Source organism: Pedobacter sp. L105 (genome assembly GCF_009765875.1).
GTDB lineage: Bacteria > Bacteroidota > Bacteroidia > Sphingobacteriales > Sphingobacteriaceae > Pedobacter.
This window is the reverse complement of the sequence record NZ_LMUP01000014.1, coordinates 461,374-519,044: the sequence shown is the minus strand read 5'-3', so window position 1 is coordinate 519,044 and position 57,671 is coordinate 461,374. Positions and strand designations below refer to the sequence as shown.

The following is a 57,671-nucleotide window of genomic DNA, read 5'->3' as shown; positions in this document are numbered from 1 at the left end:
TAAGGATATTGAAAAACAAAGAACCGGAAACATTTAATGACCTGTACACCAATGAATTGCAGCAGATCAAAGAAAGTAAAAAATCTATTAAAGAGAGTGAAACAGATGAAATACGTCAGCAGAGTTTCACCGCTTATAAAGATGCGATTGTACACGCTTTAGAGAAAACTATAAAAACTACGTTAGAGACTAATTAGTTAGAATCAATTTGGAGAAAGATCAATTTTTCCAATACTATTAATCATAAAAGGGCTGATCATCTATAAATAACCAGCCTTTTTCTATTTCGGGGATAAGCATATCCTTAGGTCATTGCCTTGTGAAATAACTTAAAGCTATATGCACCGGGGAAAATTCAGGCCACTAAGCGCGCAGAGATTGAACTACAGCGGCAAAATTATTCTCCCCCCAATGTTCCTTTACTTTTTCGTTTTCAATCGTTAAAATATCGATAACACTAATCCTGACAGCTTTACCGGTAGCGGGTATTCCGAAAAGCTCGCCCTGGTGGGTTCCGGTAATTATTTTTCTGGTGGTTACTTTGTCCCCTTCTGCAATAGAATCCAATATTTCTACTTTAAGGCCTGGAAAAGCCAAGTGTAATATTCCGGAAAAGAAATAGATCATTCCTTCTCTATCGCCCGCTATCCCAGGCGCTGTTGAATGATTGATAAAATCAGGCGTGGTAATCTCTTTGAAAACTTCCATGTTGCAATTCTCAATAACTTCTTTGTTGTATTTTAAAACTAAAGACTTGTTCTGTTCTATGCTCATCATATATAATTTTTATACCACAAAAGTAGCTGAAGCCAGAGGCTAACGATTAAGGCTAAAGGCTCAAAATATACGGCTAAAAGCTCAATTTGAACAGTAGTCTTTGGGTAAGACCCCGAAATGATCTTTAAAGGCATGGGAAAAACTGGAATGGTTTTCATAGCCAACTTCAAGATATACCTCACTGGGTTTTGTCCCGTTGAGCCGTAACAGGTTTGCTGCTTTTTCTAGCCTGCGTTCCTGCATCCATTTGGCTGGCGACTGATGGTATAACCGCTGGAATTTTCTTTTAAATGTAGGCAGGCTCATGTAACAGAGAAAGGCAAGCTCGCTAACAGACAAATTATTTAGCAGATTCTGCTCTATCACCAGTTTGATCCGTTCTTCTTCGGGCCTATGAAGGGAAGCAAATTGAAAGTTTTCCAGTATTTCAGGATATTTGTTATGGAGGTATAACAGCAGTTCAGTTAATTTATTCGCCTGCAAAGGCGGCGAAAACAGGTTGTTGTCCAATAATGATTGTAGGGATTCAATAAAGCTGTGGAGGTAGCTATCTTTTTCAAAAACTGCAAATGAAGCGGCCTCAGGGTGAGCATGCTGATTTGCCCCAACTGGTTCTGATAAAACCTGACGGATCACCTGCTGCAAAAAATGATCATCAAAATACACAATGATACTTTTTATCCTTTCATTGGGTTTAAAACGTTCTGTATACAAATAGTTTCCTGCAGACAGTAATAAGATATGGCTCGGTTTTACAGGAATCTGCTTCCCCTCAATATGGATAATTTTTTCACCTTCAGTAATTAAACTGATCATATGTTTATTCAATCGGCTTTTGCCTTTTGTAATAGGGACAACAGAGGAATACGGCACAAAGTATACACTTTCGTTTTCAGCAGCCGCAGGTAAAAGATGGTCGGGAAGCGAAGTGTATTCCATAACAATGGGATGAATCAATTTGCTGGCAATATCATATATTTAATAGACTTTGGAAAAATAATTCCAGTCTAAAAGCCGCCTTTCTGTAAATTGAGACAAATCAGTGGTAAGTTGATACGATTTGTTCAATTTTAATGTTTTAATTGGCCAATTAGATTACAACCAAATTATCTTTATGAAATTAATATCCTCTTTTATTGGATTATGCCTGACTCACGCATTACTTAACCCTGTACAGGCGCAGGACTGGAAACCTGTTCCAGGAAAGATCTCTACCCCATGGGCAGCTAAAGTAGATCCCGCCCATCCTCTACCAGCCTATCCCCGACCGCAGCTGGTAAGAAAGGACAACTGGAAAAACCTTAACGGCCTTTGGGATTATGCCATCACAGCTAAAGATGAGACCTCACCAAAAAACTATCAGGGAAAGATCCTTGTTCCTTTTGCCATAGAATCTTCTCTTTCTGGTGTAGGAAAAACCATTGATAAAAATAATTTATTATGGTACAAAACTAGTTTTGCAGTTCCTGCCACCATGAAAAACACCATCCTGCTTCACTTCGGGGCTATAGACTGGAAAGCGGATATCTGGTTAAACGGAAAAAAAGTAGGAACGCATGAAGGCGGATATGATCCTTTTTCTTTTGACGTGACTGCTTTTGTAAAAAAAGGCGGCAAACAGGAATTGGTGATCAGCGTTTGGGACCCTACTGACGAAGGCCCGCAGCCAAGGGGCAAACAGCTTAGAAAAAATGAAAGTATTTGGTATACCCCGGTTACCGGCATCTGGCAAACGGTATGGCTGGAAGGCGTGGCGAAAACGTATATCGCGTCTACCAAACAAACTCCAGATATAGACAGTAAATCGCTTTCTTTTTCAGCCGATGTACAAGCTGCACAACCGGGAGACCAACTACAGGTCACAGCTTTTGACGGTACTACCCAGGTAGCTGAACAAAAAATAGAAACTACAGGAACAGCCTCCTTAACTATAGCAGACCCTAAGCTTTGGTCGCCCTCCTCTCCTTTTCTTTACCATCTTAAAATAGCTTTGCTACGCAACGGAAAAACAATTGATGAGGCGACCAGCTACTTCGCCATGCGTAAGTCTTCGATAGGCCTCGATAAAAATGGTGTTCAAAGAATGCTGATCAATAATGAGTTTGTATTTCAATATGGCCCGCTGGACCAGGGCTGGTGGCCTGACGGTTTGTATACTGCTCCAACTGAAGAGGCCATGACATTTGATATTATTAAAACCAAAGAAATGGGTTTTGATATGATCCGTAAACATATCAAGGTAGAACCTGCACGCTGGTATTATGAGTGTGATCAATTAGGCATACTCGTTTGGCAGGATATGCCTAGCGGCGATCTGGGTAATGAATGGCAGCCTGACCTGGGGATAATGGGCGGAACGGATAAAGACCGTACACCTGAGTCTGAAGCCATCTACCGTAAAGAATGGAACAGCATTATGGATGCGCTGCATAATTTCCCTTGTATCGTAGTATGGACTCCTTTTAACGAATCCTGGGGACAGTTTAAAACCAAGGAGATTGCCGACTGGACAAAGAAAAAAGACCCGTCGCGTTTAGTGAACAGCGCCAGCGGAGGTAACCATGTGATTGCTGGAGACCTGGTAGACCTTCACCACTATCCAAATCCGGCGATGCCGAGACCAGACTTGTTTGGCCCAACCCATGCAGTAGTTTTAGGAGAATTTGGCGGACTTGGTTTACCACTCAGCGGACATACCTGGGCAGACAAAAACAACTGGGGTTATCAAACTTTTAAAACCTCTGATGAAATGTTTGATAAGTATGCTTCCTTTATGGTAACCATGGAAACACTAATCAAAAAAGGCTTATCAGCAGCAGTTTATACCCAGACAACTGATGTAGAACAAGAGACAAATGGATTGATGACTTACGATAGGAAAGTGATTAAAATTCCGGTAATCAAATTGAAACAGGTAACAGATAAACTCTATGATAAATCATTGGTGGAACTTAAACCGCAATAGATAGCAAAAAAGACAGGATTAAATACAGAAGACACCTTCTATTCTCCCCTGTTAAACGTTAATTTAAGGCCCTAAAATTTAGACAATAATGGGGCCTTGCATTAACATTTAACAGGGTTTTTATTTTATCAGGCTTTATCTCTTTTGATAGTCCTTATCAAAAACTTATCTTTTGTATATCCGCAGCGCCAGTTTAACTCGTATAAGTTCATATAATCTAAAACCAATTATTAAGACTGTATGAAATTAACGAAAGCAAATTCTTCTGCGCCGCTTGACTGCAGCACAGATCCTGTAGCTTGCCTCAAAAAGATGTTCATTGATATGACCATGGGGCCACGCATTAACGCAGGGCAAAACCCTGTCCGCAGAGCGGTATTTTTAAAACCTCACGGTATCGCCAAAGCTGATTTTATCATGATGCCCGGACTACCGGAAAAATACCGGATTGGCATTTTTGCGCATGAGAAGCTGGAAGCTTGGCTAAGGTTCTCCAGTGATACTTTACCTGGATATGCCGATATGAAAACAACAACAGGCATCGGGATTAAACTTTTTGGTATTCCCGGTGAAAAGTTGTTGCCAGGAAATGAATACGCCGATACAGCCGATCTGTTATTGCAGAATATGGATGTCTTTTTTGTTGATACCGCAAAAGATATGTGTGAATTTACCCGCGCGGGTGTAGTTGATCATAATTATGATCCCTACCTGAAAGCCCATCCAAGGACCAGCCAGATCCTGGATGAAATGGAAAAAGTGGTGAACAGCTGTCTAACCACATCTTATTGGAGCGGACTTCCCTATGCTTTCGGAGATACAGCCGTAAAATATAAGCTGGAAGCTATTTCAACACCATTTGGCACCCCCCCTTCACAAAACAACAACAATTATTTACAGGCCGATCTTCAGGCGCGACTGAATATGGGTGAAGCACAGTTTAAATTTCTGGTTCAGTTTAGCGTGAACGAGGAAAAAACACCGCTGGATAAAGCTACTGTAGAATGGAGCGAGGCCGATTCACCATTTATACAACTGGCCACACTGGTTATCCGGAAGCAGGATATCACCGCTCAGGGCCAGGATGCCTATGGCGAAAACCTTTCATTTAACCCATGGAATACACTGGAAGTACATCGTCCATTGGGAAGCATAAGTGAAGCCCGTAAAGCAGTGTACCAGGCCGGGGCAGAACTGCGCAAGTATAAAAATGGAATACCGGCAGCCGAACCACTTACACCCCGTGAATTAAACCAACCTTAATCTGTTCAATAGTAAACAATGGATATTAAAAAAATAAAAAAAGTTTCTATTTATCCGGCAATTGGTATTGCAAGGATAGGAAATTCAAAAGAATACTTCCTGGCATCTGAGATTCCGGGCGTTGCCCCTTCTCCCGAAGGTGGTTTTAAAGATGGTAATAACCTGTTTAAAAAACAGGTGCCCTTGTTCCGTATTTATGGATTGGATGAACATGGAAATACGCTGGGCGAAATCACTGCCGATATAGCGGATATAGAATGGCGCGTGCATACCGCGAACCGTAAGGCTGCATGGTACCAGTTTAACAATGCGCTCGACCTGGGCGTGGATGCCCTTCCAAGCACTCCCAGAAACGGGGATATGAGCGGGGACGACCGGCAAAATTTAGTGATCGACGCCGGGATTGTAAAAATCAAGGGAAGAGATACCAGCGGCCCTGCTTATCAGCTGGACAAAGGACAGTTTTTTGATAAAAAGATTTCCCTGGGTGAAATCAGAACCGATCATCAAGGCCGTTTACTGGTTTTTGGCGGAGATGGAATAAGTGAGTCGCGCACCGGGATACCGGCGATTACCTTTGCCAATAATGATGGCTGGCATGATGATGTGTCGGATGGAACGGTAAGGGCAACCCTCACTATCGGCGGTGTTACCTTTGAAGCCGACCCGGCGATGGTAGTTTGTACACCGCCAAATTTCGGCCCGGGCCTTTTTCCCGTGGTGACGATGTATGATGTAGCTTACGACCTTTTTGTACGCGAGAAATGGATGGAAGGCCCGCAGCAGGTTACTTTTTATGACAACATTTTCCCTATTTTTCAGCGGATGAGTAATGCCCAATGGGTAAATGAAGGTTTCTTTATGCTGTTTGGTACCAATTCGCCAAGTGACTTTAACAACCCTGAACTAATTAAGGTATTGAGCAACCCCGCTCCGGAACATGCAGAAGAACGCAGAAGGATTTTCAGCTGGTTTAGAAATACAGCTTCCGATTCGTACCAGCCGGATCTTATCCCACCTTATTATGGCGATCTGTTTGGGGATTATGAAAAGCTACCGCACGTTGATTTGTCGGTAACCGCTACACAATATCAAATGCTGCAATCCTGGGCTGAAGGCAGCTTTACCACAGGCAGCCCTGCGGCGCCAGTTCCTTTTGAAAAAATGAATCCTCAGCAGCAAACCGAAGCATTGCTGAAAGTATCTTTAGAGGAATGTCTCGGCGGCCCCTTCCACCCGGGGATAGAAATTACCTGGCCGTTCAGACAACTAATAATGTGGGATAAGCCGTTCCGCTTGCGGATCTTACCGGAGGAAGTACCTGTATCCGATAATTACGGCCCGATGATAACCGGTGAAATTGCCTTATCGAAGAATGGCCCGCTTGATGGTAGTGGCCCGGGTTCGCTCACCAGATGGCTGGGTGTTCCATGGCAAACTGATGAAGCCAGTTGTTTATCCGGTTATGATACCACCTTATATCTTCCGCTTCCTTCTTTTTGGGCTACGAGGGTACCCAACACTGTACTTTCGATGAAAAGCTATAACAGGGCCACGAAAAAAAGCCTGGATACAGGGCAACGGTTAAAACATTTCAGTTACCGCGTAGACTGGCTAAGGGATTTTGCCGCTTCTTATGTAGGCAGGATTAACAATATGGTTGCGCTATGGCATGAATTAGGGGTCATCAGTAAACATAGTGATGCGGCAAACACTAATCCTTATTTACCTTCAGAATGGTGGGTAGAGACCGACAGAAAGGACGGTGAAGGTGAAGATCCTACCTATCATCAGGTACTGCGCGCAGAAAGGGAACCTGAAGCAAAACTATTACAGGGAAACAGGGCTACCAGACAAACTAAACCACTTAAACGACACGAATTATAAAAACAAAACCATTGCCCGTAGTAATTGTTGGTGGCGGCCCTGCGGGTGCTGCCACCGCAATCGCTTTAGCTAAACACGGTATCGATGCTATCGTACTCGAGACCACCTTATTGACTGCATTTAAACCCGGAGAAACGCTCCCTCCTAATGCAGGTGCCATTATCGGCCAGTTGGGTCTGCAGGAATTACTAGACGCAGATGAACACCATGCCTGTACCAATAATACAGTAATCTGGGGCAAACCGGAACCGGAAACCCGTTACTTTTTTTCGGAAACTAATGGGAACGGCTGGCACCTGGACAGACCTTTTTTTGAACAGCAATTGAAAAACAAAGCGATAGAAAAGGGAGTATCCTGGCTACAAGGATGGAAATGCGAAGGTTGGACACCTTATAACAACCACCTGGAAGTAACGGTTTTTAACCGCGATGGTGACCAGCGGATCATTAAAGCCGGTTTCCTGGTAGATGCCAGCGGAAGGGCTGCTACCCTAGCCAGAAAAAAAGGGCTTAAAAGAAATAGCCTCGACAAGTTAACCGGTTATTACGCCGAACTGAAAAATGCCGCCGGAAAGTTGAAGGGCACCACCTTTATTGAAGCTGTTTGTGAGGGCTGGTGGTATGCCTCTCCCATGAAAAATGGTGATGCCATTGTCACGTTTATGACAGATGCAGACCTCCATCAAACCAGTTCTGCTGCCGTTCCGCAGTGGTTGTCTGACCAGTTGAAGCAGACCTGTTTTTTAAATCAGTACATGGATCAACCTGATCAGTTCTTTAATATCCATGTTAAACCTGCATCTACTTCTTTTTTGGAGAAACCGTCTGGCGACCGATGGCTGGCGGTTGGCGATGCAATTTGTACCTATGATCCAATCACCTCACACGGGCTTACGGCAGCAATGGGAGGCGCGATTTATGCAGCCACGGCGATAAAGAGCTATCTGGATGGAAATCCGGAAGCAATGGCTGCCTATAGTTATGTACAGCAGGAAGCTTTTAACAATTACCTGAGCATGCTGCAGAACCATTATTCTATTGAACAACGTTGGAATAACAGCCAATTCTGGAAAAGGCGACATTGATTTACAGTTGTATAACCGCAACCGTTGGCGTCACCGTATTTAATTCATAGCGATAACAAAATTATTCGAATGAAAGTAATAGCTCAATAATAGACTACGCTATACGATTTCATTATTTGCCAAATGACAAATGCTTTGGGATAACAATTACTGACTTTTGAAGATAAATCAACATCATTACTATGAAAATTAAAATCTTATTATTAAGCCTGGCGACGGTTGCTATTGCAAGACAAGCCAACGCTAAGTCACCGCAGGTTACCGTCACTACAATTGTGCATGCTCCATTAAACGAGGTTTTTGATTATATCGTACCGGTGAGTTTACCGCACATATTTAAAAAGTATGGTAGCTTCCCGGCGATAGTGAATACCTCCGTAAAAAGCGAATGGAAAACCCCCGGCATGGAGCGGGTAGTTACTTTTAATGGCGGTGCAACCGGACATGAGCATTTGTTAACTGTTGTGCCTCACCAGTCATTTTCCTACATGATTAACGATTTTTCAAATTCACTGCGTCATTTGACTAAAAGAATTGAAGGCCAATGGAAGTTTACCGATGTAGGTGGCGGTAATACCAAGATAGAATGGACTTATAAGATTATTCCTAAAAATTTTATCACGCACAGCGTAATTGATATGATGGTTATTGGTGATGCCAGGGGATATCTCACCAATGCGCTTTCTATCATAAAGGATGACCTGGATAGTGGCGCTTACAAAAATTATAAATAATTATGGAAAAGGTAATTGTAATAACCGGCGGAAATGCCGGCCTGGGGTTGGAAACAGCCAGAATACTTGCTCAGGATAAAAACATCACACTTATATTGGGTTGTAGAGACCAGGTAAAAGCCCAAAAGGCGGTAGCAGAACTTAAAACCCAAAGTGACAATCCAAACATTAGAAGCCTGGAGCTGGATTTGGCTTCATTTGCGTCCATAAAGCTTTTTGCCATGGAAGTTGCGGCAGTCACTAAAACGATTGATGTACTGGCTTGTAATGCCGGAATGCAAATAGCCCATGGAACACAGACAACCGCAGAAGGCTTTGAAAAAACCTTTGGTATAAATTACCTGGGGCACTTCTTGTTAACTAAATTATTAATGCCTTTAATTAACAAAGATTCAGGAAGGATAACTCTGGTTAGCAGTGGTACCCACTTTAGACCTGCGATCTGGCAGGGCAAGATCTTTGGAATTCCTCCAGGAGATTATGTTGGCTGGAAGGAACTTTCAAGCCCCGGCAGTCTTCAAAAATATCCGGAAAAAAGCCGCGGTTATGCACGTTATTCCACGTCAAAACTTTGTGTTTTATTTTTCGGTTATGAACTGGACCGCAGGTTAAAAGAAAAACGTATCAAAATTAAGGTAAATTTATATGATCCGGGATTAATGCCTGGAACAGATTTGGCGAGGGAAAGCAGTGCTATAGAAAAATGGGCATGGAGAAATATTATGCCGGTATTGCGGATTTTTGATGGTGTTTTTTCGGTTAAGACTTCGGCAAAAAACTTTGCTAAGTTATTGAATGATCCAACTATAAACGTCTCCGGGCAATATTTTGAAGGGCCAAAACATAAGAAATCTTCAGATGACAGTTATGATCAGACCAAATGGAAAGACCTGTGGAATGGTGGCGAGCAATTGATCAAACAACAATTCGATATTTAAATAGTGGCATTTTTAAGAACAACAAAACAGCATTATTACGGAACTGGTAATTAATGCTGTTTTTGTTTTTTGCCTGTTTAAGATATAACAGGCTTATCTTTTATAAAAAAATAAGCCTGTTACAAAAAGAAATTTAGCCGCCAATGTTTTTTCTAATCCTGCTCAGTGAAGATTGAGTAATCCCCAAATAGGATGCTAAATAAGATAACGGAATACGGTTTGCCAGTTTGGGGAATTTAGACAGGAAGTTCAGGTAACGTTCGGTTGCATCTTCCGCCATCATCATACTGATTTTGTTTACTTTCTCTGCTAACGCTTTCGAGGTTATTTTGTTGATGATATCATCCCAGGGTATGATGGTCATTGATAACTCCTTCATTTCGTCCTTTGAAAGAACAATGAATTTGCAGTCTGTGATCGCTTGTATGTATTCTGAAGAAGGTATGCCCTGATTATAGCTATTGATATCAACCACAAAGTTGTTTTCATCTATAAAATACTTAGTGATTTCATCTCCCTTGTTATTATAATAACATACCCTGAAAACACCTTCCGTTAAAAAAATTATTTCGCGCGGAATATGTCCGGCTTCAGCATAATACTCATCTTTTTTTAGTTCCTTCAATGTGCCTTTACTTTCGACAAGATTGATTTGCTGTTGGTTTAAATGCCCGAATTGCAATAAATGATTGATGAGTGCTTCCATATTGGTAAATTTATCAATTCAATTTTGACAAATAATTGCCATTTGACAAAAAATGCCACCGGCATTGATTGCTGATGGCATTTTTGATGTAAGATATTAGGGGATCAGCTCGTCAGCACGCAACTGTTCAAATAAATCAAAGAATGATTCATCTGTACGCTGAAAAATAGTAAATCCAAGCTTGCGGCTTTTTGACATATCTGTCATCACTTCAATCGGGCGTCCTAAGTCAAGATCGGTATGCCATGCCGATGCCAGGCGGTTGAGATCGGGTTCTTTGAGGTGATATTTATTTGCGATTTCATTCCATAATGGGCCGTCATTGGCTATTTCTTGTTCTAATGGATGGATGGTGCCGTCAAACCCTGCGGCTTCAATTCCAAAAGAAGCAGCGAGTTTTTTCCATAACCAGCTCCAGCGAAAGAAATCACCATTTACTACGTTAAAAGCCTCGTTACGGGCTGCGTCAGTTGTCGACGCCCAGATCAGGTGCCGGGCCAGTATTCTGGCATCAGTCACATCAGAAAGACCGTTCCATTGCGCGGCAGATCCCGGCCATTGAAAAGGGCGTCCTGTTTCTTTACAAATGGTAGCATAAACGGCCAGTGTAGTACCCATGTTCATCATATTTCCCACTGCTTTTCCAATGACAGTATGTGGCCGATGGATGCTCCAGGTAAAACCGTCCCGCGCTGCGGCTGCATAAACTTCATCTTCCTGGGCATAATAGAAATTCTCAATGTCCAGTCGGGGTTGCTCTTCCCTAAAAGGAGTTTCAGGAAGAAAACCTTCTTTGGCGTAAGCTTCAAACGGGCCCAAATAATGTTTTAAACCTGTAACCAGGGCTACGTGTTGTACAGAATGTTTTGGAGAAAGGGCATCCAGCAAGTTACGGACCATCAGGCTGTTTACCCTGATATTTTCTGCTTCTGTTTCATTCCGCATCCAGCTGGTGATATAAACGTGTGTTGGGGAAATATCAGCTAATGCTACCGTTAAGCTATCTGGATTCAATAAATCTGCCGAAACAGGCATTAAACCTGTTATATCATTATTGGGATTCCGCGCTAAGCCGAATGTTATCCATCCTTCTGAGATCAATTGTTCTGCAAGGTTGCTACCAGTGATACCACTTGCGCCAACTACTAAAGCTATTTTATCCATGAGTTATCGTTATAATTTTATACCTGTAAGGTTCGTGATCTTTTAGCCGGCAGCAAAGGATCTACCTCACAAAAAAAATGTGCGGCAGATCACATCAATTGGCAGACATACGACTTAACGTTTCTCTGCTAATCCCTAAGTAAGAGGCTATCAGTGCTTTGGGTACCCTTTGTAAAAGAGTAGGATAAAGATGAAAAAACTGGGTAAACCGTTCTTCCGCCTTTTGGCTCATCAGGGACAAAATCCTTTTCTGCAGTGCGATATAACCAGCCGTAGTTTTTTTCATGAAGAAATATTCCATCTTTTTCAGCTCAACACAAAGTTTCTCCCGGTTATCAATAGAAATAAAAAAAAGTTGTGTGTCTTCCAGGCAGTCGATATTTAAAGTGGCATTTTCTTTATTGTGATAAGCCTGCGGGTCAGATATCCACCAGTCTTCCATTGCAAACTGTAAAATATGGGTTTTACCCAGGTCATCAATGTAAAAAGATTTCAGCAACCCTTTTACTACAAAATGATCGTTGGGTGCAGGATCTCCAGCCTGAACAACATACTGGTGTTTTCTGTAGGTTCTGGCGGTGAAGTGCGACAACACAAAGCTAAATTCTTCATCCGTTAGTTTTACAATTTTCTCTATCTGCTGCCTTAAAATATCTTCCATGTTTTGCCTGCTAATTATAGTGAACGTAAAAGTAACACAAAAATAAAACCTGAGCCAAAAGGCGGATTCCAATTGGCTAGAAATACCAAAATTTTATAGCTGAAAATACCTTACCAACTGGCTGGTCAATGAAAAACGACCATTGGTCAAAAAAATTCCTGCAGGTTTATCTTAAACCGTTCTTTTATCAAAAAAAAGAAAATGGAAGCTGCACAGCGTCAAACTTATCTCGACTGGTTAAGGATTTTATCTATACTGGGTGTATTATTTTTTCATTCGGCCATGCCCTATGTTGCTGAAGACGGGTGGCATATAAAAAATGCGGAGACCAGTAACCTGCTGATGGAATCGAACCTCTTTCTGCACCTCTTCAGGATGCCTTTGTTATTCTTTATTTCCGGAACGGTAAGTTATTACATGATGCAGCGAAGGTCTACATTTAATTTTATTGGTTTACGTTTCCGCAGGCTTTTTATACCGCTCCTTGTTGGCATGTTCTTCATTGTTCCCCCTCAGATTTATATCGAAAGATTAACACATGGTTATAAAGGCAGTTTCTGGAGCTGGTACCCCGATGTGTTTAATTTTGTTCCTTACCCAAAAGGTAGTTTTAGCTGGCACCATTTGTGGTTTATCGCCTATCTGTTTATTTACGATTTGCTGCTGGCACCACTTTTCGGCTGGCTGGTATCCCCTAAAAGCGAAGGTTTTAAAACAAGCCTGTCGGCATTGGCTAAAGGTAAACGGATTTACCTGTTAATGCTTCCCTCCATGATCTGGTATGTGCTGATGAGCGAACAACTTCCTGAAACCAACGACCTGATCCAAGACGGATGTTATTTTGTCTATTGGATATTTTTCCTGCTGGCAGGTTTTATCTGTATCCTGCAGCCGGAACTAATGAATAGTCTGCAGCGCAACCGCCGTTTTGCATTGACCCTGGGCTTTTTAGGAATGGTACTACTTGATTATTTAAGATGGAATAAAATTGAGCCGGGCCATGAGCAATGGCATACCACTCTGTTACTATTCTCCTATCTGTTTGTCGCTTTAAAACCACTGGTTGCCTGGGGCTGGGTGCTGGCATTGGTGGGTTATGGCAAACAATATCTTAACCGTAAATATAAAGTACTGAACTATTTAAACCAGGCGGTATATCCTTTTTACATCCTCCATCAAACAGTCATTGTTATACTGGCTTATTATTTTGTTCCACTGCCGCACGAAAGTATTTTATCCAAGTATATTTATACTTTTGGTACTACCTTTTTTATCACTGTACTTACCTACCATTTGCTGATCCGTCCTTATGCACTCACCCGCTTTTTATTTGGGATGAAACCAAAGGAAAAAGTTGAGCTGGTGGAAACAGAAAAATAAATATTGAATCATCAGATGAAGTTCTTCAGGAAATATATCTTCCCTGCATTGTACGGCCTGCTGGTATATTTTACCATCAGGCTGCTGCATGATACTGAGCATGACGAATTCTTCTGGAAAAGGAATTGGGGACTGAATATTTTCGAAATGAGCTGCAGCGTATTGATAGGTTATTTGGGGATCTATCTCTTTGAATCGCTTTTCCGCTTTTATAACCGTCGCTGGTCACCATATTTTAGCTATAAAGCACTAACAAGAGAGTTAGGTATCCTGTTTTTTGCAAATCTGCTTTTGGTTAACCTGATCTTTACCCCTATGGCAGCTTTTACCGATGACGGCCTTTCCTGGGCCGACCTGGTGGACCTCAATATCATTCCTTCTCTCTATGCGATTATTTATTATGGGATAGCACGTAGTAGTACCTGGTTAAAGGCTTACGTGAGCAATAAGCTGCAGCTGGAGCATATCACCAATGAACATTTAGAAACTGAGCTTAAATTTCTTAAAGCGCAGTACCATCCTCATTTTTTGTTTAATGCACTGAATACAATTTATTTCCAGATGGATGAAGATATACAGGGTGCCAAAAGAAGTGTCGAAAAGTTTTCTGAGTTGTTGCGTTACCAGCTTTATGATCAGCAACTGCAGGTTCCCGTGATCCAGGAGATTGACTATCTGCAAAGTTTTATTGAACTGCAAAAGATACGCAGTACAGATAAATTAAAATTAACCGTCTTTTTTGATCCGCAGCTAAACGCCCAACTGGTTTACCCCTTGTTATTTTTGCCACTGTTAGAAAATGCGTTTAAGTTTATTGGCGGTGATTATATAATGAGTATTAGTGCGAACACCGGTCAGGAATACATTGAGTTCAGTGTCGAAAATTCTATCCCTCAGCTCCTGCAAATTGAACAAAAAGCAAAAGGTATCGGGCTGGAGAACCTGAAACGCCGCCTCGATTTGCTCTATCCCGGAAGGCATACCTTAACTTTAGTACAGGAAGAAAATCAATTTAAAGCATCCATCAAATTATTCTATGAACGATAAGATCAGCTGCATCATCACTGATGATGAACCCTACGCACGCAAAGGTTTGATGGGTTATGTAGAAAAAATAAGTTTCCTTGATTTGACAGGGGTTTGTGAAGATGCATTACAGTTAACTGATCTTTTGCAGGAAAAACCTGTCGACCTGCTTTTCCTTGATATACAAATGCCACATATCAGCGGGATAGATTTTTTAAAGGCGATTCCCAACCCGCCCAAGGTAATCTTTACGACCGCCTTTGAACAATATGCCTTACAGGGCTTTGAACTGGATGTAATGGACTATTTGTTAAAACCCATTTCCTATGAGCGGTTTTTAAAAGCTTCATGGAAAGCCAGGGATTATTTTGCGCTCAGCAAACAACATGAAAATTCAATCACTTATTTTTTTGTAAAGGCCAATGGCAAACTGGAAAAGATAATTTTTGCGGATATCCTGTTTATCGAAGGCCTGGAAAACTATGTGGTTATTCATCTGGAAAATAAAAAGGTCATCACGCATTCTACGATTAAATCTTTACTGGAGAAACTACCCGGAAAACAATTTATACAAACCCATAAATCCTACGTGGTTAATATCCAGCAGGTGAATACCATTGACGGAAATATTCTGCATGTGCAGAATTTGGAGGTGCCTGTCAGCAAGTCCCTGCGGGAAACAGTTTTGAAAGCCATCACTAACCCATAATTTTTATAGTTTAGCCAGTATGTATATCGCTATTTGAACCTTCTGCCTATAGCACCATTTTAATCTTTTATAATCGTGATAATTTTCATCAGCTCCGCTGATTTAGGCAAGAATTTTGCTGAAGAAATAAGGTATATTTATCCAAGACCAACTTAAATCCAAATATAAATTTAAAGAATTAATTTAATCTATACTTATGAAGAATATTGTCAGGATCCTTGATATTCAGCAAGTAACGCATAATGTTAAATGTTTCAAATTTGAAAAGCCATCTGGATTTCATTTCACCCCGGGACAGGCTACTGATGTTTCAATAAACAAACCCGGTATGGAAGATGAAGTAAGACCTTTTACTTTTACCTCACTCGGCAACGAACCTTATCTTGAATTTACGATCAAAGGGTATCCTGACCATCATGGAGTAACCGAGAAGCTGCATCAACTACAAACGGGTGACGAATTGATTATTGCAGACGCCTGGGGAGCTATTGAGTATAAAGGCCCCGGATATTTTATTGCCGGAGGTGCCGGTATTACTCCATTTATCTCCATCCTCAGGGAATTACATAAAGAAAATAAGATCGCTGGCAACACCCTATTTTTCTCCAATAAAACTGCTTCAGATATTATTTATGAAAAGGAGTTAGTTGATATCCTGGGTGATCAGGCAATTTTCATCCTGTCGGAAGAAGAGAAATCAGGTTATTTAAACGGACACATTGATGAAGCTTTTATTGAACAGCATATGCCCGATCATGCCAAACAATTTTATATTTGCGGTCCTGATCCTATGGTAGCCGATATGACTAAGGCCCTGGAAAAATCAGGTATAAAAGCTGATGCTGTTGTCATTGAAAAATAATACGTCTAGAGAAACCAGATTAGGTATTAATTTGGTTTCTCATTGTTATAGATCTGTGTCACTTCAGCGGTAGTCAGCACTTTATTGTAATACCGGATATCATCCAGTGATCCCCTGAAAAAAGTTCCTCCGTAAAAATAATTAGGATCAGTGCTATCCGTAAAATTGAATTTATCCTTTGGCAGCTGCTGCCCGATAGCCAGGTTAACGGGGCTGGCCAGCTGAACCAGAGTTCCTGCCAGACTTGTGGATTTCGACAATGCCCCATCAATATAAAAGTTAATAGCACCGTTACCAACCGTAACCACGGCATGATGCCATGCCCCTACAGTCATTTTACCAGGATTGCTATCATTATCGAAAGTTGAAGCGGGAGTTTTCACCGTCATGTAGAGGAAATTGTCTGTCTGTAACTGGAATTTAAACCCATTCCACCGGTCGAGCGACATCATATAATTATCGCTATTGGTTTCCTTGGGATTTATCCATAAACTGATGCTCAGCATTCCCGGGTTGAGCGCAACGGTGTAAGGAACCTCAATATAGGCACCATTAGTAAACTCATAAGCACTTCCGGCTTGTCCGAACCGGTCTGTGGTGAGCACAGGCAAAGTCCCTCCATCAGCGGGATGTCCCTCGGTGCCAATGATACCAGACATCAGCTGCCCGTCATGATGGTTTGCAGTTGCATCCATTGCATTTCCTGTAAACAGCCATTTGGCAACGAGGTTTGCTGCTGCCACTTCTTCGATGATCCTGCCGCTGAAAGCTGTCGCTGCCCTGCGTAAATTAGCATAAGCGTTACTTACTTCCTGTGACGTAAAATTTCCGGTGTTTACAGCCGCGGCAAGGTCGAGGGATTCTTTTAAATCGGTCCTTGCCTGCTTAGGGTATTGGCCTAGATCATGTCCTTCAATAGAACTGGTATAAACCAGGTTTAAAGAATCGGTGAGCTGTTTTAACTGTGCTTTGTTTGCCGTATAAACGGGTGTTGCATCATTGTGTTTACAGGAAGAGGTGATCAAAGTTCCCGCTAAAAGTCCTGTGGCAATCAAAAGATTATATAGAGGTTTTATGTTAAGCGTCATGGTCTGGTTTGTTAAACTGATCATTATAAATTTCCGTTGGTATTCAACTCTGTCTGGGGAATCGGGAAGAACTTATTGTTTCCATAATTGAAATTCGGTGCATCTGGTTTCAATACGGCTTCAGCATAAGTTTGTCCGTAGCGGATCACATCAAAGAAGCGCTGAAATTCAAGGGCCAGTTCTGAGCGGCGTTCGCGGCGGATCAGGTCTCTCAGCTGTGTCTGATCTGCTGTTGTAACAGGCGCAAGTAGTCCGTCAGGAGCATTACCCACATAATTACTTCGGGCCCTGCTGCGTATCTGGTTGAGTGGAACCAATGCTGCAGACGATTGCCCCAGTTCATTCAGTGCCTCTGCTTTTACCAGCAGGATATCTGCGAAACGGATGGCCTCATAATTGAGGTTGCCATCGTTTTTGGTAGAAGCCGGAACTTCACTTAAAGGCTGCACATGTTTTTTAGACAGGTAACCTGTGGTTGTCCATGAAGGATCAAAGCTACTGTCAAAATAAGGCTGACCAGCGCGGGCAACGGTAAAGTCCAGGCGGGGATCTCCGGGTTCAAAATTATCAACCAGGGCCTGTGTAGGATAAAAAACACCAGCCCCATTTAATGAGCGTGGTGCAAACCAGTAATTCAATGAATTACCCTGTGATGGTTGCGCACCGCTTACATGCCATACGGTAAAAATAACCTCCGAATTGTTTTTCGCAGAAACGGTAAAGTTGTCATCGTAATTAGCGGTTAACTGGTAACCCAAGGCCTCTACCTGCGTTGCATATTGTACAGCCTCAGTATATTTCTTTTCAAATAATGACGCCTTGGAGAGCAATGCCAGTGCCGCACCTTTTGTAGCCCGTCCGTTATCTGTTGCAGCGGTCCACTTTTCCGGTAAACCGGCAGCGGCATCCGTAAGATCTTTTTCTATCTGAACGTATACCTGTGCCTGGGTAGAAGCTGGTAAGGATGCATCAGTAATGGAACTTACCTTTAAGCGAAGCGGGATATTCCCGTAAAAGTTAGTCAGCATAAAATAATAATACGCCCTGAGGAATTTCACCTCTCCAATAGACTCTGTTTTTACAGCATCAGAAACTTTTTTGTTATCGGCTGTGAGTCCGTCTGTTACTACATTACATCGGCTTATGCCATCGTAATAGCGGGCCCATAAGGCTTGCACGGCAGAATTGGCCGGAAGGATATTGAACAAATCAATACTGGTGTAATCTGCCTGCTCCCCGGCATTACCGCCAATCACGGCATCATCAGAGGAAACATCTCCCAGTACCCAAAGCGGATTGGCTGCTCCATCGGTAAAAGTTAAGGGAATATAAGCGGCATTAACCGCGGTACGTGCCGTAGCATCATTACCAAAGAGGTCGTCATTCGAATAAAAGCCCAGTGCTGGCTGATCAAGCGCTTTTTTACATCCCGTAACTGAAAGCAGGATAGCTGAAAACAATACTATATATAAGTTCTTCATGGATTTAAAAGTTAACATTAACGCCCAAAGTATATGTCCTAGCAGAAGGATACGTTCCCCAGTCAATTCCTACAGCCCGTACCCCGTCGGCCTGTGCATTGCTGCTGGTATAGATTTCAGGATCTAAACCTGTATATTTTGTGATGGTCAGCAGGTTTTGTCCGCTCACATACACCCTTACTGAAGCCAGTTTTAAACGGCTAAGCAGTTTAGGACTAAACGTATAACCCAGCTGTGCATTTTTTAAACGTACATAAGAGCCGCTTTCCAGGAAACGTGTGGAAGGCCTTACATTGTTAGCGGAAGAAGATGGGTCCCATGTTAAACGCGGAAATTCATTGGTACTTCCATCACCATTCCAGCTGCCGGTAGCTACCCGCTCGGTAATATTAAATGCACGGTAGAAACCCTCAATATCTGTTCTCACCTGGTTGTACAGTTTATTACCATAAGCACCCTGGAAGAAAAGGCTGATGTCAAAATTCTTATAAGCCAGGTTGGTAGTTAAACCATAGGTGAATTTAGGGATGGGGCTGCCGGCAACTACGCGGTCTTTTTCGTCAATCACGCCATCGCCATTGGTATCTTTATATTTCACATCTCCGGGCTGTATACCGGCACCCTGATAAGCATGGGTAAAGATGTCCTGCTTGTTCTGGAAGATCCCTTCCATAGGAATCAGGTAAAACGCCCCTATGGGTTGTCCTACAGTGGTAAGCGTAGCATAATAGTTATTACCGATCAGACCTCCGGGAATAGACTGGCCATCCAGTGAAAGCACTTTGTTCTGCAGGGTAGCTATGTTTCCAGAAACATCAAAACGCCAGTTTTCGGAAAGTTTCTGATGGTAGGAAAGAGAAAGCTCCAGCCCCTTGTTGCGTACCTTACCGGCGTTGACATAAGGGCTTGCCCCTCCGCCATCACTTGGCGGCAGCGGGTTGGCAAATAGAATATTGGAATTGTCGCGGATAAAATAATCTGCGCTGAATTGAAGGTTATTATCAAAAAATGCGGCATCCAGTCCGAAGTTTGTTTGCGTACTGGTTTCCCAGGTGATATTGCTGTTACCCCTGGAAGTAATAGAATTTCCAATAGCCGGTGTGCCGCCAAATGGATAAAAGCCAACTAGTGAGTTTAAAGTGGTATAGGCATTATTGCTGATCTCCTGGTTACCCGTTTGCCCGATACTTACGCGAAGCTTCAGCAAATTAAGGGGTTTAAAATCTTTCAGGAAATTCTCCTGGTCTAAGCGCCAGCCCAAAGATCCGGAGTAAAATTCACCGTAGCGGTTATCCGGACTTAAGCGTGAGGAACCATCGCGGCGGACGGTAAAGCTAGCCAGGTATTTATCAGCAAACTGGTAATCGGCACGACCAAAAAGTGAAAACAGCGCCCAACTGGATTGATTCTCTCCGTTTTGTTCTACGCCAATCCCATTATCGAGGTATTGAAAATTTGTAGTCTGGTTGGGAAAAATTGTTCTGGAGGCAGACAAGCCATTGATACGGCTTTTGATGATTTCAGAACCGCCCAATAAATTGATGGTTTGTTTATCATCCAGCTTAAAATTATAGGTTAAGGTATTTGTCCAGTTGTAATCCAGCTGATTTGCGTTGGAACGCGCCAGACTGCCCGGTGAATTATTAAAACGGTCGCTGCCCCAGATTTTAAAGAACTGCTTAAAATCTGTGATGCCCAGGTTACCGCCAAGGGTACTTTTCAGTTTTAACCCTTTTAGAATATTGGCTTCCACAAATACATCGCCCAATACACTGTAGGCATTGTAATTACGATCAAAGTTATCTGCATAACCTACCGGATTTAAGCCGTCTCCAAAAAAAGCAGGATTAGGCGGCAGATCTACATAGTCGCCATTACTTTGATACACTGGTGTTCCCGGATTTCTGAACAGGGCATATCTGATTACACTTGCCCCCTGGTTGCCATCACCTGATCCATCTCCGGAAGCACCTACCTGTGCGGTTTTTGCATAGGATAAATTCAGATTAACTCCTGTTGAAAATATTTTAGACAAGGTACTGTTTACGGAAGTACGCAGGTTAAAGCGGTCGTAACCGCTGTTATTGATCAATCCATCCTGTTTGTAGTAGTTAGCAGAAATGATGTAAGTACTGTTTTCGCTTCCTCCGTTAACAGAAAGATTCGTATTGTTGATGATCGCTGGCTTAAGAACTTCTTTCTGCCAGTTGATATCAGGAAGGCCTGATGCTAAACTTGCGGGGATCTGTTCCCTGCCATCAGCAGCGGCGGCTGTGTTAAAGGCATTTACATATTGCTGGGTATTAGCCATCTTGATCAGGTCGCCATGGGTTTGCACTCCTGTATACTGGTTAATGCTAAAACGTGGTTTGCCCGATTGCCCTTTTTTAGTGGTCACTACTACTACCCCGTTTGATGCCCTGGCACCGTATATAGAAGCAGAAGATGCATCTTTTAAGATGCTGATGCTTTCAATATCTGAAGGTGAGATCTGATTGATACCAGAAGTAGTAGGTACACCATCAATTACATAAAGCGGGTTGTTGTTGTTAATTGTTCCTACCCCACGGATACGAACGGCAATGGCTTCTCCCGGAGCACCTGTTCCCTGGGTAACTGACACGCCCGCGGCTTTACCCTGCATCACCTGGTCTACACCTCCCACAGGCATATTATCAATGTCTGAGGTTTTGATCTGGGAAACAGCTCCTGTAAGGTCTTTCTTTTGCTGCGAACCATACCCAGTGATCACCACCTCATTGAGCGACTGGCTTCCTGCGGTGAGCGAAATAGTTAAATTCTTTTGGTTGCCCGGCTGTATGGTTTGCGTAACGAAACCTACAAAACTAATTTGCAGCGTTGTAGCCGGCTTGCGCATTGGAATACTAAAGTGACCGGTAGCATCTGTTTTAACACGAATTTCTGTTCCGCGCACCCGAACACTAGCCCCTGACACCGGATTTCCCTGGGCATCTTTCACTACTCCCTGAACGATACCATTCATGGTTGTATCTGCTACTGCAGGTTTTGTTTTACTGGTATCTTGTTTTATTTTGCCGGTATCCTGCGGTACAGGTTTTGGGGTAATTACAGGTTTCTTCAGCGTATCGGGTTGGGCAGGCTGGCGTTTTAGAGAGTCTGGCTTTTGGCCAGCTTTTGCTTTAGTGGTATCTTGTGATATAGGTTTTGGAGGAATTATGGGTTTCTTCAGCGTATCTGTTTGAGCGGGCTGACGTTTTAAAGAGTCTGGTGTTTGCTGTGCATGGGCCGCAAAAACCATGAAGGGCAGAGCAAGAACAAGGTAATTTTTTACGAGTAAGGATCTCATCATATATTTGGCAGAATATAGTAATGAGAATAATACAAAACAATTGAGCAAATTGTTTTAAATAAATTTATTTAGTAGAAATTTTAAACATGATTATTGTCTTTTGTATAAATAAAATACTGCTTTTTTACTATTCTATGGGTCTTGCTTGGATGAACAAATGTTTACTAAACGCTAATTGATTTTTGATGAAAAACGAATTTCACTTATCTTAATTACAAATTAATTAATATAATAAAGTCAAATCTAAAAATTGACAAATATTCTAAATTAGACATAAATAATCTTCAATTGTATATTAATTATTTAATTTGATATTTTATTTCGTAAATAAATAAATATGTGTACTTTTGTTTTAGACAACTATCAGTAACCAAACACCAGAGATCAATATGAATTTAGAACGTTACGCCTACTTTGTTAGTGATGATTTTAAGAATTACGCCTTTTATAGTTCAGGGCCTAAAGGGCACCTAAAAAAAACAGTCAGGTTCCATCAGGTTTCCTATCTCAATGAGACTGTCTATAATTTAGGGTTTGGTGATGAAGATGCTGTTACGGGTAAAATAGATGACCGGGCTATCAGCAATAATGAAGACAAAGATTTAGTGTTAGCTACGGTTGCAAGTATTATCAATGAATTTTGTGCGCATTATATGAAGTACTTTATATTGATCGTAGGCAGTACCCCGTCCAGAACAAGATTATACCAAATGGCGGCTTCCCGTTTGTTGGAACATATGAAGTTAGACTATAATATCTTAGGATTAAAAGACGATCAATGGACACATTTTGAACGCAAAAAAAATTACACTGGTTTTTTGGTAAAGAAGAAAGAATTATTTAAATTTGATATATAACAAAATGAAAGGAGATAAAATGAAAACAATAATTAAAAAAGTTTCAATAATCAACGGGTTTGGCAAAGGTATAGTTGATAAAACTATGAAAAGTTTTGACAATGACCCTGTAATGATCCGTAAGGCTAATGAAGCGCTAGAGTTGCTCAAAAGAGTTGGATTACCCAGCAAACAACTAGTAAATCAACTTAGCTAAGTTTTTTTCACTAAGTTTAATATAGATAAGTTCAGTATAGGGCCCTTATTTATAATTCTCATTATACGAACTATAATGAGAATTTCTTTTTTAACAGAAATTACTATTTAAAAGGGCGTTTTTTCAGTATTTTAAGGCCAGCAAATTAATTACTGGCAATTTTTTAATATTCACATGAAGAAACCACTCTTATCGATCATTTTTTGTCTTACGCTGGTAATTTTAGCCTTACATTCTTACGCACAGGCAGATCAGCACCGGCCCCGTATTGCTATTGCCGGATTAGGCATAGAATCCAGTACATTTTCTCCTGCCCTATCTCTTGAAGAGGCTTTTAAAGCGAAGTATGGGGCTGATGTATTTACTACTTATCCTTTTATGGCTATTGATTCCCCGCTACGCCAGAAAGCGATCTGGTTCCCTACACTTACCGGGCATGCACTACCTGGGGGTGCTGTTACCAGAGCAGCTTATGAGTCGCTGGTCAATAAAACACTGGATTCATTAAAAAAACATCTTCCTTATGATGGACTGTATTTTGACATCCATGGCGCCATGAGTGTGGTGGGCCTGCCAGATCCCGAAGGTGATTTCATTGAAAGGATCCGCAAAGTAGTAGGTGGTAAAACGATTATTTCCACTTCAATGGACCTGCATGGAAATGTTTCCTGGCGACTGGCCAAAAATTCTGACCTGATCACCTGTTACCGGATGGCACCTCATGAAGATGCAATGGACACTAAAAAACGTGCCGTACAGAACCTGCTGGAAAGAATAACCAGCGGAAAGGGAAAACCTGCTTACAAAGCCTATGTATCTGTTCCCATCCTATTGCCAGGTGAAAAAACGAGTACAAGAATAGAACCAGGGAAAAGCCTGTACCATGAGGTAGCTCCCGCTGCTGCACAGGAAGGTATTATAGACGCCGCCATCTGGATAGGTTATGCCTGGGCTGACGAACCCCGTAACCATGCGGTGGTGATGGTAACCGGAGATGATAAAGAAAAAGTAACGGCTACGGCGGAGCGCCTGGCGAAAGACTTCTGGGATGCCCGGTCGCGCTTTGAATTTGTAGCACCTACAGGTACCCTTAAAGAAAGCCTGGATAAAGCGGTAGCCAGTAAAAAACACCCGTTTTTCATTAGTGATTCTGGAGACAACCCTACTGCAGGTGGTGCCGGAGATGTAACCTGGACTTTAACGGAAATACTAAAAAGGCCGGAGTTTAAATCAGCGAACGGACCATCATTGATATATGCTTCTATTCCGGGGCCCGAACTGGTAAAAAAAGCAATAGCTGCCGGCGTAGGTAAACCAGTTGATGGTTATGCAGGCGCTGCCATTGATGCTCGTTTTGCACCTCCCATTAAATTATCAGGCACGGTAGAGTCCATTGTAAAAGGAGACAAAGATGCAGGCATTGAAGTAGTAGTAAAAGTAGGAAGCGTAAATGTGATCGTTACCCAAAAACGTAAGCCTTACCACAAAGAAATTGATTTTACAAATTTGGGGCTTCACCCCCGCCAGTCGGATATAGTTGTCGTAAAAATTGGTTACCTGGAGCCTGAATTGTATGCCATGAGGGCCGACTGGATATTGGCTTTAACCCCGGGCGGTGTAGACCAGAACCTGGAGCGTCTTCCTTACAAAAGAATTGAACGGCCAATGTTTCCATTTGATAAAGATATGAAGGAACCAGATCTTAAAGCAAAGCTGGTGCCCGCATCTGATAGTCTTTAAGGCAACAGAAGGAAATCCAGTGTTATCCATTATTACAATAGATGAGCACTGGATTTCGTATTACTGGTATTTGGTTAAGATACTATACAGCTTATCCATTTTTGTTAGCTGATTATTAGTATACTTACCTTCCTTGAAAATATTATTATTAGTATTGGTACTCATCAATTGGAAAATATTAGCATTGGTAATCAATGTAGATTTGGTAGTACTAATTTTTCCGTTTAATGCGGGTCTGGCGGTATTCTTCTGTCCTACACTGGCCAGGCCTTTTGCACGGCCCATGTTTAAATTTCCTCTTTGTGCTTTGATATCAATTTTATATGAATTTGCATCAAACGAGCTTAAAATGGTAGTTACCTCCTGTTTATCCCTTTGTGACAGGGGCTTGCTCACGCTTAGTGCAACCTGACCATAACTGGCAATAGAAAAAAAAGAAATTACCAGGGGTACTACTATAGCTTTTAAACTATTCATGGTATAGAATTTATATTTGCGCCTACTCTTTAAAGGTTTTTCAGCTTCCCCCTGTATTTAATTATCTCAGTTCAACCCTGCGTAGTGCTGAACAGGTCTGGCTTCTTTAGCGCGATAGGCTGCGATATCACTGATCACATCCGCCCCAAAGGCAAACAGTGAAAGAAAGATCATAATGGATGCGAAAAACCACATGCCCATTAATATTCCTATCCCCAGGTGCAGCCCAACGATCATCACCAGCCATATCACCCTGATGTTCTTCTTCCACATAAAATAGGTATAGCCTATTTCTATAATCAGAACCCCTATCCCCATCAGCAATGGAAGAAAGGGATAAAAGGCAATCCAGGAAAAATTGTAATTGTTAAAGATGGGCATCATGAAGGTTCTCCAGATTGCTTCTCCATTCAGCCACTGTTTACCCAGGCATTTTTCTATCCCTGAAGAAAGATATACAAAACACATTTGTATCTGGATCATACGCATGGCAATACCCGCTGAAACAGATGCTTTTTTATATTGACTGATACCGATCAGGGAATCCAAAGCATAGGTGCTGTTCAATGGAAAAAACAAAGCATAAAATAAGGATAACTGCGTAAATACCTCCACGCCATAAACAATTCCGCTTCCGGTATTGATATAAGCCAGATGCAGGATAAAACAGAGAAAAGTGCTGATTTTGGTAAACAGTCCAAAAAACAGACATATACAGGAGAAAAAGAATATTTTCATCACCATTACAGCAGCGTCATCAGGAGAGATACTGAACAGTTTAGCCAGGAAAAGGGAATAATCACCGATATGGGGAGAAAAGTTATAATTACTTACTTTAGAAATTGTCCATTGTAATAATCCATATTGCCCGTAAAAGGTGAGGTAATTGGCACTTAGGACAGCTAGTTTTCCTATACAAATAAGCGCCAGCCCCATACGGAAAAACAATAAGGGGTAAGTTGGTTTTTCAACCTCAATAAACTTAAATATGGAAGAGTATAATTTATTCAGCTTCTTTAGCATAGATGGTAGTTTGATAATACAGGTTTTTAGTGACCCGTTTGCCCTCCCTGAATTGTTTCATGGTAGGAATAATATTTTTGTGAACGGTAATCAGTACCTGGTTCACCGCGCTGTCTGTATTCATGCAGTACAAGCCCCAGGACCTGGCGAACAGATCCATCTGGGATTTACTGTTTCCTTCACTAAAATGCCAGAGCATAGTCAGGTACCGGATTTTACTTTCCAGATTAGGCTGGTTTAATAAAAATGGATGGCCAAGGGAATCGTTCTTTTGATAGACCTTCAGGTTTAACACATAATCTTCATTTACCGTTGGTGCAAAAAAGCCGAAATTCCTGTTGGCATAGGTATAGGATGAATATAAGCCTACAACGGATGATAATGGATTCCAGTTGATCAACTCGAATAAGTGGGTCACCGTGATAAAGACAAGCCCAAAATGGATCAGGATAAGTATTTTTTTAACGTTATTCAAAGGATTGGAAATGGACTGTTAAACTAAATTGTTTATCGGTTTATTGGTATTTGCTTAGAATAGTATACAGCTTATCCATCTTGCTCAGCTGGCTATTTGTGTATTTTCCTTGTACAAAGACGTTATTGTTGGTATTGGTACTCATTACTTTGAACACGTTGTTGTTCGTGTTAGTGCTCATTACAGCATTTTTGAATACATTGTTGTTGGTATTGGTAGAAGCTACAGCGCCTGATCCTACTGTTCTGGTAGTGTTTTTTTGTCCTACACTTGCCAGTCCTTTTGCGGTTGCTTTACCCATCATTAAACTGCCTTTTTCAGATTTCATATTCAGTTTATATGAATTCGCGTCAAACGACTTCAAAATGGTACTTACCTCTTGTTTGTCACTCTCTGACAGAGGTTTATTAACTGTTAATGCAACCTGGCTAAAGGCACTGAATGAAAACAATAAAACTACCATAAGTAGCATTGTAAATCTTAATTTGTTCATAGTATTAGGTTTATAATTTGGGGCCTACTCTAATTAGGGTTTTCAGCTACCCCCTTTGTTTAACAGTCCATCATCAATTATGATTTTGATTCCATTTCACGAAGCTAGAAAATGGGATAACCGAAAAAAATGGTCATTAATTGCTATTTTTACAATAGTTAAAACACTTATATTTAGCAATTTATAGCTAAAACGTATTTATAGATCCTATTTAGCGAAAAGACTGCAAACCCGGGTTTATTCCTGCATGGAGTAAACCCGGGTTTGCATTAAATTTCAATAAATGCCGTAAAAAAACCATCGTCAATGTATGACGATGGTTCCTGAATTGTTTACAATTTAATAATGGCTATTACAGGGAAGCAATTTTCTCAAAAACCCTGGCAATAACTTCAGCACCGGGGTCTGGAATATTCCTTAATACCGCCTCAGATAAATAAGACGAACGTCCGAACTTAGTATTGATAATATTTTTGGTATTATCGGCCCCATCCCTTGCCTGTTGTGCAGCAATTGCCAGCGATTCTTTTTTTGCCAGCGATTCAAAAGCAGGTTGCAGTGCATCAATCATTGTTCTGTCGCCTTTTTCAGCCCCGCCATAATCTTTTACCTTTTGCAATCCTTCCACTAAGGCTTTACCCAGGTCAGGATTTTTTGAATAAGCATTTCCGGCAGCCGTAAACAGGATAGACAACAAGACACCACTTGAGCCCCCTGCTTCCCTGGCCAGGATACGGCCTAGTGTGAGCAGTAATTTACCGGTATCATTTAACGGAAGTTTAGCCACTACTGCCTGAAGGCGTTTGCCAGCTAAAGCAAAGGTAGATCCGGCATCGCCATCACCTACTTTGGCGTCAAGGCCATTGATCTCTTTTTCGATGGCTACCAATAGGCCAGCCACTTCCTCAATAAGCTTTTGTACCCCACTATTGGCTGAAGCTTCGTAAGGCATCGTTTCAGGAAGTTTAGGACTGCTGATTGTAGCTGGTTTTTTAAATGACTGTACCTGCCATGAAGAAGGTTCTGCAGGTGCCAGTAACGCTTTTTCAAATTCTTCGTTCAGCAGCAAAACGGAAACGGAAAAGCCGCTCATATTGATGGAAGACATCAGGGCTCCGGGGCCGATCATATAATCTATTTGTTCAGCCAGTTTGGTTTTACTAAAAGAGTTAACCAGCAGGCTCATTTCTATAGGGCTAACGCTCCCCATATTATTAAAGATCATGGCATACCTTCCGTTTTTACCCGGCAAATTTGCTTCCAGCTTATCGATAGCCAATGCCATCAGCTGATCTGCCGGCGCATAGGCTACAACTTCTATTCCAGGCTCACCGTGGATTCCCAGCCCCAGTTCTACCTGTTGATCTGTTAAACGGGAAACGGTTTCCTGTCCGAGGTGAAAAACTTCGGTCAGGGAAAGCCCTATGGAAGCCGTGCTGTCGATTACCTTTTGTGCAGCTACTGCAATTTCATCTAGTGATTTTCCTTCTTCGGCCAGTTGTCCGGCGATCTTATGGACAAATAACGTCCCGGCTAATCCTCTTTTTTTGACATCGTTTCCAAGAGCAATATCGTCATCTACCGTTACAGTCTTTACATCAAGGCCTAAGGCACGCGCCTGTTCGGCAGCCAGACCGAAATTTAAACGGTCTCCTGTATAATTCTTTATAATTAATAAACAGCCTTTAGGTCCTGTAGCAGCTAAAATAGCAGATAATACGGCATCTACAGTAGGCGACGCAAATATATCACCGCAAATCGCAGCAGTAAGCATCCCCTTACCTACAAAACCAGCATGGGCAGGTTCATGCCCGGATCCCCCGCCAGAAATGATAGCGACTTTTGATTTATCCCAGTCCTTGCGTATCACTACGCGCACTTCCGGAAAGCTATCTAACTTGGCTAATTTTGGGTTGGTTAACAGTCCATTTATCGCTTCATTTACAATTTGGTCGGTCTCATTGATGAAAAATTTCATACCTTATCTTTTTATGATGATAACAAAAGAATGAGGGATGATGTTTCATTTGTATTGAGATTTCTTTCGATTTGTTTTGTTTTATTTCTTTTCAGCCGGCACAAAATCTTCAAACAAATCACGCTGTTGCCATATTACTTCTTTTTAAATTGAATAATAAAGAATACACCATATCTATTTTTCTATAGATGAGCGTTAACACCTGATTGGCCAGTTCTGCACCAAAGGTTTCTTGTACATAGGCCAGATCTATCTGGATTTCATCAATAACTTTTCTTTTTTCATCTGCCTTATCCCTGGTACCGTCCCAAACCCAGGTCAGGTTTAAAAACTGTCTGGTCTGATCGTTTTGCTGGATGACATTTTCTTCATCAACAATATCAATAGTTAACGCATGAATGGTTTCTACTTTTTTTAAACTATATACTGACATTTTTTAAGTATTTAATGGTTCGGAAATCTATACGAATATAACCTCCCTGCCAATCACTAAATATGACGGGTATCAGTAAAAAAGAAGATCTTGAATGGCTTTTATTAAAACAATAGCCTGACATTAAAGAGCTGTTCTTATTACAGTTTTCGCATTAAAAAAAACTAATTTTGCGGACCGGAAAAAATAAATAGCTATCCCTTTAGGATAATCAAAAACAATTCAAACGATAAGCAATTCACGGTGAGGGCAATATGACAACAAGTACATTGAAAAACAAATCTATAAAAGAAAAACACCAGGGTATTGCTACGCTGCTGGCATTTTCATTACTCCCTTTATCCGGCTTTGCTACCGATATCTATATCCCCTCTCTTCCTACCATGGCGGCAACCATCCATGTGAGCGATATCCAGGTGCAGCTTACCCTGAGTTTATTCCTGATCAGTTATGGCGTTTCCCAACTATTTATTGGCAGTGTGCTGGACAGCTTTGGCAGGTACCAGATTACACTGGTTTCCCTGGTTATCTTTGCCATCGCCAGTGTAGTGATTGCTAATACCCAAAACATTTACATCATTTATCTGATGCGGATTATTCACGGGCTCACTGTAGGTGCAATCATTGTGGCCAAAAGGGCCTATTTCGTAGATATGTACAGCGGATCGCAGCTGAAACATTACCTCAGTCTTTTCTCCATTATCTGGTCAACCGGACCAATTGTTGCCCCTTTTATCGGGGGTTATCTGCAAACTTCATTTGGCTGGGAATCCAACTTTTACTTTTTAGCGCTGTTCGCCGTGGTTGTGGTGGTTCTGGAACTTATTTTCAGCGGTGAAACTTTAGAGCATTCGATGGATTTTGATGTTAAAAAAATCACCAGGATATATGTTGACATGATTAAAACCACCAGTTTTACCTTGGGTATCATCATGCTTGGACTGGCTTATTGTATGGTGATGATTTACAATATGACCGGGCCTTTTATCATCGAACATCATTTTAAATTGTCCCCTGTGATTGCTGGTTACAGTTCTCTGGTATTGGGATTTGCCTGGATGGTTGGCGGGTTTATTGGCAAAGCCACTATCAACAAACCTTTTTTCAAGCGGGTGGTGGTAAACCTTGGGCTGCAGCTGCTTTTTGTAATAGCCATGTTCATTAGCCTGGGCCTGATATCCAATTTATACTCACTGATCTTCTTTGCCTTTATCATTCATGTGGGTGCAGGATTTACCTTTAACAATTACTTTACTTATTGCCTGGGTAAGTTCCCTAAAAATGCGGGTATAGCAGGTGGCCTTACCGGCGGGATCAATTATGTGATTGTCTCGTTTTTAAGTTATGGCATTATCAATTTTATTCCGGCAAAAGATGAGCGGAACCTGAGTTACAGTTACTTTATTCTGATCATGCTGTCGGTATTGATCATGTATTTGGTTTTCAGGGCAAACAGAAAAACCAGCACTTTAGAACATTAAAAAAGGCAATAGCCTTACAGCTACTGCCCTTCATCTTAATTTATTTTACTAATTAACTCCATTTCCAATTCTTCACTTCTGGCATATCATCAAGATTAGCGCGGATATAGGTTACATGTTCTTCCAGTTTAGACTCACAATAGCTGATAAATGCGTCAGCATTCTGATGTAAAAGCGGAACTCTTTTTACGGCTTCCATAGCCAGGTGAAAACGGCTCATCTGGTTTACCACTACCATATCAAAAGGTGTAGTGGTAGTTCCTTCTTCCATAAATCCCCTCACATGGAATCGTGCGGGATCAGGACGGCCGTGGATCAGGTCGTGAACAATGCGCACATAACCATGAAAAGCAAAAATCACAGGGGCTGTTGTGGTGAACAGCGAATCAAACAGCTCTTCGCTCATTCCATGCGGGTGATAGGCCACAGGCGATAAAGACATCAGGTCTACGACATTTACCAGACGGACTTTCAGCTCTGGCAGGTGTTCTTTCAGCAGCCAGGCAGCCGCTACTGTTTCCAGGGTAGGCACGTCTCCGGCGCAGCCCAGGATCACATCCGGTGCCTCACCATCTTCATTCCCTGCCCACTTCCAGTCGGACGCTCCTTTTGCACAATGCTCAATTGCTTCATCCATGGTTAGCCATTGCAGTTCGGGTTGTTTACCTGCAATCACTACATTCACATAATCCTTACTGCGCAGGCAATGGTCCATCACCGACAATAAAGTATTGGCATCAGGTGGTAAATAGATACGGATCACCGTACTTTTTTTATTGGCTACTGTATCAATAAAACCTGGCCCCTGATGGCTGTATCCATTATTATCCTGTCTCCAAACGTGAGAGGTGAGCAAATAATTCAGCGAAGCCACCGGTTTGCGCCATGGCAGTTCTCGAGAGGTTTTAATCCATTTGGCGTACTGGCTGAACATGGAATCCACAATCGTTACAAAAGCCTCATAACAAGGGAAAATCCCATGTCTTCCGGTCAGCAGATAACCTTCCAGCCATCCCTCGCAAAGGTGTTCACTCAGCACTTCCATTACCCGCCCATCAGAGGCAAGCTTCTCGTCCTTAGCCAGTATTCTTTCCATAAAAACACGGTTGGTAGTTTCAAATACTGCTTCCAGGCGGTTAGAATTTGTTTCATCCGGGCAGAACAGCCTGAAATTCTTCGTTTCTTCATTCAACTTAAAAATATCACGAAGAAAGCCTCCCAGATTACGGGTACTCTCTGCCTCGGCAACACCTGGCGATTTAACTTCCAGTGCATATTGTTTAAAATCCGGCATTACCAGGTCTTTTAACAAGAGGCCACCATTGGCATAAGGTTAAGCACTCATTCGTTTATCACCCTGTGGTGCCAAAGCGGCAAGTTCTGGTATCAATTTACCTTTTTCATCAAATAATAACTCCGGATGATAACTGCGCATCCAGTCTTCCACTACCTTTAGCTTTGCAGGATCTTCCTTTGCGCCCATCAGAGGAACCTGGTGGGCACGGAAAGTACCTTCGATAGGTACGCCATCCCATTCTTTAGGGCCAGTCCATCCCTTAGGGGTCCTTAGAATGATCATCGGCCAGAAAATGCCGTGGATCACACCAGACTCCCGTGCATCCTGTTGTATTTTTTTTATTTTGCTGTATACCAGATCGAGCTTCTCTGCCATTAGCTGGTGCACATCCATCGGCACATCACCTTCTACAAAAAACACTTCATAACCATGGCCGGTAAAGAGTTGTGTTAACGATTCATCGGTCATCCTGGCCAATACAGTAGGCCCTGAGATTTTATATCCGTTTAAGTGAAGGATAGGCAGCACAGCACCATCTCTTATCGGGTTAAGAAAAGCTACTGAAGTCCAGCTACCTGCAAGCGGGCCTGTCTCGGCTTCTCCGTCGCCAATTACACAGGCAGCGATCAGATCAGGGTTATCGAATACGGCACCAAAGGCATGCGACATAGAATAACCCAGTTCACCACCTTCATGAATAGACCCGGGAGTGTTAGCACTAACATGACTTGGAATACCTCTGGGCGTCGAAAACTGGCGGAACAGGGTTTTCATTCCTGCTTCAGACTCATCAACTGCGGGATAGATCTCAGAATAAGTTCCTTCGAGGTAAGTATGTGCAAGAATTGCCGGGGCACCATGTCCGGGACCGCAGATATACAGAATATCTGCTCCTGTATCTTTAATCAGCCGGTTCAGGTGCAGGTAGATTAAGTTTAATCCGGGAGAAGTTCCCCAATGACCTAATAATCTGGGCTTAATATGCTCCGGTTTCAATGGTTCCTTTAACAGAGGGTTGTCCTGAAGATAGATCTGTCCTGCGGCAAGATAATTGGCAGCCTGCCAGTAGGCATGCATGTTTTTAATGGTTTTTTCTGAAAGTAAATTCATAAGTATCGGTCTTAATTATTTCTTATTCATGAGTTGGAGCGTATGTTTAGCAATCATCCATTCTTCATTGGTCTGCTGCACATTAATGATCACCCTGCTTTTTTTATGGGAAATTTCGTCCCTTGACTCTTCTTTCTTTTTTTCGTGGAGGTCCATACCCAGGAAACCCAAATCTTTACAGATCCGCTGACGGATGACAGCAGAATTTTCACCGATACCGCCAGTAAATACCAGCCGGTCTACCCCGCCCATAGCTGCAGCCATGGCAGCGATAAACTTCCTTGCAGAATAACAAAATACAGTAATCGCTTCTTTCGCCTGTGCATTGTTCTTTTCGGCCTTCAATAGCTCCTGTATATCGCTGATTCCCGCGATAGCCTTTAAACCGGACTGCTTACTCAGTATATCGTCCAGTTCTTCAACGCTTAACGTGCCTTGTTTCATCAAAAACAACACTACCTCCGGGTCCAGGTCGCCACTGCGGGTGCCCATCACCAAACCACCCGTAGGGCTTACTCCCATAGTGGTATCCACACAAGTACCATTCTTAACGGCAGCCATACTGGCACCATTGCCAAGGTGGGCGATAATGATCTTTTCGCGGGCAATCCTTGGGATTCTTTCTCCAAGTGCATGCATGATGTATTCATAAGACAGGCCGTGGAATCCATAACGGATTAAACCTTTAGCTTTATACTGTGGAGGAAGTGGATAATCCTTGCTGTGAGAAGGCATATCCTTGTGAAAGGAAGTATCAAAACAGGCTACTTGCGGGATGTTTGTAAAAGCCTGCTGAAAGATTTCTATTGTCCTGATTTCATCAGGCAAGTGATTTGGTGCCAGGTAAATAAATCCATTTAGTTCAGCTAACAATTGAGCTGTGATCAGCTCTGGCTGCCGATGTTCAGGACCTCCCTGTACTAAACGGTGGCCAATACCTTTCAACAGGTAATCTCCTGCCTTTAGCCATTCGGCTACTTCTGTTGCTGCCGTTTCCATCGACGGATATTCCTTGTCCCTTTTTTCCAGGACATGCCCATCCCTGTCTTTAATTTCGAGTTCCCCTTGTTTACCACCTATGCGGCTTACGGTTCCTGATAACTTTAATTTAAAGGGATCAGTGCGGTATAAGGTAAACTTTAAGCTGGAAGAACCGCCATTCAAACTGAGGATATAGGTATTTTGTTCCTTCTTCATTATATAAATTTTTAAAATTGATCATAGATTGAGAGAAACAGCTGATGGCTAAGCTATACGTTAAGGGAGCATAAAAAAATGACCACAATCATTAAAAAACAGTGGGTAAAACATCTGGAATCTCAAGTCGCGCCACACCAATACGGTTATCTGCCATTCCATAATACACATCAAAAACACCCGGTTTGCCCAGGTCATGCCGGCAATCTATTCCTGTTGGAAATACTACATCAGCAATCACGCCTACTCTTTCTTCGGGAAGATCTGGCGACAAAATAGGTTCTGGCGAACGGTACAAAATTTTATGGGGATCATCCTTATCCAAAACCATTACTCCTGCCGAATAACTCAGCTGACGTTTGTCCATCCCCGGCGATGTCGTTTCGCTGACCCCGTGATACAAAAAAAGCCATCCATGTTTGGTCAATATGGGTGGCGTGCCTGCGCCTATCTTCAATTTTTCCCAGGGCTGTTTGGGTATTGCCAGTGGATGGTTGGAAACAAATTTGGGTAGGTGACAATCGATAGGTTGCTCTGCTTTGTAATGGCTGTAGGAAATCCAGATACATTCATGATGCTCCCTGATTTCCCTGTCAATGGGATACCGCACGGTTTCCTCCGGCCTGGTACCAGGAAACAAAGGCCGGTGCAGCATCGCTATTGAAGGGTGTCCGCTTGGGCTCATGATCTCAAATGGAAACAAACAGGCATCCTTATTATCAATATGATTAAACTGAATATCTTCATAATTGGAATATTCGGCCAGGCCCAAACGCTCCCAGTGGATCAAATCTTTTGATTGCGCCAGGGCAATACGTGGCCCCTCTGGGGAAAACGCAGTATAGGTCATCATATACTGCTTTAACGGTTCCGAATACGTAACCCGGGGGTCTTCGCATCCGCCACCGCCATCCAGACGTTTTTCGTAATCGGCTTCGGGTTCCAGTGCAATACCCAGACGGTCTACCCCAATGGGGTCGCCATTTTCATTAAAACGTACTTTGGCAATGCCGATACGGGAATAATTGCCTTTGGCCACCAAACGCGGAAAAAGATAAAGCCCTCCGTCGGGCCCTCTTACCGCTGCCGGATTTAAAACCCCTTCAGTTTCGTTGGCATTACCAGGTTCAGGTTCCATAACGATTCCCAGGCGGTGTAATTTAAATTCGTTCATATATTTTGGTCTACGTTTTAGTTAGGCAGGCAATGATCCCTTCCACTACCCTTTTGGTTTCTTCTGGATCACGGACCTGGATACAAACTACGCCGGTTGTTCTTGCAGGGTGATCATTTCCACCTTCAAACAAGGCATCGCCGATAAAGATCATTTCAGCGATAGCGATATCCAGCGTTTGCTGAAGCTTATGGATGCCATAGGCCTTATCAATCCCTGTTTTAGTAATATCAATGGAAGTGGCGCCGCCAATGTTCACAGAAAAACCCTTTAAGGGTTCTGCGAGCAGCTCCTGTATCTTTTTACGTTTGGTGAAATCGGGGTCCCAGTCCTTCTTAGCGCTAAGTGGCGCTTCTTGTCCTAGTCCTGAAAAAGTGATCTGGCTGCCGCGGTCGTCGATCTGCTTTCCCCAGGTTTTCTCTGGTTTAAAGCCCGATGTCTCAATGGCGCTATTTAGATTTTTGATGATCTTATCCCTTTCATCGGCCGTAAAATTCTCGGCATAGAGTTGTTTCCATCCCTGGTGATATTGGTAATACTTGGTGCCGCAGGTGGGGAGGATAGACAAATTGTCGAGTACCTGGTTTTGAGGCAGGTGTGCTAATACCTGTTTTTCGAATTGCGGCCAGTCGCCCCCTGATATAATAGCCACTTTAGCTACTTCAAGCAGGCGGCTTAAAATGCCGGCCATTTCGTCATCCAGACTTGCCTTGCTCTCGGCCAGCGTACCGTCAAGGTCAAAAATTATTAATTTTTTCATGGTCGTCGGTCAAATTGAACAGCCATTATTTGCGGCTGTTGTTCAATCATTAAAACGACTGGTAGCGGGATTAGTTTTGCTTTATTCAATAATAAACTGAATAAGACAATCAGATGTAGATCAGGAAGATTTTAACTGTTTTTTACAGCGGCTAAAGCATTGGCATTAACCCGGAACAATAAAAAAGCACCAATTACCAGCGTAATGATCCCCTCTGTTAAAACCGTATCTGGCGTTCCAACCCAGGTGGCAACAAAACCTACCAATAGACTTCCGATAGGGATCATCCCAAAAATCGCCATCGCATAAAAACTGATCACTCTGCCGCGCATTGCGGGATCTACTGTAGTCTGGATCAGTGTACTGCTGGCGGTAACCTGCTCCATCATTCCAAAACCGGATAGGGTAGCAAATACCAATGCCAGGGGATAATAAAGTGGTATGGGAAAACAGTACAATTTTTGCCCGGCAGGACAGTTAAGATAACGGCCTGTGCCATGGAAGCAAACTGGGTTAACAGCAGTACCATAAACTTATTTTAACGGTCGGAAACTACCCCACCCAGAAACGAAAAAATAAAGGAGGGGAACAAACTTGCAAAAACCGTGAGGCCAAGCATAAATTTAGAATGTGTTTCTGAATACACTACCTAGCTTACGGCAGTTTTCTGCATCCAGGTACCGATCAGTGAAACTGCCTGGCCGCCAAAGTAAAGCCTGTAATCACGACTTTTAAAGGCGTTAAAGGTATTGATATTCATTTAACGCTTTATTCAAGATCAACAATTTTGGTAAGCGGGCCAATCGCTTCCATCAGGATGAGCTGTTCTTTTTTTGTACAAACTTTGGAAATGGCTGCACTTAACCATTCATCACGTTCATTTCTCACTACCTGTATTCCTGCTTTGCCTTTTTCAGAAAGGGAAATAAGAACTTTTCTTTTATCACTTACCGAATCCGTTTTGGTAATCAGCCCCAATGCAGACAGGCGGTTAAGCAACTGCCCCATAGATTGCGGGGTTATCTTTTCCATAACGGCCAGCTCGGCGGACAAAAGTTGTTCATGCTGATCCAGCAATACCATGACGGAGCGCTCATTTTGTGAAAGCTGAGAATCAGCGGGGCTCAATTTACGTAGCTTTCTTAGCATCCTGGTAAGTAAAGGCCTAAGCTGAGCGGCGAGTATATCGTGAATTTCGGTAGACATATGATCTGACAATATAATAAGTTTAGCTTCCAAATATAAATGAATAATATTAGATTAAGCCTTCCCTGAAAGCAGAAAAGAGGATGTCTCCTATAAAGGTTACATCCTCTTTTTAACAACAACCTGATCGCTCAGGATCGAAATTATTATGGGTTAACTTTGAACTCTACCCTACGGTTTTGCTCTCTGCCTTCTTCAGTATCATTGGAAGCAATCGGTACTGTTGCACCAAATCCTTTAACCGATAAATTGGCTGCATTGATACCGGCATTAACCAGGTAAGACTTTACTGCATTTGCCCTGTCAACGGATAGTGACATATTATGTTCTACTGTTCCTTCCGCAGAAGAGTTACCATTCAGCGTAAATTTAACCGAAGGATCTTTCTTCATCTCTGCTGCTACCTGGTCTAAAACTGCAAAAGAAGCAGTTTTTAAAACGCCTGAATTAAATTCAAACAATACAGGATTAAAGTTGAAGTTTGGTTTTTCAGGTGCAGGCGCTGCTTGTGCTACAGGTGCTTCCTGCGGTTTTTCAACTGGCGCGGCTTTTGGGGTTTCTACCTGTGGATTAGTCTTAGGCTTAACCACCATCTTTTTTGCCTTACATGCCTGCAGTGAAAAGACAGATAGTGCGATAAGAACAAGTAATAAATTAGATTTTAAAATTCTCATTATGGGTTTTTTTTGTAAACATAAAAAATATCTCTCATTTCTCTCACAGATCAAAGCCTGTTTTTAACGATCAGAGCAGATATATATTAAAAACGGATTAAATTAAAAAATAGTGCGCCACATATAGAAATCAGCTCTGGCGGCAATACTGAATTGGTGTTTGTTTTTATCGGGCAAACCCTACAATGGCATGAAAAACCTAGGGGATAACTTAAAATGAGCTGCTAATAGAGCGATATGCTTCAGGTTGTATTTAGCTGCATTGTTGCCATTCTCAACGTTACCAATAAAAGAGGCTGAAACATGCAAAATTATACCAAGTTCTTTTTGACTCAGCTGTTTTTCCCTTCTAAATTTAGAAATTGCATTAATGACGAATAATTCAATATCCTCCATAAATATATTTTAAAAATACAATCCGCATGCTTTAATTACGATCCATTTACCTGTAATAGAGATAAATTAAATTAAAATTCATTCGCAGTTATATTTTAACCAAAAGCATGCCAAAATTACCCTAATTGATAGTCTTATATAGTTCATCAGCAATCTTTAATATATTTCGTAAAGAAGGGTTCTTATCGTCTGTCCGCCAGTGGATATACAGGTCAGTATTAAAAGGGATTTCGATAACACGGACACCTGGCGTGCAATGGTGCAAAAAATCGAGCGGCAAAATCGCTATGCCTAAACCCTTGGATACCAGCCCCAGTATACTTGAACCAAAGTCTGACTGATAGTGTGCCTGGGGAACAACACCATAGGATTTAAAAATTTCCTGTACGATAAAGTGATAACTGCTCTTCCGTTCGGCAACAGGAAGAATAAATCGTTGAGCAGCTAAACTCTCTGCAGTTATATCATCGCAACCCCTGAAAGGATGATTATCAGGAACAAAAAAAGCTACCGGCTCAGTTTTTATCTTTCGTGAACTTATACCAGGCAAGATATTGACCTGCCGGGTAAAGGCCATATCAATTTTATAATCCCGCAGTGACTCCTGAACATTCTCATAAAGTAATTGTATAAGTTCTATGGTTAATTCAGCATGTTGGTTCGCTATTGCGAAAACCAGATCGGGCAAGAGCGAATAGGAAATAGAATCGGGATGGGCTATCGTAATACTGCCGGTTTCCCCCTCATTTATTTTCCTGGCAAAAAGATGAACATAATTTAAATCATCCAGCAGTACAGCCCATTTATCCCTTAAAAAAGCACCGGAAGCAGTAAGTCTTACATTTCGCTTATTCCGCTCAAAAAGTTGTAGCCCCAGTTCTTCTTCCAGTGCCTGTATCTGGCGGCTCAAAGCCGACTGAGTAATATTCATTATGCTGGCGGTATTCCAGAAATGCAGTTCATCTGCTAATTTAAGAAAATTCGTGATTTGCTGAATATCCATGTTTGATGCTAAAAAATCATTAATCAACACAAAAATAGCATTTTTTCGGATTTATTGACTCCATACCTTTGACTCAGACAATGTCATTATGAACACATTCAGCAGACGCGATTTAATTAAAAAAAGCAGCGTGGCTTTAGCCGCACTTTACTTACCTTTCCAGTTAAAAGCCTTCAGTTCATTTCTACCAGCAAAACCAGATTCCTCAACCACACTTATGATAAAGCCCTTTTCAGCAAACATACCGCAACCTGTTCTTGATGATTTAAAATTAAGGTTAGCGCAGACACGCTGGCCAGATGAGCTCAATGGCTCTGAGTGGAATTATGGTACAGATCTGGGTTATATGAAAGAACTGACCAAATACTGGCTGCACAAGTTTGACTGGCGAAAAACTGAAAATCAGATCAACTCTTATCCAAATTTCATAGCAGATATCAATGGACATCAGATACATTTTCTCCATATCAGGGGAAAAGGAAAACGATCAATTCCGCTGATCATCACCCACGGATGGCCGGGTTCCTTTCTTGAAATGATGAAAATAATCCCCCTGCTCACCGAAGATCCTGAGCTTTCTTTTGACCTGGTAATCCCTTCCATCCCAGGATTTGGATTTTCAGGTAAAGTACATCACCCGGGTTGTAACAGTTCATTTGTTGCAGAGATCTGGCATCAGCTGATGTTGGAATTGGGCTACAACCGTTATGGAACACAGGGAGGCGATATTGGTTCGGGAATCAGCTCATGGCTGTCTTTAAAATACCCTGCTAATATCATCGGTCTGCACCTGAATTATATTTCCGGTTCTTACCAACCTTATTTGGCAGAAAACGAAAAACTTACTGATGAAGTTCTGGCGTTTCAGCAAACAGGCGCCGCCTGGTCGGCCAAAGAAGGGGCCTATGCTTACCTTCATGCCACAAAGCCACTCACCGCAGCTTATGGGTTAAACGATTCACCGGCAGGACTATGTGCCTGGATCATAGAAAAATTCAAAGGCTGGAGCGATAACAGCGGATATATTGAAAATACCTTTACCAAAGATGAGTTACTGGCCAATGTCACGTTATACTGGGTAACGCAAAGCATCCATTCATCTATGCGGATGTATAACGAAAACAGTAAAAAGCCTCTGGTTTTTGGAAAAAATGACTTTGTAAAAGTACCGGTGGGCTTTGCTAAATTCCCGAAGGAGCTGCCTACCCCGCCACGCTCATATATTGAAAAAGGTTTTAATATCCGGCACTGGACGGTAATGCCTGCAGGTGGACACTTTGCAGCTGCCGAACAACCTCATTTGCTGGCTAAAGACATCCGGGATTTCTTCTCCAGGCTTGAATAGTTTGGTATTCATCATATGGAGAATTTAGTTACATATCGTATTTTTGTCTATGCAGCAGTCAAAGATTCCACGTTTGGAAATAGAAACATTTGAGCAAAATAACTTTCAGGTTCCTTTGCTGAAAGTAGAACCTTATCTTCCAGATGCCACCTATTTTAGTATAAAAAACCGGGAAACTTATCCCGCAAATGATTATATCTCACCCAACCGGAGAAAGTTTTATAAGATCATGCATGTAACCAAAGGTACAGGAACCTTAACCATTGGATTACATCAGTACCTATTGGAACCGGGTATGATAGCTTTTATTCATCCCGATGAAATCATCTCCTGGCAATCCACAGAAACGCAAGGCCAGGGAGGGCATTTTTGCCTGATGCATCCCAACTACTTTGAGGATACAGCCCATATCCTGAACCTGTTTAGAAATTACCCATATTTTCAACCTTCAAAGGCAGTTATTCAGCTCGATCCGGATCAGTCATCAAGAATAGATCATCATTTCCGGTTGATCCTGGAAGAAGATCAAAGCCTGCATAAAGATAAAAAAGACGCGATCTTTTTACAGCTGCAACTGGTATTGCTGGAAGCACAGCGGGCCGGAAAAAACCTGACTGATATAGCCGTTCCGGAAAGCTACCGCTATATTCACGGTTTTTTAGCTTTGCTGGAATCTGCCTTTCAGATACAGAGCCCTTCAGAAATTGTAAAGATAAAAACAGCTGCAGAATTTGCCGGACAGTTAAACGTACATCCAAACTATCTGAATGCTCTTGTCAAAAATCATACAGGCAAAACATTAAGGGAGCATATTCAGGAAAGGCTGATGTATGAAGCCAAGGTATTGCTAAAACATACAGACTGGGATATACAAGCCATCAGTTCTTCATTAGGATTCTCTGAGCAGGCAAATTTCGCTGCTTTCTTTCATAGGAATGAAAAATCATCTCCCTCCCTGTTTAGAAATTCTTCTGTTTCAATGGTACATCTTTGAAAATCACAACTATCGCTATGATCTGAATAAACCCTTTGCGGGCGTTTATCTTTTCCTTTGTACCATAAATTTTAATTATGGAAACTCAAAGAAAAACATGGTTTATCACCGGTACTTCACAGGGAATTGGCCTGGTGCTGGTACAAAAACTTTTGTCGCAAGGTTATAATGTGGTAGCAACTGCCCGTAACCTGGAAGTACTAAAAACTGCCGTTAATGTAAATTCCGATAGTTTCTTACCGCTTCAATTAGACTTGACAGATGAAGAAAACATTGCAGGTGCTGTAAAAGCAGCGGTTGAAAAGTTCGGAACGATAGATGTGCTGGTAAATAATGCAGGTTATGGTTTGATGGGCGGTATCGAAGAATCTTCAGACCAAGAGGTAAAGGCTAATTTTGATGTCAATGTATTTGGCTTATTAAATGTAACCAGGAAAATATTGCCGGTTATGCGCAAACATAAATCAGGACATATCTTTAACCTGTCGTCGGTATTTGGTTTAATTGCCGGTGCCGGCTGGGGAATTTACTGTGCTACCAAATTTGCCGTAGAAGGTTTATCTGAGGCCCTGGCACAGGAAATTAAACCATTTGGCATTAATTTAACGATCATTGAACCGGGATATTTCCGCACTAATTTTTTAAGCGGAAGCTCAATTGTTGTGCCTGAACATCCCATACTTGAATACACGGCAATCGAAGAAAACAAGCGTAAACATTCGGAAGACATTCCAGGTAACCAACCCGGTGATCCGGAAAAAGCTGCCGATGTGATGATCAGCATTGCTCAATTAGCAGAAGCACCGTTGCGTTTATTATTGGGATCAGATGCGTACCAGTTTGCAAATTATAAAATTCAAATGCTTCAGGAAGGTATGGAATCTAATAAGGCGATTACACTTTCTACTGATTTTGCAGATTAAAAAAAAGTATTCTCCTGAATTAGCGTTCAGGAGAATACTATCAGATTAGATTAAACAATTTCAACTGTAACTATCGGCATGGTTAAGCGTCTTAATGAAAACCGATAAAGATGACGAAAAAAGGCAATCTCCCTGTATTCTTTTCCTTACTACTAATTATTTGTACTTCTGGAAGCAGTTGGTGCCAGGAAAACAAACCCCTTTTAACCGATAACCCTCTAAAAAACCATCTGGATTCTGCAGTTCAGAAAGCTTCGGCGGAATACATGAGCAATCCGAAAACCATTGGCCTCTCCATCGCAATTTATAAAGACGGTCATAATTATTTATACAATTATGGAGAATCAAAAAAGGGAACCGGCCAGCTCATTAAGGCAGACCAGCTCTTTAACCTGGGATCTATAGCCAAAACATTTATAGGAATAATGCTGGCAGAAGCAGTAATTGAAAAAAAGGCAAATTTAAATGATGACATTCGGAAATATCTTCCCGGCAAATACCCCAATTTAGCCTACCAGGGCCATCCTGTAAGGTTGATTGATATTGCCAGCCATACCTCTGCCCTTCCTAAATCGTCAAGGAATTTCCCGTCAAAAGTAATGGATAGTATAAAGACCCTCCCTCTTCCAGGACAGCTACATTTCTTTGCACTGTACAATCAGGATACCTTAATGAAGGATATGCACCATTTCCAACTAGATACCATTCCAGGCACCAGGTATGATTATAACGGCAATGCGATGACTATCCTAATTCTGTTACTGGAACGTATCTATCATCAGCCTTACGAACAACTGGTTACCAGTTACCTTAAAACCCATCTCGGTCTCTATGACACCCGTACAAAAATACCTGTGAACCAGCTGAGCCGTTTTATGCAGGGTTACAAGGACGCATCACGTCCGGTACAGTGGTATGATCTTAGCAATAATACAGCTACTGAAATTAATACCAACTTGTTTTATCCGGGAGGGCCAAGCATGAATTCAACGATGTCTGATATGCAAAAATACATGGTAGCCAATGTCATGGGAAAAGATCCTGCTATCAAATTAGCCCATCAGCAGACTTATCTTCATCCTAATGGGACAGGTATAGCCCTGAGCTGGATGTGCGGCGAAAGCAATGGGAAACGTTTTTATTACCATAGCGGGCAAACAGGCCTTGGATTTACCACTTTATGTGCCGTTTATCCATCAGAGAATCTGGGTTTCATGATACTTGTCAATGAAAAGATGAGTGAGGATAATGTTTCTGATTTGAGGGATACCATTAAAGAAGCAATTAAATAGACGTTGATAACAAATCTTTTGAAGCCAAAAAACATAGGTTAGTAATCTTCCCATTGGTTCTCAGTGTATTTATGATTTTGAATGTTACAGTGGCTCCTGATTTAATCAGATGCTGATTAAATCAGTAAAAACAATTGTTACCGAATCTTAATTATCAATTTCCAGAACATTCTTAAGCCGGTTCAGAAATCGGCGCAAAGATGTTCTGGAATTACTCATCCCGCAATAAAATATCGGCTTGTAGCTGGCCGATATCAGGGTTTTTCTTTGGCGTTCTGAAATTCAATATGTTTGTAGCCCCACTTTCTCATTTCCCTTACTATAGGATAAAGACTTTCTCCATAAGCCGTTAAAAAATACTCAACCCGTGGCGGTACTTCAGCAAAGACTTTACGGCTGATCAAACCATCTTTTTCGAGTTCATCCAACTGCCGGGCAATCATCCTTTCGCTAATGGTAGGAAGCGTTTTTTTCATCTCACTGAAGCGGTTCCTTTCTTTTTTAATTAGTACAATCAAAGTTGTTTTACACTTTCCTTTAATTACTTTCAAAAAAGCATCAGAAGGACAAGTCAATTCAATTTTTTCTATAGCTACCATATTTGTTTCTCATTGATAATCAACAAAACTGTACTTTATTTCAGCAAGTGAATGGAATGTAAGTTATTGTTTCTTAAAATTTTATTCTTCAAATTTATCAAAAAAACAAAGATGGAAACACTTTTCAAAGCGCTTATAGTAAGAGAAAATGACGGAAAATTTGATCTGGCAGTAGAAACAATATCAACTCCCGAATTGCCAAAAAACGAAGTATTAATTAAGGTAAGTTATTCATCTGTAAACTATAAAGATGCATTATCAGCTTCAGGCAATAAGGGTGTTACGCGAAAGTTCCCGCATATCCCGGGAATTGATGCTGTGGGCACGGTTGTTTCTTCTATGGTAGTCCAATTCCAACCAGGCGACGACGTATTGGTAACTGGCTACGATTTAGGTATGAATACCTGGGGTGGCTTTGGTGGATACATCAGTGTACCTGCTTCCTGGATAGCAAAACTTCCTGAAAACCTTTCTCCACTTGAGGCCATGAGTTTTGGTACAGCAGGTCTAACAGCTGGATTGTCGGTATATCATCTTATCAATTCAAATGTGAAGCCTGATAGTGGTAAAATAGCTGTAAGCGGGGCCACAGGTGGTGTAGGAAGTATATCAGTTGCTGTTTTATCCAAATTAGGTTATGAAGTTGTAGCTATATCCGGCAAAGATGAACCAATTTTTCTTACGCGCACATTGGGCGCGTCATCATCCATATCGAGGCAGGAATTTGTAGAAAAATATAATACAAAACCTTTGTCAGCCACAGAGTTTGCAGGGGGAATAGATACCGTAGGCGGGAATATATTATCGGCTATACTAAAATCTTCCAAATATAATGGTGTGGTCACCTGTTGCGGCCTTGTCGCCTCAACAGAACTTTCCACCAGCATATTCCCATTTATTCTCAGGGGTGTAAAGTTAATCGGAATTGATTCTGTAGAACAGCCTGTAAACATTAAACAGCAAATTTGGAACCTGCTAAGTGAAGAATGGAAACCTGCAAATTTAAGTGAGCTGATTGAGGAAATTTCTTTAGAGCAGCTTCCTGAAACACTAAAAAACATTATCAATGGAAAAGCTAAAGGCAGGTATGTTGTAAGACATAATCACTAAAATGTTTGTCACCCTTGCAGCGTATCAGATCGAAAGATTCACAATAATTAAATTAAACAATCAGATAACAATATATAGCGGGTACACTAAATTAGATATCACCTAAGTTTAGAGCCCGCTTATCTGCATATTATCTATAGTAGCTAAAGCCTTGTATGCACGCAAGCCAATGCTACCTGTCTTGTATTCATCATCAGTAGCACTAATGGCGGGTTTATCACTCCCATTTATAAACACTTCGAACTTGCTGCCTACAGCTTTCACCTTTAGCGTGTATGTTTGTGCTAATTTAAGGGGATAGTTAGCCCTGGCTATAGGCACCCATTTATTATTGCTCGCCTTGCCCAGTTCTATAAATCCGGAAGTAGCATTTAAACCCACATAATAACCTTTATACGCATCGGCACCAATGGCGGGATCAGATACCCTGAATACCAGGCCAGCATCGCCGGCCGTGCTGATCATAACATCGGCACTATAAAGCAGGTCTGCAAAATGAGTTCCGGTAGCAATTACTTTGGTACCGTTACCGCCAGAACCACCATCTTCATTAACCCCGGCATGGATGGCGTTATCTTTGCAAAACCAAATGCCACCGTAATTAATCAGCCCATCGGCTGTATTGTGATCAAAAGTTTGTGTGTAAGTTTTTGTCTTATAATCTGGTGTGCCGATGACGGGAAGAATACTCAGGCGTAAACTTTCTGATCCGTAAGGCACCAGGGTCACTTCCTCGGTTTTCTCATTGGACGATACCGGACCAAACGGAACGTCAAAAGCTGCCGTACCGCGGTAATCCATAGTCCATGATGGAATTTGTTTTGCTTTAACTTTTAGCTGCACGGGAGTTTCAGCCTGCATAAAAGGATTGGCTGATATCGGGTTTTTAACTACAGTAATATTTTGATCCAGTGTGCCGCTGCCTAGCAACAAGCCATAATTCCATGGCGATGCCGGGGTTATTTCAGTTTCAAAGAAACCTTTAACCGGGTATTCCTTAACGTTCTTCTGGTTAGGCGTTATCTTTAAAGCATAAACCAGTGGACCGCGTTCAATACTTACAGCATTGCTGAGTTGCGGTTGGATAGTAATATGCATCGGGAAACTTAACGTTACGCGATCACCATTCTTCCAGGCACGGTTAAGGGCAAATATTTCGCCGGCTTTTACACCTTCTATTGATTTGCCGTTCACTTTTATCACAGGCTTTAGACACCAGGCAGGGATACGTAACCGCAAAACAAATACCGCTGTTCTTTGCAGGGATATACTCAGATTGATCTGTTCATCAAAAGGGTAATTGGTATCCTCGGTGATCTTCACAGGGATGTTTTGTGCTACCCTGGCGGATACTTCCATTGGAGCATAAGCGTTAACGGCCAGGCCGCCATCCGGCGTAGCCATCCAGCTGTTCTTTACAAAATAAGGCCAGCCCATGTGCATATTGTAACGACAGCATGGGAAACCTGAATATGGGCTTGGCACAATACCATTACTATAATCCTGATTAAAACCATGTGGCCCGTATACGCTTTGCACCTGGTTAGGATAGGTATAATAAGTATGATTTTTAAGGTCTCGGCTAAATTGGGCGGGCAGCGCATTAAAGGCTAGTTTCTCCAATTGATCGCCCAGGGTTGACTGATGTATAATACGCGCACCAGTCTCCAAACTTTGCATCCATTCTACCACTGCACAGGTTTCCACCCCTTCAACAGAACTACGGCCTGACATAAACTCAGTTCCTGCACCAATGCCCTCCGGCTGACCGGCATATTCCATGATATGATCTATACCATTCTCCATCGCATCCATATACTTTGGTGACGGATCTACTTGTGCATACACCGCTGGAAATTTCAGTGCCTGGGCCACATTTACCATATGTTTTGGATGAAAATCAGCACCGTAATAAGCGAACTGGCCATTATTGAAAATATCTGCCCAGGGATAAGCCTGTTCTTTTAATTTGTTGACCAGCTCCAGCAGGTATTTATCACCGGTCTTGTTATACACCCATAGGGCTATCTCCATATTATCGCCAGCACGGGCCTTGCTCCACTCTTTTAGTGGGTCTTCATCTAAATTATCCAGCTCGTATTTTAAATATTTGGTCAGAAAGGGTATCACACGCTTATCGTTAGTAGCCTCATAATAACTTTGCGCAGCATACATAAAAGGCATGCGCGGCCACCAATCTTTCATATTAGCAGGCCCGAACAAACCGTTCGCCTGTTGGTGATCCAATGTATAATCTATCCATTTTTCTGCTTTTGCTTTCAGGTCAGCATCATCCATCGTGTAAGCCAGTGCCACCAGGCCTTTTACGTAATAGGGCAATTTTTCCCAGCTGTTGCCTTTACCACCTATCCAGTCTGAATTTTTCCCCAGCTCATTATCTCCGGGATAAAGTTCCTCAGCGTGGCCAGTAAAACCATCTTTTTGCAATTCCAGTTGCTTTAGAAGCCATCCCTTCGCTTTAATACTGCCTAAAGGCAGCTGAACATACACATCCTGTTTCAGCGGGGCACGGTCAAAAGTGTAGTTAGCCGTACTGATCTTTTGAGCAATGGCAACATTCACAAATAAAATGGCTGGCAGCACTAAAAGGTGGTATGATCTCATAAGTTTTTTATAAAAAAATAATATTTCAAAGCATACATGAAGTATGGGAATGAAAACTAAATATACTCTATTTCTTAATCCAAGTTTCTAATGATTTGGAAAGATCTGGAATATAAGGTTGCTCCAGCTTTAAAACTTCTCTATATTTAGGGTCTTGCTCCCCATCAGACCACGATATTGAATGTGTAGGTGTAAGATCCCTTACCCGATCGGTATTAACTATAGCTACAACTATTATTTCCGGCATCTTACCAATTTAACTCAAATATTGAACAACCCCAGTCGTGGTTTAAAAAAAAGAATAGCTATCTAACATATGTTTGAAGATATTTTTTTTCAAGCTTTAGCTATTAAAAAAAACAAAACCCGGACCAATTTCAGTAGTCCGGGCATAAAGGCAACAAATAATTGAAAACCCTTTATTGAATAGTTTTTAACATTTCTATTAATTCCAGAAATTGTTTAGGTGTTCCCACATTTGCATCAGCGGGAAAAGGATGCTTTTCACCAGACTTCACAAATCCCCTGCGTTCATACCAGTTCACCAACTCGATTCTTGCACTGAGTACTGTGATCATAATTACCGAACACTGGTGTTGTTTCGCATACTTTTCAGCTTCCTCCAATATTGCTCTTCCGGTTCTGTTATTTTGTAGCTCTGGCGATACGCACAACATGCCTAAATACAATTTTGAACCTTTAATTTCAAGATAAACGGTACCAACTATTTTACCTGTATCATCTAGTTGTTTAAGAATTGTAACCTCTTCATTATCAAAAAAGGATTTAATCGTTTGTTCATCAATCCTTGGACCATCGAGGAGTTCATCCTCAGAAGTCCAACCCAGCCTCGAAGTTTCTCCCCTATAGGCACTGTTAACCAAATTCGTAATTTCCGTTACATCTGATGGTATTGCTTTTATAATCGTCATTATTAAAGGTGGTGTTATAATTTAAAGCGCAAACCTACAAAGGATACAACAAATATTCAACTATAAATAAATAGAATTTATTTATAGATTACAGCCCATACTTATCGATCAGATAAACCAGGGTTACCATACTCGCCCCGCCAAGCTCCAGCTCTCTTCTGCTGATCTTATCAAATGTGTCGGCTGCACTATGGTGGATATCAAAAAAACGCTGATCTTCGCATTCTACACTAATCAATGCTTTTGCGATGTTTTTCATAGGCACTATATCTATTCCTCTTTGCTTAAAGGCTAAAATATGCAGCTGATAAGGTTGAAGCAGCCGTTGCCATAACTGCATATGTGCAACCACCTGCGGGCTTGCCTCTATACGAAATCCTTTGGGCATAAAACCACCAGCATCCTGTTCAATAACAGCAAGATGATTTTCGCCGGCAAGTTTTGCAGTTTCTGCATACTTTAAACCACCTCTGTTGCCATTTTCTTCATTAATGTATAATATCGCCCGAATAGTCCGTTCAGGATGTATACCCATTGCTTTGATGATACGCATCACTTCAATGGTTTGTACAAAGCCGGATCCATCATCACTGGCGGCTTCTGCAAGGTCCCATGAATCAATGTGAGCGCCTACGGTAATGATTTCTTCGGGATATTTCGAACCTCTGATTTCACCAATGACGTTATAAGATTTCACATCGGGTAACTGCTCACAGCCCATTTCGAGTTCAACCGTCAGGTTTGGGCTTAACTTTAATTCACTGCTTAATTTATCCGCACTATTGGTACTAATTGCAGCAGATGGTATTTTAGCGATCTTATCATCGTAACTCATCGCACCGGTGTGAGGCAGATTATCTTTTGACAAGGTCAATGACCTGACCAATGTTCCAATGGCACCTCGTTTAGCTGCTTCCACTGCGCCTGTAGAACGTTGATCATTTGCATCAAGATAGGCCTTAAAAGTTTCCAGTTCTTCGGGGTTCATCGCGCGGTTAAAGAATACAATCTTGCCCTTAACATCCTTTTCATCAAGTTCTTTCCATGATCTCACCTCAACCACTTGCGCACGCAATTTACCTGCGGTGGCAATTGAACCGCCTAATGCACATACATCCATACTGATTTTTGGTTCGCCAGTTATAACTATAGCAGCTTTTTCCTTTGCTCCTCTTATCCAATGCGGCACCATCACCTCTTGCAGGTAAACATGGTCGAGCCCAAGTGCATCCATTTTCAGTTTAGCCCACAGTACCGCCTTTTCCGCCTGGGGCGAACCACTTAAACGGGCACCAATATGACTGGTTAGGTAGCGCAGGTTTTCGTAGCTCTGCCCGTGATCAAGAGCTTCGTTATAAAGATGCCGTATCTGTGCAGAATCATCTGGAAATACCACCTGTGCCGAAACAGTGACCACTGTAATTAACAATGTCAGTACAGTTAACATCAACTTCTTGTTTACTGTAAGGGTCAACAGGAATTGATGCACAATGTTGTAATTGCTATCTTTCATAGGATAGAATAAAAAAATTCAGATACTACTGACCCAATGAATAAGTACTGTAATTTATAGGAACCCATCTATAGCCATTCCCATCTTTTTCTGTACGGACATGTCCAATTCCCGGAAAGGAAAGGTGATCTCCTGCAACCCAGTATCCTTCTTTTGCTGCTTCTGCAAATGCTTTTTTACGGGAAGCGGCAGCAGCCTTCGGATCTATATCATAAACGATTGTTACAGCCGGGTCTGGAAACTGAACAGCTGAGGAGTGTATAATATCGCCCCAGAAAACTATTTTCTGACCTTTACTTTCTACCGCATAAAAGCTGTGTCCGGGTGTGTGGCCAGGACTTGCAATCGGCGTTATTCCCGGAAAAAGCTCGTGGCCATAGGTATAGGTTTTTACTTTACCTGCGTTCATATAAGGGCCTACCTTGGTAGTTGCTTCAACAAAGTACTTTTTCATTCCTTCTGCTGCCTTTTTATAATTTTCAGGGCTTAGCCAGAAATCAGCTTCTACCTTACTGATGTATACCGTTGCATTTGGAAAAACCAGCCTGTTTCCATCCATCAGCCCACCGGTATGATCGGTATGTATATGGGTAATTAGAACCACATCTACCTGCTCCGGCGAATAACCAGCCCTTTTTATGCTTTCGCTTAAATGTCCAAGTGTCGGACCGTATAATTCAGCGGTTCCGGCATCGACTAAAATTAACCTATCCTTCGTTTTGATCAGATAAGCATTGACAGAAACTTCAACAGTACTTTGCTGGTAATTATTTGCAACTAACTTATTAATTTCCTGCGGTGTAGTATTCGTTAAAAGTTTGTCCAGCTCCTGTGGTATGGTTCCATCCGAGAGTGCAATGATTTCAAAATCACCCAGGCCCATATGATAGTATCCTGACTGAGCAAGTGGATTAGAAACTGACTGCTGTGCGTTGGCTGTTGTTGCCATCCCCGCAATAACTGCAACCGTAAAAAGGGGTTTTAAAATCTTTGTAAAATATATTGAATTGTTCATATTGTTAAGCGATCTGCTATCTCCATTGCTAACAGGTCGTATGCAAAGGTGTGATGATAGGTACGCTGTATCAAGTACGTACTTCATTATCATATAGGGCGAAAATTATCCCTATACCTTCTATAAAAACTAATAATTACTTTTACATCTTCAACAGCAGCATATGTACGAAAGGAAAATCCCTAAAGACCTGGATTGCGGAATGGCAATGATCATGGAAGTAATTGGCGGTAAATGGAAACCATGCCTGATACATAACATCAGCCGTGGTTTTAGAAGACCCAGTGAAATACAAAGGCTCAATAAAAAAGCCAGCCGAAGAGTGCTCAACCAACAACTTAAAGAATTGGAAGAACACGGGGTGATTACGCGGACGGTCTATGCGGAGCTTCCGCCAAAGGTTGAATATTTTCTAACAGACCTGGGAAATTCATTGTTACCTGTAATCCGTACCATGGACGACTGGGGTTCACAATATCTTGATCAGCCACAAAACATGCCCAAGGTTACTGCATTAAAGAATGTTTCGTAGTGACCTGCTAAAGGTCATGTAGTGGATTTCTCATTTTGCCTACAAAAATCCTCAATTAGCTTACAAGTGCAAGGCAGCCTTTGTTGACATTTGGTTACAATCAAATTAAAAATAATCTTATGGCACATCAGAATAAAACTAACCTTGACAAACGAATTGCCTTAGTAACCGGAGCCAATCAGGGTGTTGGTTTGCAGGTAGCAAAGGAACTGATGGCGAATGGCCACACAGTATTGGTTGGATCACGCGATTTCGGGAAAGGCGAAGCCGCAGCTAAGGAAATCGGCCCAGGCGCCATCGCGTTACAACTTGACGTAACGGATCGGGTTTCAATTGCCGCTGCAGCAGCATACATTGGCAAAAAGTTTGGCCGTCTCGACCTGCTCGTTAATAATGCCGCCATTTCGAATACTCAAAAGGGTAATTTATCTATGGAGGAATATTTTAAGATCTCCCGTGCGAGCAATGCTTCACTAGATGAGGTACGCGCGGTTTGGGAAACCAACGTATTTGGCGTTCTGGCTGTTTATCAGGCCATGCTGCCATTGCTGCGTGGGTCTTCAGACGCCCGTATCGTCAACGTGTCGAGTGGCGTTGGCTCGCTGACCACAAATGCCGACCCTGCTTACCCCTACCACGCAATATACGGCCCCATTTATCCTGCGTCAAAAGCTGCACTCAATGCGATGACGCTTGCCATGATGGTAGAGCTGGAATCTACCTCTATCAAGATCAATTTAGTCTCCCCTGCCTTTACGAGTACTAACCTTAATGGATTTGCAGGTATAGAATCTGTAGAAGACGGTTCACGTGAAGTGGTACGCGTAGCGTTGCTTGGTCCAGATGGTCCAACCGGTACATTCACGCGCTGGGAAAATACACATATCCCTTGGTAATACCACCGCCAGGCTATATCTTGTAAGAGGAAACCATCATCATAGATAATTCCGCCAAAGACAGCTGGAAGAAAATAAAAAAAGAATACTACTTCTAACACAATCGCCTGCGCATGAAAAAAGAAGCAGAAGTTCCGCATAAATTTGAATCGTTATCCGACTTTCATCGGGTGCTGGGCTTACCAAAGCCTTTGCACCCCTTGATTAGTTTAATCCGCAATACGGATGGCAAACTTAGGCCTGGTAATACATTCCCCGACCAATTCATTTTGTCTTTTTATAAGATCTCGTATAAACCCAATCTTCAGGGGAAATTTAAATATGGTCAGCATTTCTATGATTTTGATGAAGGAGGATTATTTTTTGTTTCGCCAAATCAATTAACAGGAACCCAGGAAAAAAACTTAGACTACAGCGGTTTTACTTTGTTTATCCATCCCGATTTCTTCCTGACTTATCCATTAGCAAAGAAAATCAAAGAATATACCTTCTTTACTTATGCTGCGCATGAGGTATTGCATCTTTCCGATAAAGAAAAGACAACTATCCTTTCTATTTCTACCATAATCGAAGAAGAGCTGGACAGCAGAATAGACGATTTTAGCCAGGACGTAATTATTTCCCAGATCGAATTATTATTAAATTATGCAAACCGTTTTTATAAACGTCAGTTCATCACCCGCAAAGCTGTAAGCAATGATCTGTTACAAAAACTGGAAGAAATTTTAGATGAGTACTTTGCAGGTGAAAAGTCGTTAAAACACGGCGTACCAACCGTTCAATACATTTCTGAAAAAATGAATATATCACCAGGTTACTTAAGTGATATGCTCCGTTCCATGACTGGACAAAATGCACAACAACATATACATTATAAACTAATAGAAAAGGCAAAAGAGAAATTATCAACCACTAATTTGTCTGTAAGTGAAGTTGCCTACGAGTTGGGTTTTGAACACCCGCAGTCGTTCAGCACACTGTTCAAGACAAAAACAAAACTTTCACCACTGGCATTCAGACGGTCTTTTAATTCTTAAATATTTACCTATTATGCCTTGATAGGCATTGTATCAATAGAATGCCCAGGTTAAACTGCTTTCACGAATATCTCCTTTTGATTTCTTACCTATCAAGTAGAAAAACTAAAAGGAAGAGGCCAATAAATTCGTTAATTAGCCTCCTGCTTTTAGTTTTACACCAGATTATTTTTGAATGAAAACATCAAGGTTAATGTCCATTGGCAGCTCAGCCGTATCTGCTGCATCTGCTAAAGTCATTTCTGTGATGAAACTTTCTGTAGGCATGCGCACTTTTTTCATATTTAATAACCAGTCGTTATCCTCTTCCCTATAACCCAATGGCAAAATTACGGTGCTCTTGTAACCGGTACCTTTTAATTTTAGAAGTTCATCTAACTTTTCAGGAAGAAATCCTTCTATCGGTGTAGCATCTACCTTTTGTTCTGCTGCTGCGGCAATCGCCATCGCAAAAGAAATGTAACTTTGTTTCGCTGCGTGGTGTGCCTGCCACTCCTTACCTTTCGTTGCGTACAGATCTAATATCGTATTTTTATACCCGTCCATTGTGCTGTGAGGCAAGTTACGCTCATCCATGATATAGTTGAATACATTTGAAATTCTTTCCTCTGTATATTCATCCCAGGCAGCAAAAACCAGGAGATGCGAACAATCTGCAATCTGGCTTTGGTTATAAGCAACGTCTTTAATTTTTTCTAACAGGGCCTGATCAGAGATCACAATAACTTTATATTGCTGTAAGCCGGAGGAAGATGGTGCCATACGGGCAGCTTCCAAAATATAGTCTAATTTTTCTTTAGGCACCGCTGTACCATTCATTTTTTTGGTAGCATAACGCCAGTGTAAATTTTCGAGTAAGCTCATATATTATTTTTTTTCAAAGTTAGGATCATCACATTAAAAAAGTAACTTTGTGACAAAAAGTAACTGTGACATTTGAATAACCTAAGTGACATTAAAGTAACCAGATTGTATATGGAAAACGTGAATCCTGAATATCCATCATTAGAAGATTGTTCAAAAAGAATCAGGGCCATTGATGACACAATGGACATCCTGAACGGTAAATGGAAAATCTCCATCTTGTCCCGCCTGTTGTATAAACCTATGCGGTATTCAGAGTTATTAAAAGATATCAATGGAATATCCGGAAAAATGCTCAGCCGGGAATTGCAGGATTTAGAAACAAATGGACTCATTAGCAGAACCGTTGCCTCAACCAAACCTTTAGCTGTAAGTTACGATGTAACAGCACACGGCCTGTCTTTAAAAATCCTAACCGATAACATTGCAGATTGGGGATTAGAACATAGAGAGCGGATTATTAATTCCAATAGAATTTCCCAGGTGAATAAGTAAGCCGCTGTATCATTTCATAAAAAACCGCAATGCAGGAAACAAGAGGAATACTGGACAAAATAAAACATCACGATAAACTGGCGATCACAGTAAACGACGATTGTAAGATCGCCTTACCAAACGAGGTATTGCAGATATTCCTAAATCCATATAAACTGTCTTTCTACTGTTTTGTATTTGTGTATCAAGGCACAAGCACTTACAGGGTAGACTTACAAGACAGTATCGTTGCCGATGGACAAATGCTTTTTGCTTTGCCGAACCAGATTTTCAGTAATTATCCTAAAAATGAGGATGAAAAGTCTTTTAAAGTTGTATTTGATGAGAATACTTTAGCACTTCTGCCAAACACCTATCATTTTTTAGTTAATCCATATAACATAAACACGATAGCCTTTGATCCGGTATCTAAAGAGCGGGTTAAAACAGTTTTTTCTATCCTGTTTGATCTGTTGCATTCTTCATCAAAACAGCAGCACAGTGAAATTATCCTTGCGCATTTGAATACCTTATTGACGGAGATTAACAGCGCTTACTTTCAGCAGCAAGGGATCGATGACACATTTTCCAATAATAAAATATCGAAATATATTGCGTTTAAACTCGCTGTTGAAACACATCTGACTGATCAGCATGATGTACAGTCTATTGCAGAAAAATTGGCAATGACCACTACAAGCCTTTATAGTGTGGTAAAAGAATTTTCTGGTGTATCGCCAAAAGAATGGATGACAAACCGCCTGATGCTGGAGGCCCAGCGAAAACTGCAGTACTCCAAACTTTCGGTAAAGGAACTCGCTTATGAACTGGGTTTTAATGATCCCGGCTATTTTTCACGTGCCTTTAAAAAAAGCACCGGTAAAAGTGTGAGCAGTTACCTTTCATCGCTCAATGATTTGTCCCATAATTAATAAGATTAGTCCCTTTCCGCTATTTTTCCACCGCCTACTTTTACTTTCATTAATTTAACAAATGTGGTTAAATGAAACCTTCAATTTCATGACCGCTAAAAACAAATCAAATGAAAACAGCATTAATAACAGGTGCCAACAAAGGTATTGGCTTAGAAGTAGCAAAAATACTTGCTCAAAAAGGATTTTTAGTTTATATAGGTTGCCGTAACCTCGAAAGCGGTTTAGCGGCAGTGGAAAAACTCAGGACTAAGGGAATTGAAAATATTGAAGCCATACAGCTTGATGTGACCGATCAGGGATCGATCAATAGTGCCCGTAAAACAATTGGTAAAAAATCTGATGTCCTGGATGTCCTGGTCAATAATGCAGGTATCTCGGGAGGCTTTCCGCAATCAGCACTCAATGGAACGGTCGATCAGTTTAAAACAGTATTTGCTACCAATGTATTCGGCGTAATTGGTGTAACACAGGCTTTTATTGACCTATTGAAAAAGTCAGACGAGCCTCGAATTGTAAACGTGAGCACCGCTATGGCGTCACTTACCCTCGCAGCAGATC

56 protein-coding genes (2 of these 56 only partly in view) are annotated in these 57,671 nt (G+C 41.6%); 26 read left to right on the top strand and 30 right to left on the bottom strand.

Translation table 11 applies throughout. The features are described from left to right. On the top strand, nucleotides 1–197 hold the 3' portion of the coding sequence (locus tag GSQ84_RS25370) for a hypothetical protein (RefSeq protein WP_158800165.1). The gene continues 124 nt to the left of window position 1, outside the view; 197 of the gene's 321 nt are visible here — the last part of the coding sequence; its start codon lies off the left edge, out of view; it ends in the stop codon at nucleotides 195–197. Between the two features lie 166 nt (nucleotides 198–363). Here the strand turns inward: GSQ84_RS25370 and GSQ84_RS25365 are convergent, their stop codons facing one another. Together GSQ84_RS25365 and GSQ84_RS25360 are read right to left on the bottom strand one after the other, a co-directional pair. Then, the gene (locus tag GSQ84_RS25365; protein ID WP_158800164.1) at nucleotides 364–777 is read right to left on the bottom strand and encodes an ester cyclase; all 414 of its coding nucleotides are present in this window, start codon (nucleotides 775–777) and stop codon (nucleotides 364–366) included. Nucleotides 778–858: 81 nt separating this feature from the next. Continuing rightward, the gene (locus GSQ84_RS25360; RefSeq protein ID WP_158800163.1) at nucleotides 859–1,716 is read right to left on the bottom strand and encodes an AraC family transcriptional regulator; all 858 of its coding nucleotides are present in this window, start codon (nucleotides 1,714–1,716) and stop codon (nucleotides 859–861) included. A 175-nt stretch (nucleotides 1,717–1,891) separates the two neighbouring features. Here GSQ84_RS25360 and GSQ84_RS25355 point away from each other — a divergent pair, with 175 nt between their 5' ends. The 6 genes from GSQ84_RS25355 (at nucleotide 1,892) to GSQ84_RS25330 (ending at nucleotide 9,649) form a co-directional block, all read left to right on the top strand. Next, nucleotides 1,892–3,742 (top strand): glycoside hydrolase family 2 protein, encoded by a 1,851-nt coding sequence (locus GSQ84_RS25355; RefSeq protein ID WP_158800162.1) that lies wholly within the window; start codon nucleotides 1,892–1,894, stop codon nucleotides 3,740–3,742. 240 nt (nucleotides 3,743–3,982) lie between these two features. Further along, nucleotides 3,983–5,005 (top strand): hypothetical protein, encoded by a 1,023-nt coding sequence (locus GSQ84_RS25350; protein WP_158800161.1) that lies wholly within the window; start codon nucleotides 3,983–3,985, stop codon nucleotides 5,003–5,005. Nucleotides 5,006–5,023: 18 nt separating this feature from the next. Then, entirely contained in the window at nucleotides 5,024–6,892 is a 1,869-nt protein-coding gene (locus GSQ84_RS25345; RefSeq protein WP_158800160.1) for a LodA/GoxA family CTQ-dependent oxidase, read from the top strand. Nucleotides 6,893–6,903: 11 nt separating this feature from the next. Beyond that, nucleotides 6,904–7,977, top strand: coding sequence for an FAD-dependent monooxygenase (locus GSQ84_RS25340; RefSeq protein WP_158800159.1), 1,074 nt, complete (start codon nucleotides 6,904–6,906; stop codon nucleotides 7,975–7,977). Between the two features lie 182 nt (nucleotides 7,978–8,159). Further along, complete coding sequence (locus GSQ84_RS25335; protein WP_158800158.1) at nucleotides 8,160–8,711, top strand: SRPBCC family protein; 552 nt, start codon at nucleotides 8,160–8,162, stop codon at nucleotides 8,709–8,711. A gap of 2 nt (nucleotides 8,712–8,713) precedes the next feature. Then, a complete protein-coding gene (locus GSQ84_RS25330; RefSeq protein WP_158800157.1) occupies nucleotides 8,714–9,649 on the top strand; it encodes an SDR family NAD(P)-dependent oxidoreductase in 936 nt (311 codons plus the stop codon). 133 nt (nucleotides 9,650–9,782) lie between these two features. On the opposite strand, the gene GSQ84_RS25325 is transcribed toward GSQ84_RS25330, so the two are convergent. From GSQ84_RS25325 to GSQ84_RS25315, 3 genes are all read right to left on the bottom strand, one after another. Then, nucleotides 9,783–10,355 carry a Crp/Fnr family transcriptional regulator gene (locus GSQ84_RS25325; protein ID WP_158800156.1) on the bottom strand — a complete coding sequence of 191 codons (573 nt, stop codon included), beginning with the start codon at nucleotides 10,353–10,355 and terminating at the stop codon, nucleotides 9,783–9,785. A 96-nt stretch (nucleotides 10,356–10,451) separates the two neighbouring features. Continuing rightward, nucleotides 10,452–11,519: an SDR family oxidoreductase gene (locus tag GSQ84_RS25320; RefSeq protein WP_158800155.1), complete on the bottom strand. Its 1,068-nt coding sequence runs from the start codon at nucleotides 11,517–11,519 to the stop codon at nucleotides 10,452–10,454. A gap of 94 nt (nucleotides 11,520–11,613) precedes the next feature. Beyond that, entirely contained in the window at nucleotides 11,614–12,180 is a 567-nt protein-coding gene (locus tag GSQ84_RS25315) for a Crp/Fnr family transcriptional regulator (protein ID WP_158800154.1), read from the bottom strand. Nucleotides 12,181–12,381: 201 nt separating this feature from the next. Between GSQ84_RS25315 and GSQ84_RS25310 the strand changes: the two genes are divergently transcribed. From GSQ84_RS25310 to GSQ84_RS25295, 4 genes are all read left to right on the top strand, one after another. Continuing rightward, nucleotides 12,382–13,560, top strand: coding sequence for an acyltransferase family protein (locus GSQ84_RS25310; RefSeq protein WP_158800153.1), 1,179 nt, complete (start codon nucleotides 12,382–12,384; stop codon nucleotides 13,558–13,560). Between the two features lie 15 nt (nucleotides 13,561–13,575). Beyond that, a complete protein-coding gene (locus tag GSQ84_RS25305) occupies nucleotides 13,576–14,607 on the top strand; it encodes a sensor histidine kinase (protein ID WP_158800152.1) in 1,032 nt (343 codons plus the stop codon). Further along, nucleotides 14,597–15,295, top strand: coding sequence for a LytTR family DNA-binding domain-containing protein (locus tag GSQ84_RS25300; RefSeq protein ID WP_158800151.1), 699 nt, complete (start codon nucleotides 14,597–14,599; stop codon nucleotides 15,293–15,295). The genes GSQ84_RS25305 and GSQ84_RS25300 overlap by 11 nt, the downstream gene beginning before the upstream one ends. A 196-nt stretch (nucleotides 15,296–15,491) precedes the next feature. Further along, complete coding sequence (locus GSQ84_RS25295; protein WP_158800150.1) at nucleotides 15,492–16,157, top strand: FAD-binding oxidoreductase; 666 nt, start codon at nucleotides 15,492–15,494, stop codon at nucleotides 16,155–16,157. Nucleotides 16,158–16,183: 26 nt separating this feature from the next. Here GSQ84_RS25295 and GSQ84_RS25290 read toward each other — a convergent pair whose 3' ends face one another. From GSQ84_RS25290 to GSQ84_RS25280, 3 genes are read right to left on the bottom strand one after another with little or no spacing between them, the layout of a single operon-like run. Beyond that, entirely contained in the window at nucleotides 16,184–17,245 is a 1,062-nt protein-coding gene (locus GSQ84_RS25290; protein ID WP_158800149.1) for a LamG domain-containing protein, read from the bottom strand. A gap of 23 nt (nucleotides 17,246–17,268) precedes the next feature. Then, on the bottom strand, nucleotides 17,269–18,726 hold the full coding sequence (locus GSQ84_RS25285) for a RagB/SusD family nutrient uptake outer membrane protein (RefSeq protein ID WP_158800148.1): 1,458 nt from the start codon (nucleotides 18,724–18,726) through the stop codon (nucleotides 17,269–17,271). Nucleotides 18,727–18,730: 4 nt separating this feature from the next. Further along, nucleotides 18,731–22,057: a TonB-dependent receptor gene (locus tag GSQ84_RS25280; protein WP_158800147.1), complete on the bottom strand. Its 3,327-nt coding sequence runs from the start codon at nucleotides 22,055–22,057 to the stop codon at nucleotides 18,731–18,733. A gap of 389 nt (nucleotides 22,058–22,446) precedes the next feature. Here GSQ84_RS25280 and GSQ84_RS25275 point away from each other — a divergent pair, with 389 nt between their 5' ends. From GSQ84_RS25275 to GSQ84_RS25265, 3 genes are all read left to right on the top strand, one after another. Then, the gene (locus GSQ84_RS25275; protein WP_158800146.1) at nucleotides 22,447–22,914 is read left to right on the top strand and encodes a hypothetical protein; all 468 of its coding nucleotides are present in this window, start codon (nucleotides 22,447–22,449) and stop codon (nucleotides 22,912–22,914) included. Between the two features lie 4 nt (nucleotides 22,915–22,918). Then, nucleotides 22,919–23,110 (top strand): hypothetical protein, encoded by a 192-nt coding sequence (locus GSQ84_RS25270; RefSeq protein WP_158800145.1) that lies wholly within the window; start codon nucleotides 22,919–22,921, stop codon nucleotides 23,108–23,110. A gap of 174 nt (nucleotides 23,111–23,284) precedes the next feature. Continuing rightward, nucleotides 23,285–24,850, top strand: a complete 1,566-nt coding sequence (locus tag GSQ84_RS25265; protein ID WP_158800144.1) for a M81 family metallopeptidase — start codon at nucleotides 23,285–23,287, stop codon at nucleotides 24,848–24,850. 60 nt (nucleotides 24,851–24,910) lie between these two features. Here the strand turns inward: GSQ84_RS25265 and GSQ84_RS25260 are convergent, their stop codons facing one another. From GSQ84_RS25260 to GSQ84_RS25235, 6 genes are all read right to left on the bottom strand, one after another. Beyond that, on the bottom strand, nucleotides 24,911–25,327 hold the full coding sequence (locus GSQ84_RS25260) for a hypothetical protein (protein WP_158800143.1): 417 nt from the start codon (nucleotides 25,325–25,327) through the stop codon (nucleotides 24,911–24,913). 66 nt (nucleotides 25,328–25,393) lie between these two features. Then, nucleotides 25,394–26,350 (bottom strand): hypothetical protein, encoded by a 957-nt coding sequence (locus tag GSQ84_RS25255; protein ID WP_158800142.1) that lies wholly within the window; start codon nucleotides 26,348–26,350, stop codon nucleotides 25,394–25,396. Then, on the bottom strand, nucleotides 26,331–26,825 hold the full coding sequence (locus GSQ84_RS25250) for a hypothetical protein (protein ID WP_158800141.1): 495 nt from the start codon (nucleotides 26,823–26,825) through the stop codon (nucleotides 26,331–26,333). The genes GSQ84_RS25255 and GSQ84_RS25250 overlap by 20 nt, the downstream gene beginning before the upstream one ends. 40 nt (nucleotides 26,826–26,865) lie before the next feature. Continuing rightward, nucleotides 26,866–27,318 carry a hypothetical protein gene (locus GSQ84_RS25245; RefSeq protein WP_158800140.1) on the bottom strand — a complete coding sequence of 151 codons (453 nt, stop codon included), beginning with the start codon at nucleotides 27,316–27,318 and terminating at the stop codon, nucleotides 26,866–26,868. Nucleotides 27,319–27,670: 352 nt separating this feature from the next. Beyond that, entirely contained in the window at nucleotides 27,671–29,296 is a 1,626-nt protein-coding gene (locus GSQ84_RS25240) for a dihydroxyacetone kinase subunit DhaK (RefSeq protein ID WP_158800139.1), read from the bottom strand. Between the two features lie 118 nt (nucleotides 29,297–29,414). Beyond that, complete coding sequence (locus tag GSQ84_RS25235; RefSeq protein ID WP_158800138.1) at nucleotides 29,415–29,729, bottom strand: hypothetical protein; 315 nt, start codon at nucleotides 29,727–29,729, stop codon at nucleotides 29,415–29,417. A 254-nt stretch (nucleotides 29,730–29,983) separates the two neighbouring features. On the opposite strand from GSQ84_RS25235, the gene GSQ84_RS25230 reads away from it, so the two are divergent. After that, nucleotides 29,984–31,210 (top strand): MFS transporter, encoded by a 1,227-nt coding sequence (locus tag GSQ84_RS25230; RefSeq protein WP_158800137.1) that lies wholly within the window; start codon nucleotides 29,984–29,986, stop codon nucleotides 31,208–31,210. 52 nt (nucleotides 31,211–31,262) lie between these two features. On the opposite strand, the gene GSQ84_RS28150 is transcribed toward GSQ84_RS25230, so the two are convergent. The 10 genes from GSQ84_RS28150 to GSQ84_RS25185 all read right to left on the bottom strand — a co-directional run bounded on the left by GSQ84_RS28150 (nucleotide 31,263) and on the right by GSQ84_RS25185 (nucleotide 40,027). Then, a complete protein-coding gene (locus GSQ84_RS28150) occupies nucleotides 31,263–32,504 on the bottom strand; it encodes a phosphoketolase family protein (protein ID WP_254070984.1) in 1,242 nt (413 codons plus the stop codon). A 39-nt stretch (nucleotides 32,505–32,543) separates the two neighbouring features. Beyond that, nucleotides 32,544–33,617 (bottom strand): phosphoketolase family protein, encoded by a 1,074-nt coding sequence (locus GSQ84_RS28145; protein WP_254070983.1) that lies wholly within the window; start codon nucleotides 33,615–33,617, stop codon nucleotides 32,544–32,546. A 15-nt stretch (nucleotides 33,618–33,632) separates the two neighbouring features. Further along, nucleotides 33,633–34,814 (bottom strand): acetate/propionate family kinase, encoded by a 1,182-nt coding sequence (locus GSQ84_RS25220; protein ID WP_158800136.1) that lies wholly within the window; start codon nucleotides 34,812–34,814, stop codon nucleotides 33,633–33,635. 91 nt (nucleotides 34,815–34,905) lie between these two features. Beyond that, the gene (locus GSQ84_RS25215; protein WP_158800135.1) at nucleotides 34,906–35,988 is read right to left on the bottom strand and encodes a glycosidase; all 1,083 of its coding nucleotides are present in this window, start codon (nucleotides 35,986–35,988) and stop codon (nucleotides 34,906–34,908) included. Between the two features lie 10 nt (nucleotides 35,989–35,998). After that, on the bottom strand, nucleotides 35,999–36,748 hold the full coding sequence (locus tag GSQ84_RS25210) for an HAD-IIB family hydrolase (RefSeq protein ID WP_158800134.1): 750 nt from the start codon (nucleotides 36,746–36,748) through the stop codon (nucleotides 35,999–36,001). A 131-nt stretch (nucleotides 36,749–36,879) separates the two neighbouring features. Next, entirely contained in the window at nucleotides 36,880–37,206 is a 327-nt protein-coding gene (locus GSQ84_RS28140; RefSeq protein WP_254070982.1) for an MFS transporter, read from the bottom strand. Nucleotides 37,207–37,516: 310 nt separating this feature from the next. Beyond that, a complete protein-coding gene (locus tag GSQ84_RS25200) occupies nucleotides 37,517–37,954 on the bottom strand; it encodes a MarR family winged helix-turn-helix transcriptional regulator (RefSeq protein WP_158800133.1) in 438 nt (145 codons plus the stop codon). Nucleotides 37,955–38,100: 146 nt separating this feature from the next. After that, a complete protein-coding gene (locus GSQ84_RS25195) occupies nucleotides 38,101–38,628 on the bottom strand; it encodes an OmpA family protein (RefSeq protein ID WP_158800132.1) in 528 nt (175 codons plus the stop codon). Nucleotides 38,629–38,808: 180 nt separating this feature from the next. Continuing rightward, nucleotides 38,809–39,024, bottom strand: a complete 216-nt coding sequence (locus GSQ84_RS25190) for a helix-turn-helix domain-containing protein (protein WP_158800131.1) — start codon at nucleotides 39,022–39,024, stop codon at nucleotides 38,809–38,811. Between the two features lie 121 nt (nucleotides 39,025–39,145). Continuing rightward, on the bottom strand, nucleotides 39,146–40,027 hold the full coding sequence (locus GSQ84_RS25185; protein ID WP_158800130.1) for a LysR substrate-binding domain-containing protein: 882 nt from the start codon (nucleotides 40,025–40,027) through the stop codon (nucleotides 39,146–39,148). Between the two features lie 88 nt (nucleotides 40,028–40,115). Between GSQ84_RS25185 and GSQ84_RS25180 the strand changes: the two genes are divergently transcribed. The 4 genes from GSQ84_RS25180 to GSQ84_RS25165 all read left to right on the top strand — a co-directional run bounded on the left by GSQ84_RS25180 (nucleotide 40,116) and on the right by GSQ84_RS25165 (nucleotide 44,581). Further along, nucleotides 40,116–41,372, top strand: coding sequence for an epoxide hydrolase family protein (locus GSQ84_RS25180; RefSeq protein ID WP_254070981.1), 1,257 nt, complete (start codon nucleotides 40,116–40,118; stop codon nucleotides 41,370–41,372). A gap of 49 nt (nucleotides 41,373–41,421) precedes the next feature. Beyond that, on the top strand, nucleotides 41,422–42,366 hold the full coding sequence (locus tag GSQ84_RS25175) for an AraC family transcriptional regulator (RefSeq protein WP_158800129.1): 945 nt from the start codon (nucleotides 41,422–41,424) through the stop codon (nucleotides 42,364–42,366). A gap of 77 nt (nucleotides 42,367–42,443) precedes the next feature. Further along, on the top strand, nucleotides 42,444–43,289 hold the full coding sequence (locus tag GSQ84_RS25170; protein WP_158800128.1) for an oxidoreductase: 846 nt from the start codon (nucleotides 42,444–42,446) through the stop codon (nucleotides 43,287–43,289). Between the two features lie 110 nt (nucleotides 43,290–43,399). Continuing rightward, nucleotides 43,400–44,581: a serine hydrolase gene (locus GSQ84_RS25165; protein WP_158800127.1), complete on the top strand. Its 1,182-nt coding sequence runs from the start codon at nucleotides 43,400–43,402 to the stop codon at nucleotides 44,579–44,581. A 254-nt stretch (nucleotides 44,582–44,835) separates the two neighbouring features. Here GSQ84_RS25165 and GSQ84_RS25160 read toward each other — a convergent pair whose 3' ends face one another. Beyond that, complete coding sequence (locus GSQ84_RS25160; protein WP_158800126.1) at nucleotides 44,836–45,180, bottom strand: helix-turn-helix domain-containing protein; 345 nt, start codon at nucleotides 45,178–45,180, stop codon at nucleotides 44,836–44,838. Nucleotides 45,181–45,291: 111 nt separating this feature from the next. Here GSQ84_RS25160 and GSQ84_RS25155 point away from each other — a divergent pair, with 111 nt between their 5' ends. Beyond that, nucleotides 45,292–46,290 carry a YhdH/YhfP family quinone oxidoreductase gene (locus tag GSQ84_RS25155; RefSeq protein WP_158800125.1) on the top strand — a complete coding sequence of 333 codons (999 nt, stop codon included), beginning with the start codon at nucleotides 45,292–45,294 and terminating at the stop codon, nucleotides 46,288–46,290. 108 nt (nucleotides 46,291–46,398) lie between these two features. Here GSQ84_RS25155 and GSQ84_RS25150 read toward each other — a convergent pair whose 3' ends face one another. The 4 genes from GSQ84_RS25150 to GSQ84_RS25135 all read right to left on the bottom strand — a co-directional run bounded on the left by GSQ84_RS25150 (nucleotide 46,399) and on the right by GSQ84_RS25135 (nucleotide 52,375). Continuing rightward, on the bottom strand, nucleotides 46,399–48,915 hold the full coding sequence (locus GSQ84_RS25150; protein WP_158800124.1) for a beta-L-arabinofuranosidase domain-containing protein: 2,517 nt from the start codon (nucleotides 48,913–48,915) through the stop codon (nucleotides 46,399–46,401). Nucleotides 48,916–49,334: 419 nt separating this feature from the next. Beyond that, nucleotides 49,335–49,847: a GNAT family N-acetyltransferase gene (locus GSQ84_RS25145; protein WP_158800123.1), complete on the bottom strand. Its 513-nt coding sequence runs from the start codon at nucleotides 49,845–49,847 to the stop codon at nucleotides 49,335–49,337. 88 nt (nucleotides 49,848–49,935) lie between these two features. Next, nucleotides 49,936–51,360, bottom strand: a complete 1,425-nt coding sequence (locus GSQ84_RS25140; protein ID WP_254070980.1) for a M28 family peptidase — start codon at nucleotides 51,358–51,360, stop codon at nucleotides 49,936–49,938. A 25-nt stretch (nucleotides 51,361–51,385) separates the two neighbouring features. Next, a complete protein-coding gene (locus GSQ84_RS25135) occupies nucleotides 51,386–52,375 on the bottom strand; it encodes an MBL fold metallo-hydrolase (protein WP_174238694.1) in 990 nt (329 codons plus the stop codon). Between the two features lie 163 nt (nucleotides 52,376–52,538). Here GSQ84_RS25135 and GSQ84_RS25130 point away from each other — a divergent pair, with 163 nt between their 5' ends. From GSQ84_RS25130 to GSQ84_RS25120, 3 genes are all read left to right on the top strand, one after another. Next, nucleotides 52,539–52,907 (top strand): helix-turn-helix domain-containing protein, encoded by a 369-nt coding sequence (locus GSQ84_RS25130; RefSeq protein ID WP_158800122.1) that lies wholly within the window; start codon nucleotides 52,539–52,541, stop codon nucleotides 52,905–52,907. Nucleotides 52,908–53,026: 119 nt separating this feature from the next. Further along, nucleotides 53,027–53,803 (top strand): SDR family NAD(P)-dependent oxidoreductase, encoded by a 777-nt coding sequence (locus GSQ84_RS25125; RefSeq protein ID WP_158800121.1) that lies wholly within the window; start codon nucleotides 53,027–53,029, stop codon nucleotides 53,801–53,803. Between the two features lie 113 nt (nucleotides 53,804–53,916). After that, complete coding sequence (locus tag GSQ84_RS25120) at nucleotides 53,917–54,840, top strand: AraC family transcriptional regulator (protein WP_158800120.1); 924 nt, start codon at nucleotides 53,917–53,919, stop codon at nucleotides 54,838–54,840. A gap of 165 nt (nucleotides 54,841–55,005) precedes the next feature. Here GSQ84_RS25120 and GSQ84_RS25115 read toward each other — a convergent pair whose 3' ends face one another. Next, nucleotides 55,006–55,704, bottom strand: coding sequence for a nitroreductase family protein (locus tag GSQ84_RS25115; protein ID WP_158800119.1), 699 nt, complete (start codon nucleotides 55,702–55,704; stop codon nucleotides 55,006–55,008). A 111-nt stretch (nucleotides 55,705–55,815) separates the two neighbouring features. Here GSQ84_RS25115 and GSQ84_RS25110 point away from each other — a divergent pair, with 111 nt between their 5' ends. The 3 genes from GSQ84_RS25110 to GSQ84_RS25100 form a co-directional block, all read left to right on the top strand. Beyond that, complete coding sequence (locus GSQ84_RS25110) at nucleotides 55,816–56,199, top strand: helix-turn-helix domain-containing protein (RefSeq protein WP_158800118.1); 384 nt, start codon at nucleotides 55,816–55,818, stop codon at nucleotides 56,197–56,199. A gap of 29 nt (nucleotides 56,200–56,228) precedes the next feature. After that, nucleotides 56,229–57,110, top strand: coding sequence for a helix-turn-helix domain-containing protein (locus GSQ84_RS25105; protein ID WP_158800117.1), 882 nt, complete (start codon nucleotides 56,229–56,231; stop codon nucleotides 57,108–57,110). Between the two features lie 110 nt (nucleotides 57,111–57,220). Further along, nucleotides 57,221–57,671 carry the 5' portion of an SDR family oxidoreductase gene (locus GSQ84_RS25100; protein ID WP_158800116.1) on the top strand. The gene runs 284 nt beyond the window's last position, so 451 of the gene's 735 nt are visible here — the first part of the coding sequence; it begins with the start codon at nucleotides 57,221–57,223; the stop codon falls past the right edge of the window.

Coding starts and splice junctions, on each gene's coding strand:
- GSQ84_RS25365 (WP_158800164.1), bottom strand. CDS start 777: ATGATGAGCATAGAACAGAACAAGTCTTTAGTTTTAAAATACAACAAA.
- GSQ84_RS25360 (WP_158800163.1), bottom strand. CDS start 1,716: ATGGAATACACTTCGCTTCCCGACCATCTTTTACCTGCGGCTGCTGAA.
- GSQ84_RS25355 (WP_158800162.1), top strand. CDS start 1,892: ATGAAATTAATATCCTCTTTTATTGGATTATGCCTGACTCACGCATTA.
- GSQ84_RS25350 (WP_158800161.1), top strand. CDS start 3,983: ATGAAATTAACGAAAGCAAATTCTTCTGCGCCGCTTGACTGCAGCACA.
- GSQ84_RS25345 (WP_158800160.1), top strand. CDS start 5,024: ATGGATATTAAAAAAATAAAAAAAGTTTCTATTTATCCGGCAATTGGT.
- GSQ84_RS25335 (WP_158800158.1), top strand. CDS start 8,160: ATGAAAATTAAAATCTTATTATTAAGCCTGGCGACGGTTGCTATTGCA.
- GSQ84_RS25330 (WP_158800157.1), top strand. CDS start 8,714: ATGGAAAAGGTAATTGTAATAACCGGCGGAAATGCCGGCCTGGGGTTG.
- GSQ84_RS25325 (WP_158800156.1), bottom strand. CDS start 10,355: ATGGAAGCACTCATCAATCATTTATTGCAATTCGGGCATTTAAACCAA.
- GSQ84_RS25320 (WP_158800155.1), bottom strand. CDS start 11,519: ATGGATAAAATAGCTTTAGTAGTTGGCGCAAGTGGTATCACTGGTAGC.
- GSQ84_RS25315 (WP_158800154.1), bottom strand. CDS start 12,180: ATGGAAGATATTTTAAGGCAGCAGATAGAGAAAATTGTAAAACTAACG.
- GSQ84_RS25310 (WP_158800153.1), top strand. CDS start 12,382: ATGGAAGCTGCACAGCGTCAAACTTATCTCGACTGGTTAAGGATTTTA.
- GSQ84_RS25305 (WP_158800152.1), top strand. CDS start 13,576: ATGAAGTTCTTCAGGAAATATATCTTCCCTGCATTGTACGGCCTGCTG.
- GSQ84_RS25300 (WP_158800151.1), top strand. CDS start 14,597: ATGAACGATAAGATCAGCTGCATCATCACTGATGATGAACCCTACGCA.
- GSQ84_RS25295 (WP_158800150.1), top strand. CDS start 15,492: ATGAAGAATATTGTCAGGATCCTTGATATTCAGCAAGTAACGCATAAT.
- GSQ84_RS25290 (WP_158800149.1), bottom strand. CDS start 17,245: ATGACGCTTAACATAAAACCTCTATATAATCTTTTGATTGCCACAGGA.
- GSQ84_RS25285 (WP_158800148.1), bottom strand. CDS start 18,726: ATGAAGAACTTATATATAGTATTGTTTTCAGCTATCCTGCTTTCAGTT.
- GSQ84_RS25280 (WP_158800147.1), bottom strand. CDS start 22,057: ATGATGAGATCCTTACTCGTAAAAAATTACCTTGTTCTTGCTCTGCCC.
- GSQ84_RS25275 (WP_158800146.1), top strand. CDS start 22,447: ATGAATTTAGAACGTTACGCCTACTTTGTTAGTGATGATTTTAAGAAT.
- GSQ84_RS25270 (WP_158800145.1), top strand. CDS start 22,919: ATGAAAGGAGATAAAATGAAAACAATAATTAAAAAAGTTTCAATAATC.
- GSQ84_RS25265 (WP_158800144.1), top strand. CDS start 23,285: ATGAAGAAACCACTCTTATCGATCATTTTTTGTCTTACGCTGGTAATT.
- GSQ84_RS25260 (WP_158800143.1), bottom strand. CDS start 25,327: ATGAATAGTTTAAAAGCTATAGTAGTACCCCTGGTAATTTCTTTTTTT.
- GSQ84_RS25255 (WP_158800142.1), bottom strand. CDS start 26,350: ATGCTAAAGAAGCTGAATAAATTATACTCTTCCATATTTAAGTTTATT.
- GSQ84_RS25245 (WP_158800140.1), bottom strand. CDS start 27,318: ATGAACAAATTAAGATTTACAATGCTACTTATGGTAGTTTTATTGTTT.
- GSQ84_RS25240 (WP_158800139.1), bottom strand. CDS start 29,296: ATGAAATTTTTCATCAATGAGACCGACCAAATTGTAAATGAAGCGATA.
- GSQ84_RS25235 (WP_158800138.1), bottom strand. CDS start 29,729: ATGTCAGTATATAGTTTAAAAAAAGTAGAAACCATTCATGCGTTAACT.
- GSQ84_RS25230 (WP_158800137.1), top strand. CDS start 29,984: ATGACAACAAGTACATTGAAAAACAAATCTATAAAAGAAAAACACCAG.
- GSQ84_RS28150 (WP_254070984.1), bottom strand. CDS start 32,504: ATGCCGGATTTTAAACAATATGCACTGGAAGTTAAATCGCCAGGTGTT.
- GSQ84_RS28145 (WP_254070983.1), bottom strand. CDS start 33,617: ATGAATTTACTTTCAGAAAAAACCATTAAAAACATGCATGCCTACTGG.
- GSQ84_RS25220 (WP_158800136.1), bottom strand. CDS start 34,814: ATGAAGAAGGAACAAAATACCTATATCCTCAGTTTGAATGGCGGTTCT.
- GSQ84_RS25215 (WP_158800135.1), bottom strand. CDS start 35,988: ATGAACGAATTTAAATTACACCGCCTGGGAATCGTTATGGAACCTGAA.
- GSQ84_RS25210 (WP_158800134.1), bottom strand. CDS start 36,748: ATGAAAAAATTAATAATTTTTGACCTTGACGGTACGCTGGCCGAGAGC.
- GSQ84_RS25200 (WP_158800133.1), bottom strand. CDS start 37,954: ATGTCTACCGAAATTCACGATATACTCGCCGCTCAGCTTAGGCCTTTA.
- GSQ84_RS25195 (WP_158800132.1), bottom strand. CDS start 38,628: ATGAGAATTTTAAAATCTAATTTATTACTTGTTCTTATCGCACTATCT.
- GSQ84_RS25190 (WP_158800131.1), bottom strand. CDS start 39,024: ATGGAGGATATTGAATTATTCGTCATTAATGCAATTTCTAAATTTAGA.
- GSQ84_RS25185 (WP_158800130.1), bottom strand. CDS start 40,027: ATGGATATTCAGCAAATCACGAATTTTCTTAAATTAGCAGATGAACTG.
- GSQ84_RS25180 (WP_254070981.1), top strand. CDS start 40,116: ATGAACACATTCAGCAGACGCGATTTAATTAAAAAAAGCAGCGTGGCT.
- GSQ84_RS25175 (WP_158800129.1), top strand. CDS start 41,422: ATGCAGCAGTCAAAGATTCCACGTTTGGAAATAGAAACATTTGAGCAA.
- GSQ84_RS25170 (WP_158800128.1), top strand. CDS start 42,444: ATGGAAACTCAAAGAAAAACATGGTTTATCACCGGTACTTCACAGGGA.
- GSQ84_RS25165 (WP_158800127.1), top strand. CDS start 43,400: ATGACGAAAAAAGGCAATCTCCCTGTATTCTTTTCCTTACTACTAATT.
- GSQ84_RS25160 (WP_158800126.1), bottom strand. CDS start 45,180: ATGGTAGCTATAGAAAAAATTGAATTGACTTGTCCTTCTGATGCTTTT.
- GSQ84_RS25155 (WP_158800125.1), top strand. CDS start 45,292: ATGGAAACACTTTTCAAAGCGCTTATAGTAAGAGAAAATGACGGAAAA.
- GSQ84_RS25150 (WP_158800124.1), bottom strand. CDS start 48,915: ATGAGATCATACCACCTTTTAGTGCTGCCAGCCATTTTATTTGTGAAT.
- GSQ84_RS25145 (WP_158800123.1), bottom strand. CDS start 49,847: ATGACGATTATAAAAGCAATACCATCAGATGTAACGGAAATTACGAAT.
- GSQ84_RS25140 (WP_254070980.1), bottom strand. CDS start 51,360: ATGAAAGATAGCAATTACAACATTGTGCATCAATTCCTGTTGACCCTT.
- GSQ84_RS25135 (WP_174238694.1), bottom strand. CDS start 52,375: ATGAACAATTCAATATATTTTACAAAGATTTTAAAACCCCTTTTTACG.
- GSQ84_RS25130 (WP_158800122.1), top strand. CDS start 52,539: ATGTACGAAAGGAAAATCCCTAAAGACCTGGATTGCGGAATGGCAATG.
- GSQ84_RS25125 (WP_158800121.1), top strand. CDS start 53,027: ATGGCACATCAGAATAAAACTAACCTTGACAAACGAATTGCCTTAGTA.
- GSQ84_RS25120 (WP_158800120.1), top strand. CDS start 53,917: ATGAAAAAAGAAGCAGAAGTTCCGCATAAATTTGAATCGTTATCCGAC.
- GSQ84_RS25115 (WP_158800119.1), bottom strand. CDS start 55,704: ATGAGCTTACTCGAAAATTTACACTGGCGTTATGCTACCAAAAAAATG.
- GSQ84_RS25110 (WP_158800118.1), top strand. CDS start 55,816: ATGGAAAACGTGAATCCTGAATATCCATCATTAGAAGATTGTTCAAAA.
- GSQ84_RS25105 (WP_158800117.1), top strand. CDS start 56,229: ATGCAGGAAACAAGAGGAATACTGGACAAAATAAAACATCACGATAAA.